Origin of the sequence: Saccharomonospora xinjiangensis XJ-54 (genome assembly GCF_000258175.1) — a bacterium.
In the GTDB taxonomy this organism is placed as follows: Bacteria; Actinomycetota; Actinomycetes; order Mycobacteriales; family Pseudonocardiaceae; genus Saccharomonospora; species Saccharomonospora xinjiangensis.
Genome location: NZ_JH636049.1, coordinates 4,025,491 through 4,081,536, shown reverse-complemented (window position 1 = coordinate 4,081,536; position 56,046 = coordinate 4,025,491). Strand labels below are relative to the sequence as shown.

The window sequence follows — 56,046 nt, the reverse complement described above, 5'->3', positions numbered from 1 at the left end:
CGCCCGGCTGCACCCGGGTCCCGGTGTAGAAGGGCGTCTCGATCCGCACGTGCCTGCGCGCCTCGGTGGCGCGAAGGTGGCGCATGAGATCGACGATGCGATGCAGCTCGTCGGCCTCGAACGCGAGAATCCACTCGTAGTCGCCGAGCGCGAAGGACGCGACCGTGTTCGCGCGCACGTCGGGATAGTCGCGGGCCTCCTTGCCGTGCGCCGCGAGCATCGCGCGCCGTTCCTCGTCGGGAAGCAGGTACCAGTCGTAGGAGCGGACGAACGGGTAGACGCAGATGTACTTCCGCGCCTCCTCCCCCGCGAGGAACGCCGGGATGTGGCTCTTGTTGAACTCGGCGGGACGGTGCAGCGCGAACTGGCTCCACACCGGCGTCGAGACCCGGCCCAGCGGGGTGCGGCGGAAACCGGTGTAGGCCGCCTGGACCTGCTCGGCCTCCTCGGCGTGCCACCAGATCATGTAGTCGGCGTCCGCCCTCAGCCCGGACACGTCGTACACGCCGCGCACGACGACACCCTTGCCTTCGAGCGCGTCGAGGTAGTCGGTGGTCTCCGAGGCCGCCTGCCCACGGTCGTCGCCGAGCTTGCCCGGCTCGACCCGGAACACGGACCACGCCGTGTAGCGGATGGTGTTGTTCAGTTCGTCGTAGTTCAACCGCGCCATGTCCCTATCGTCCCACCACACGCAGCGCCGCGGCTGTTCCGGTGGCCACACATGCGGGGATGCCCACACCGTGCAGCGCGGCGCCCGCGACCGCGAGCCCTTCGACCGGTTCGACGGCGCGTTCGATGCGCGCGACGCGGTCGGCGTGGCCCACGGCGTACTGCGGCAGTCCGCCGCCCCAGCGCATGACGTGGGTGTCCACCGGCTCGGCCACGACACCCGTCAATTCAGCGAGGTCTGACCGTACCCTGGCGACGAGTTCGTCGTCGGAGACCTGGAGGGTGCGGGGCTCGCCGAAACGGCCGACGGAACCCCGGATGAGCAGTGGCCTGCCCTCCCCGCCGTAATGAGCCCACTTCGTCGCGGAGAACGTGAACGCCTTCGCCGTGAACGGCTCGCCGTCCGAACGCCGCTCGCGTTCCCCGATCAGCACACCCGATGTCGGCGGCAGTTCAGTGCCGGGAGGCAGCGCGAGCGCGACCACCGCCATCGACGCGAGCTCCATCTCGCCGTATGCGGCGGCGGCGTCAGGGGCGACGGCCGCGAGCAACCGGCTCGCCGAGGGCGGAGGCACCGCGAGCACCATCGCGTCGGCCTCGACGTCCGCCTCGGCTGGAGCGTGAGCCGTCGCCGCTGCGCCGAGTCTGAGCAGCCAGCCACCGTCCGGACGCCGGTGGAGTTCACGCACGGGCTGCCCGAGCCGCAGGTCCGCGCCACTGCCCTCGACGAGCCGGTCGATGAGCACGCCGAGCCCACCCCGGAGAGTGGCGAACACCGGCTCCGCACTCGGCGTCGCGGGCACCATGCCTGCCACGGCCTCGGTCAGTGACGACGCCCCCGCGTCGAGTGCCGCCGCTACGGCAGGCAGTGTGGCCCGCAGTCCGAGACCGTCGGCTCCGCCCGCGTAGACGCCGCCGAGCAGCGGGTCCACGAGCCGATCGACCACCTCGTCGCCGAACCGCTCCCGCAGCAGCCCGCCCAGCGACACGTCGTGGTGGGGAAGCCTCAGCGGTGTGTTCGGTTCCCCCGCCACCGCACGCAGCCCCTCGGGCGACAGCACATCGGCGACAGCCTCGGCAGAAGACGGAATGCCCATCACCGTGCCTCTGGGCAGCGGCAGCGTGCGGCCGAACGCGCGCACCGAGCCGGACGCAGACGTGGGATGCACCAACGCGGCGTCGAGACCTGCCTCGCGCATCAGTTGAATGCCTTCGGGTCGCCTCGTGAGCACGGCCTCCGCACCGACGTCGAACGGGACCCCGGCGAGGTCCACGGTTCGCAGCTTGCCCCCCGGCACGGAAGCCGCGTCGCACACCGTGATCCGTGCCTCGGGACCGAGTTCAGCGCGTAGCCTCCACGCGGCACTCAACCCCGCGACGCCCGCGCCCACCACGACGACGTGGCGCGGCCGGCCGCCCTCCCCGGTCACAGGCTGTGCACCAGCTCGACGACGCGCGTCAGCACGTCGGGGTCGGTGTCGGGAAGGACGCCATGGCCCAGGTTGAAAATGTGTCCTCCCGCCGCGCGGCCCTCGGCCACGATACGGCGCACCTCGGCCTCGATCACCGGCCACGACGCGAACAGCAGAGCCGGGTCGAGGTTGCCCTGCACCACCGGCGCGGCGCCCCCTGGCACGGTGAGTCTGCGGACGGCCTCGTCGAGCGGAAGCCTCCAGTCCACGCCCACGACGTCGGCCCCCGCGTCCCGCATGTCGCCAAGGAGCTCCGCGGTCCCGACACCGAAGTGGATGCGCGGCACCCCGTAGTCGGCGACGCCGCTCAGCACGGCAGCCGAGTGCGGGAGCACGAACTCCCGGTAGTCCCGGGCGGACAGCGCACCGGCCCAGGAGTCGAAGAGCTGCACCGCGTCCACCCCGGCGTCCAGCTGAGCACGCAGGAAGGTCAGTGTGATGCGGGCGAGCGCGCCCGCGAGCGCGTGCCACAGGTCCGGCTCGCTGTGCATGAGCGCCTTCGTGCGCTCGTGGTTCCTGCTCGGCCCGCCCTCGATCAGATACGACGCGAGGGTGAAGGGAGCACCGGCGAACCCGATGAGCGGGGTCGTGCCGAGCTGCTCCACCAGCAGGCGCACGCCGTCGGTGACGGGCCGGGCCTGCTCCGGGTCGAGTTCCGGAAGAGCGTCCACGTCGGAACGCGACCGCACCGGGTTCGCAACGACGGGTCCCGTGCCGGCGACGATGTCGATGTCCACACCGGCGGCGTGCAACGGCACCACGATGTCGCTGAACAGGATCGCGGCGTCAACGCCGTGCCTGCGGACGGGCTGGATGGTGATCTCGGCCAGCATCTCGGGATCGAAGCAGGCGCTCAGCATGGGAACGCCTTCCCTGAGCTGCCGGTACTCCGGGAGCGAGCGGCCAGCCTGGCGCATGAACCACACGGGGACGTGCGCGGGTGAACCGCCCCGCGCGGCGACGAGAAGCGGCGCGTCGGGAAGGGCGCGACGGGCCGGCGCAGGAGAAGTTGTCATCGTCGGCCATCGTGCCATGCCCTTCCGGATGACCCTTTTCCGGCGCGCCTGTCCCCGACCGGGCGACACCGCGTCCTACAGTCGAGAGGTGACCGCGATGACCGAGGCGCCCGACGAATTCCGTGCCGCCGTGGCCGCGTTGCGTTCCGTGGCCCCCCGGCCGGAGGTGACCCTGGAACCGATCAAGGCTCCCCAGCGCCTTGCACCGTGGGCGTTCGCCCTCGCGGCAGAGACCACCGGTCCCGACGACGTGCCGGCCACGGGACGGCTCGTGCTGCTGCACGATCCGCAAGGCCAGGAGGGGTGGAACGGCGTGTTCCGCCTCGTCGTGTACCTGCGCGCCGAACTCGACGCCGAACTCGCCACCGATCCGTTCCTCCCCGATGTGGGCTGGTCGTGGCTCACCGACGCCCTCGACGCGACGGGAGCGAGCTGGACCGCGCTGGGCGGCACGGTCACCGAGACGTCGTCGGCCCGGTTCGGCGACATCGCGGGGCCGAACCGCACGGACGACATCGAACTGCGGGCCTCCTGGACCCCGACGAGCCCCGATCTGCGACCACACGGCGAGGCCTTCTCGATGGCGCTGTCGCATTACGCGGGACTGCCTCCCGTCGGTGTCTCCGTGTTCGGGCAGCCCCGAGGCGACTGAGCCCAGCAAGCTCGGCACTGCCCGGCGTATCCACCGCAGCTCTTTCGCCGGGTTCCGCTCTCCCGCGCTGTCCGGCTCTGCCGGAAAGACGCGCTGTCCGGCCCTGCCGGAAGGAGCGGGACGGGCCTTGCGGCATACTGCTCCGCGTTCCGGCGTCCTGGCCTGAGATGGGCGATGGAACGCACTCGTGCTTGCTTCCCTGCGCCGCGTCGATGCCTGCGAACCGAAGGGACACGCTCGAAGCGCCGTCGGCGGAAAGGCCCGCACAGGGCGAATGCACGAGCATTCGAGCCCCGGGAACTCTGTTACATCGCCCACGTTGTGCGATCCGTTAACCACTTTCCGTTCAACAACCCGAATGCTCTAGAGCACCCGTGGTGAGTCGTTACCCGATAGGGACTGATCCGCCGTGAATGCCCCCACTGACCCACTTGGGCGGCTAGAGTGCTTCCGACGACACCACTTTCGGTCTAAAGCTGGCGCGGCTGATCGGCCGAAAGTCCCGGTGCCGGTCGGGGGGCACGACCGACTCCAGGGAGGTAGTGACGTGGCTGCCGTCGGCTTTACTCAGGCCGTCCGATCCACGCCAGCCGGCTCATTGCCGGCGAGCATGGTCCCGCACCCGCGGGAGGAACTGTTTTCTGTGTTGGTGGTCGATGACCACCCACTGTTGAGGGAGGCGATCGCCGCACGACTTGCGCAGATGGGCGCGGGCACGGTCCACGAGGCCGCGAGCGTCGCCGAGGCGAGAGCGAGGGCGGCCGCGACAGGGCCGTGCGACCTCGCGATCCTCGACCTCGGGCTGCCGGATGGCAGCGGAATCGAGCTGGTCACGGAGCTGCGCAGTAGTGGCTGGCTTCGTGTGGTGGTCCTCGCCTCGTCCGACGATCCGTACGCCGTGCGCTCGGCCTTCCAGGCAGGCGCCCAGGCGTATCTGCTGAAGTCCGCGTCGCCGGTGGTGGTCACCGACGGCGTGCGGCGGGTGCTGGAGGGCGGCGTCTACGCCGACCCGAGCGTGGCACCCGTTCTGGCAACCGGAACCAGGGTGGCCGGCACCGACAACACGCCGCGTGAGCTGTCCGCTCGCGAGGTCGAGGTGCTGCAACTCGTCGCCGACGGCCAGTCGAACAAGGAGATCGGCGAAGAGCTCAGCCTGTCCGCGCTGACGGTGAAGTCCCACCTTTCGCGGATCGGGCGCAAGCTCGGCACCGGCGACAGGGCGCAGATGGTCGCGCTGGCGATGCGCGCGGGCGTGATCCGCTAGAGCACACAGGGCCCTACGGGGCGGGCGAACCAGGCGCGGTAGACCCGTCCCGTAGGGTTCACAAACGTGGACAACGCAGATCAAGGCTCCGGCACGCCGGGGGAGTCTGCGCCTCTTCCGCTGACGGAACCGGCCGAAGGCACCCCTGATGTGATCGCCGATTCCGGTGAGTTGCGAGCGGCGTGCGCAAGGCTGGCCGAGGGCAGCGGTGCGCTCGCCGTGGACACTGAACGTGCTTCCGGCTACCGATACTGGCCGAAGGCGTATCTCGTCCAGATCAGACGTGAGGGCGCGGGCACCTTCTTGATCGACCCCATCCCGCTGCGTGATCAGCTCGCGCCGTTGGCCGAGGTGATGAACAGCGTCGAATGGGTTCTCCACGCGGCGTCCCAGGACCTGCCGTGCCTTGCCGAGCTCGGTCTTCGCCCGCCGTCGCTGTTCGACACCGAACTGGCGGGACGGCTCGCCGGATACCAGCGGGTCGCGCTGGGAACGCTGGTCGAATCGCTGCTGGGCTACCGGCTGGAGAAGGGGCACAGCGCCGCTGACTGGTCGCGCCGTCCGCTTCCGGTCGAGTGGCTCAACTACGCCGCGCTCGATGTCGAGCTGCTCGTCCCGCTGCGGGCGAAGCTCGAAGCCGAACTCGCCGCATCGGGCAAGCTCGACTGGGCGTATCAGGAATTCGAGGCCGTCAGAACGGCCGAGCCGCCCGGCCCTCGCGCGGAACCGTGGCGCCGCACGTCGGGTATTCACAAGATCCGCACCGCGCGCGGTCTCGCCGCCGTGCGCGCGCTGTGGGAGGAACGCGACGAGCTGGCCCGCAGGCGTGATCGGGCTCCCGGCCGCATCCTTCCGGACAGCGCGATCGTCAACGCTGTGCTCGCCGACCCCAGGACGCCTGCCGAGCTTTCGAAGCTTCCTGTGTTCGGCGGTCGCGTCCAGCGGCGGCACACCGACCGCTGGCTGAGGCAGTTGCAGCACGCCAGGACGCTCCCCGAGGCGGACCTGCCGAACACGGCGGTCTCCAACGACGGGCCACCGCCGCCGAACCGCTGGGCGGACAAGGACCCCGACGCCGCGGCCCGGCTCGCCGCCGCGAAGACGGCGCTGGCTGACCTCGCGGAACGGCACCGGCTGCCCGTGGAGAATCTCCTGCTTCCCGACCTCGTGCGCCGCACCTGCTGGCGCCCGCCGTCGGACACGTCGGCGGAATCCGTGGCGACGGTGCTCGCGGCAGGCGGCGCGAGACCGTGGCAGGTGGCGTTGACGGCCGAAGCACTCAGCGCCGCACTGCGTGCCGGTTCCTGAACATCCCTGAACGTCACCGGGCGGCAGGCAGTACCACCGTGACCGCGAGCCCACCACCGGGCACGGGTTCGGCATGCACCGATCCGCCGTGGGCGTGCACGGCGGCGTGCACGATCGACAGTCCGAGCCCGGCCCCCGTGCGGGCGGTGCGGGCGACCCCCGCCCTGCGGAACGGCTCGAACAATCCGGTCACCGCCTCGGGGTCGATCACTCCGCCTGAGGACCGCACACGCAGCATCACCCGTGCGTCGTCCACGACGCCGGTGCTGACGTCGAGCCATCCGTTCTCGACGTTGTGCGTGACGCCGTTCTCCAGCAGGTTGCCCGCGACCCGTTCCAGGAGCGCGGGGTCACCGACGGTGGGCGCGGCGACGAGATGGAACCGCGCCGTGACACCCTTGCGTTCCGCGTTCGCCCTGACCGACAGCCAGGCGCTGTTCACGACCTCCGCGAGGTCAACCCGCTCGGTCACGGCGAGTCCCGCGCCGTCGGTACGGGCGAGCAGCAGCAACGAGTTCACCAGCCGCTCCGCGCGATCGGTCGCGTCACGCACCACGCCCGCCATGCGACGCAGCTCGGCCTCGTCGGCCTCATCGTCGGACAGGGTCACGTCCAGCTCGGTGCGGATGACCGCCAGCGGAGTGCGCAGTTCGTGGCTCGCGTTGGCCACGAAGTGCCGCTGCGCCTCGAACGCGGCCTGGAGCCGGTTCAGCATGGCGTCGAAGGTGTGGGCGAGTTCGGCGAGTTCGTCGTGGCTGCCGACATCCCCGATGCGCTCGCCCATCGACTCCACCGACAGCCTGCGCGCCGTGTCCGTGATCTCGCGCAGCGGGCGCAGCACCCGCGACGTGAACGTCCACGCCAGAATGCCTGCGGCCAGCACCACGAACACGAACGCGACGAGACCGGCCGCCACCATGCGTTCCCGCGCCTGCTGCCGCAGGTGCTCGGAGAGAACGGACGCCTCGACGTCCACGCCGTCCACCCGCACGAGAGTGCCCGGTGGCAGTTGGGGAACAGCGGCGACCGAATCGCCAACGAGACGCCACGCCAGCCACAACAGCACCACGCTCACGACGGCGACGAGCGAGGTCGCGAGCAGGGTGACACGGGCGCGGAGAGTGCGGGTGGGCAGGCCGATGCGGCGGATCACCGGCTCAGCGAAGCAGACTCCGCCGAGGAGTCCGCACCGGGCACCCGGTATCCCGAACCGACCACGGTCTCGATGATGCCCGGCTCACCGAGCTTCTTGCGCAGGGTCATCACCGTGACCCTGACCGTGGTGGTGAACGGGTCCGCGTTCTCGTCCCACACGCGCTCCAGCAGCTCCTCACTGCTCACCACGGCCCCCTTGGCCGAGAGCAGCACCTCGAGAACACCGAACTCCTTGCGGGTCAGCTCCACGGGACGCCCCGCGCGGTGAACCGTGCGCTTCGCGGGATCGAGCTCCACGTCGTCGGCCACGAGCACCGGCGGGGTCGCAGGCGTGGCCCTCCGGCCCAGCGCCCGCACCCTGGCCACCAGCTCGGGGAAGGCGAACGGCTTGGCGAGGTAGTCGTCGGCGCCGAGGGAAAGCCCCTCGACGCGGTCGGACACCGAGCCGCTCGCCGTGAGCATGAGCACCCTGGTCAGTTCGCCCGACGTCACGATTTCCCCGCACAACTCGTCACCCGGCATTCCGGGGAGATCGCGGTCGAGGATCACGACGTCGTACCGCGTGATCGAGACCTTCTCGTGCCCCTCGTCACCGTCGAACGCGAGATCGACGGCCATCCCCTCGCGCCGCAGGCCACGCGCGATCGCCTCGGCCAGCGGCGCCTCGTCCTCTACAACCAATACGCGCACGTCAACACCGTGTCACAGTCACCTGAGAGAATTCTGATGGCGGTCAGTCACGGGGCGTGTCCACTGCCTCGTCGGAGGGGTCCTCGACGCTCTCGGCATCCTCCGCCGCGGCTCCCAGCCTGCCCGCGGCCCACTCCGTGACCCTTCGCGCCACGTCCTGCGCCGTGAGCCCGATGCTCGCGAGCACCTCGTCGCGGCTGCCGTGCTCCAGGAAACGCTGAGGAACGCCGAGGTCACGCAGCGGCACGTCGCTGTCGGCGTCGCGCAGAGCCGCGGCCAGCGCCGAACCGAAACCGCCGTGCCTGCCGCTGTCCTCCAGTGTGACGACGAGCCGGTGGGACTCCGACAGCGACACGAGTTCCTCCGGCACGGGCAGGACCCACCTCGGATCGACGACCGTGACGCCGATGCCCTGGTCGGCCAGCCGGTCGGCCGCCGCGAGCCCGAGTTCCGCGAACGCGCCGACAGCGACGAGCAACACGTCCCCGCCCTCATCGCGGCGCAGGACGTCCACGGTGCCGACCCGATCGACGGCAGGCACGGACTCCACCACGCTGCCCCTGGAGAACCGCAGGGCGGTCGGCCCTTCCGACACCTGAACGGCCTCGCGCAGCTCCTCGCGCAACGTCTGCGCGTCCCTCGGCGCGGCCACCCGCATACCCGGCACCATGCCCAGCAGGGAGAGATCCCACATGCCGTGGTGGCTCGGCCCGTCCGGCCCTGTGATGCCCGCCCTGTCCAGCACGAGTGTCACGGGAAGCCGATGCAGCGCCACATCCATGAGCACCTGGTCGAACGCCCGGTTGAGGAACGTCGAGTACACGGCGACGACGGGGTGCAACCCACCCATCGCGAGACCGGCGGCTGAGGTGACGGCGTGCTGCTCGGCGATGCCGACGTCGTACCAGCGGTCGGGATAGCTCTCGGCGAACGTGTGCAGGCCCGTGGAACGCAGCATGGCCGCCGTGATGGCCACCACGTCGGGACGTTCCGCACCGATCTTGACGAGTTCGTCTCCGAACACCGAGGTCCAGCTCGGCCCCTTGGCGCGCGGCTTGCCGGTCTGCGGGTCGATCGGGTCGGTCTGGTGCATCTGATCGGCCTGGTGGTTCACCGCGGGCGCGTAGCCGTGGCCCTTCTCGGTGACGGCGTGCACGATGACCGGGCCGCCGAACGCCTTGGCGCTGAGCAACGCCTTTTCGAGCGCCACGAGATCGTGTCCATCGACAGGGCCGATGTACTTCAGTCCGAGGTCGGAGAACATCACCTGGGGGCTGAGCGCATCCTTGATGCCGGCTTTCGCGGCATGCAACGCGGTGTAGAGCGGCCTGCCCACCACCGGGGTGTTCTGCAACAGTTCCTTGCCGCCGTCGAGCAGGCGCTCGTAGCCACGACGCAGGCGCAGTGAGGCGAGGTGCTCGGCGAACCCGCCGATCGTCGGGGAGTACGAGCGGCCGTTGTCGTTGACGACGATGACGACGGGGCGTTCCGGGTCGGCCGCGATGTTGTTCAACGCCTCCCAGCACATGCCGCCGGTCAGCGCGCCGTCACCGACGATCGCCACGGCATGCCGCCCTCCTCCGGCGAGCTGGTAGGCCTTCGCCAGCCCGTCCGCGTACGACAGTGCTGTGGACGCGTGGCTGTTCTCAATGAAGTCGTGCTCACTCTCCGCACGCGCCGGATACCCTGCGATGCCACCCTGTTGGCGCAGTCGGTCGAAGTCGCGGTGCCGTCCTGTGACGATTTTGTGCACGTACGACTGGTGCCCCACGTCGAAGAGCAGTGCGTCCTTCGGCGAGTCGAACACCCGGTGCACCGCCATGGTGACCTCGACGACACCGAGGTTGGGTCCGAGATGGCCGCCCGCCCTGCGCACCTTTTCCACGAGGAAATCCCTGATCTCCCCTGCCAGCACGCCCAACTGATCGTGGTCCATCCGTTTGAGATCGGCCGGCCCGTGTACGGACTCCAGCAACGTCACGCTCCACCTCGCTCGCCGTCGTTCTCGCTGCCTCGTTCTGCTTAGTCTAGGGACGTACCCGAGCGCAGCCCACTTTCGGGCGAAGCACCACCGTGAGCTCCGTCGCGGTCATGAGCCCGATCCACAGCCCGGCTTCCTGGTCCGGACGAGAGAACCGGCCGGTCGAGCGCAACCGTCCACATCGGACACCCTGCGCCGCGAGACGGCCGCCGCTCTCCCGTGCGCCTCGCGGTCACGCAATCCAGCCTGCCGATCCGGCTCCACGGCGAAAGGTCTGGGCCATTGGCGGGCATGACAGCGGCACTGGTCAACGCCGCCACAACGGCAGCATCGCATCCCGCACCTCGGCCAGCAGCTCCGTCATCGCGGCCTCGGCGGCGACGGAGGATCCCCGCGCGACCGACACCGCCACCTGTTCGTGGAGGTCGAGAGCCTCGGGCACCGGCTGGTGCGGCATGAGGCCGACCTGGGCGCGCCCGCGAAGGACCACGGCCACGACATCGGACAGCGCGCCGAACATCTCGTTGCCGCTCGCCTTCAGCAACAGCGTGTGGAAGGCGACATCGCGGTCAAGGAACTCGTCGAGCCTTCCCTCCTCCCCGAGCCCGCGCATCTCGGCTGCGAGGGCCACGGCCTTGGCGCGCTCCTCGGCCGACGCGCTGCGCGCCGCAGCGGCGGCGGCCAGCGGCTCCACCGCGATCCGCAGTTCGGTGAGTGACCGCAACTGCTCGTCCCTGCCGGGGCCGGAAAGCCGCCACCAGATGACCCTCGGGTCGAATACGTTCCACCTCGACCGAGGCTGCACGGTGATGCCGACGCGCCTGCGGGACCGCACGAGGCCCATCGACTCGAGGACTCGCATGCTCTCGCGGGCGACCGTGCGCGACACACCGAAACGCTCCTGGATCCGGTCGAGCGTCAGCACGTCGCCACAGGCCAGTGCGCCACCCGTGATGTCGGAACCGATCGTGTCCAGCACGGTGCTGTGCAGGACATCCACCCCCGCTTCCGGCTCAACGCTCACGTGCCGAGCCTATCCCGGCACCACACCTTCACACGGATGGGCGAATGGTGTTATCTTTCGCCGTCAAAAGTATGACCTTTAAAACGAGGTGTGTCATGAATGCCACCTGCCTGGTGGTGATGGGAGTGTCCGGCGCGGGCAAGAGCACCGTCGCCCGGCTTCTCGCGGACGAACTCGGCTGGCCGATGGCCGAGGCCGACGAGTTCCACCCCGCCTCCAACATCGACAAGATGTCCGCCGGTGTCCCCCTCACCGACGAGGACCGCGCTCCCTGGCTCTCGGCGCTACGGGACTGGATCACAGCGAGGGCGGAGGCCGGCGAGAACGCCGTCGTCACCTGCTCGGCACTGAAACGGTCCTATCGCGACATCCTGCGTCAGGCGGGGGCGCGGGTGCGGTTCGTGCACCTGGCGGGTCCCGCATCCGTCGTCAGCGAGCGGCTGTCCTCCAGGTCCGGCCACTTCATGCCGCCGTCCCTGCTGGCCTCACAGTTCGGCGACCTCGAACCACTGGACGCGACCGAGGACGGGGTCACCGTCGATCTCGGACGGTCACCGGAGCGGATCGCCGCCTCCGCTCTGACCGGCCTCGGTCTCGGCACGGCACCGGAGTAGACCCGGCGTTGCCCCTCCTCCGCCTTCCGGAACTACGGGACTCGTAGACCCGGCGGCGTTTTCTCCCCACCCCCGACAAGCAACGGAGCTTCGGATGAACACCGACGAGTGGACACAGACCCTCGGCACAGGGCCACTCCTGGGCATCGCCGCCTGCGCGATCGCCGTCCTGCTGCTGCTCATCATCACGCTGCGGGTGCACGCCTTCCTCGCACTCGTGGCGGTCAGCCTCGCAACCGCGTTCGCCACCGGAATCCCCGCCGACCAGGTCATCAGCACTCTCACGGACGGCTTCGGCGCGACACTGGCCGGTGTCGCGCTGCTGGTGGGTCTCGGCGCCATGCTGGGCAGGCTGCTGGAGGTGAGTGGCGGCGCCCGATCGCTCACCGACGCACTGATCAGGCGATTCGGCGAGAAACGTGCCCCGCTCGCCCTCGGCGTCGCGTCCCTGCTGTTCGGTTTCCCGATCTTCTTCGACGCCGGTCTCGTGGTCATGTTGCCGATCATCTTCTCGGTCGCCCGCAGGCTTGGCGGCAGCGTGCTGCTCTACGGCCTTCCCGCGGCTGGCGCGTTCTCCGTCATGCACGTCTACGTGCCACCACACCCCGGTCCCGTCGCGGCGAGCACGCTGCTGGGTGCCGACGTCGGCCTCGTCACCGCCTTCGCCGTGCTGCTCGCCGTCCCCACCTGGTACCTCACCAGCTACCTCTACGGCAGGTGGGCAGGCAACCGCATCGACCTGCCCGTTCCCGCGATCCTCGGCACCGAGGACGACGAGGACACCCGCACCGAACCACCCGGTGCGGGGACGGTCGTCGGCCTGCTCCTGCTGCCACTGGTGCTGATCTTCGCCAACACGGGGCTGACCACGGCGGGCAAGGCGGGATGGATCGACAGCGACGCAGGCTGGTTTGACGTACTCGTCGCACTCGGCTCCACTCCGGTGGCGCTGCTGATCACCGTGTTCGTCGCGATGTACGTGCTCGGCACCCGGCGCGGGCGGGGCAAGGACGTCGTGGAGCGGCTGCTCGACTCCGCACTCGGACCCGTGTGCGCGATCATCCTGATCACCGGAGCCGGGGGGATGTTCGGCGGCGTGCTGCGTGCGAGCGGCATCGGCGACGCGCTGTCGGACGCGCTGACCGGCCTGGGACTTCCCGTGATCGTGGCCGCCTACGTCATCGCGACGGTGCTGAGAATCGCGCAGGGCTCGGCCACGGTGGCGCTCACCACGGCGGCCGGTCTCGTGCAGCCGCTCGTGATCGGCGGCGGCTTCGGCTCCGTCGAGGTCGTGGCGATCGTGCTGGCCCTCGCCGCGGGATCGGTGACGGCGGGACACGTCAACGACTCCGGTTTCTGGCTGGTCGGCCGGTTCTTCCAGATGGACGTCAAGACCACGCTCAAGACGTGGACGGTCATGCAGACCACCATCGGCCTCGTGGGCTTCGCCCTCGCGTCCGCGCTGTACCTCGTGGCCTGACGTGCACCCGTAGCGAAAGCCGGACCCGGCGTGCCGCGGGGTCCGGCTTTCGCTACACTCGCTCCTGTACGAAACAGTTTCGTTTCTGTATGGAGCCCAGTATGTCCGCGCAGGAGTCCTCCACACCCGCCCGCCGAACCCGGCTGACGCCGGAACGGGAGCGGGAGCTGTTCATCGCCGTCGTGGACCTCGTCAGGGAACACGGCTACGAAGCCCTCACCATGGACGCCGTCGCGGCTCGCACCAAGGCCAGCAAAGCGACGCTCTACCGGCAGTGGGAGAGCAAGCCGAAGCTCGTCGCCACCGCTCTGCGGCATCTCGCGGGCTCGTCGCCCACCCAGGTGGACACCGGTTCCCTCACGGGCGACCTCCGCCAGATGGTGGGCGGGCTCGTCGCTCACTCCACCGAGTACACGGCCCTGATCAGCGGGCTGGCGCACGCCGTGACGAAGGACCGCGAGCTGTGGCAGGCGCTGCACGGACTCCTCATCCGGCCCGCGCTGGAGGGGCTGGACGCGATGGTCGGACGCGCCGTCGAGCGTGGCGAACTGGACTCCGCCAACCCGGCGAAGGACTACATCGTGCAACTGATCCTGGGTGCCTTCAGCGCCCGCAGGATCATCGAGAACAAGGACGTGGACACCGAGTACATGGAGGGCTACCTCGTCGCGGTGGTCTTCCCCGCACTCGGCATCGGCTGATCCTCGTCCCCCGCCTGGTGCGCCCGACTGGTACCGGGACCTTCGCCACCCACTTCCCCTTACCCCATCAGGAGTTCTCCCACATGGCCACGATGCTGTACCGGCTCGGCCGCCTCGCCTTCCGGCGGCGCGGGCTTGTCGTCGTGCTCTGGATACTGGCGCTCGCCGCGGCAGGTGGCGCCGCCGCGACGTCCTCCTCGACGGCATCCACCACGATCTCCATTCCTGGAACGGAGGCGCAGCAAGCCTTCGAACTGCTGGAGGACCGGTTCCCCGGCACCAGTCCCGACGGCGCCACCGCACGCATGGTGTTCCAGGCACCGGACGGCGAACGCCTCACCGACCCCGGACACCGCGCCACCATCGGCGGCATCGTCGCCGACCTCGCCACCGGGTCGCAGGTCCAGCAGGCCGTTGACCCGTTCCAAGCCAAGACCGTCAACCGCGAAGCCACGATCGCCTACACGCGGATCACCTACGACGGCACCGCGTTCGAACTCACCGACGACACCCGCGACGCGCTGGAGGCCGCCGCCGTCGAGGGACGGAAGGCCGGGCTCACCGTGGAGATCGGCGGGGACGCGCTGATGACACTCCCCGAGACCGGTGCGGCCGAGGTCATCGGGGTGATCATCGCGGCTGTCGTGCTACTGGTGACCTTCGGTTCGATCGTCGCGGCGGGCCTGCCGCTGGGCACCGCGCTCGCCGGAGTCGGGATCAGCGTGTCCGTCATCACGGTGCTGACGCAGATGCTGGAACTCGACAGCACCACGCCGATCCTCGCGACGATGATCGGCCTCGCGGTCGGTATCGACTACTCGCTGTTCATCGTGTCCCGGTACCGCGCCGAACTCGCCGAAGGGCGGGCACCGCTGGACGCGGTCGGGCGCGCGACCGGCACGGCGGGCTCCGCCGTCGTCTTCGCCGGGCTCACCGTGGTGATCGCCCTCGCCGGTCTGGCCGTTGTGGACATTCCGGTGCTCACGAAGATGGGCCTCGCCGCCGCGGGAGCCGTTGTGCTCGCCGTGCTCGTTGCGCTGACCCTCATCCCCGCGCTGATCGGGTTCGCGGGGAAGCGCATCCTGCCGAGACGGCAGCGAAAGGAGGGCGGGAACGCCGACGCGGGCGGCGCGGGCACCCGCTGGGCCAGGTTCGTCCTCCGGCACAAGGTCGCTGTGCTCGTCGTGGGGGTCGCGGGACTCGGTGTGCTCGCCATTCCCGCCGCCGACCTCCAGCTGGGGTTGCCGGACGACAGTGCCAAGCCTGCCGACACGACCCAGCGCAAGGCGTACGACCTCATCGCGGAGGGCTTCGGGCCCGGCGCCAACGGACCGCTCGTGGTCACCGTCGATGCCCGTCACAGCAGCGACCCGCAGGCCGCCGCGACCGCGACCGCGGAAACGCTCAGGGAGCTTCGCAACGTCGCCGCCGTGACCCCCGCCAGGTTCAACCAGGCGGGCGACACCGCGATGATTACGGTCGTTCCCGCGTCAGCGCCGAGCGGCACGGAGACCGAGAATCTCGTGCACGACATCCGCGCCGAGGCCACTGAGGTCGCCGACGCCACCGGCGCCACCGTGCTCGTCACCGGTCAGACTGCGATGGGCATCGACGTGTCGCAGAAGCTGAACGACGCGCTGGTGCCCTACCTGATCCTCGTCGTGGGACTCGCCTTCCTGCTCCTGATGGTCGTCTTCCGGTCCATCCTCGTGCCGCTCAAGGCCGCCCTCGGGTTCCTGCTGTCGGTGATCGCGGCCCTCGGCGCCGTCGTGGCCGTGTTCCAGTGGGGCTGGCTCGCCGAACTCGTCGGCGTCGAACAGACCGGGCCGATCATGAGCCTGATGCCGATCTTTTTGATCGGGCTCGTCTTCGGACTGGCGATGGACTACGAGGTATTCCTCGTCACGCGCATGCGTGAGGCGTACGTCCACGGCGAGAGCCCGCAGGAGTCGATCGTCACGGGATTCCGGCACGGGGCCCGAGTGGTCACCGCCGCCGCGCTGATCATGATCAGCGTCTTCGCCGGATTCGTCGGCTCGTCCGAATCCATGATCAAAGTGATCGGGTTCGGACTGGCGATCGCGGTTCTCTTCGACGCCTTCGTGGTCAGGATGGCCATCGTGCCTGCCGTGCTGGCCGTGCTCGGCAAGGCCGCGTGGTGGATGCCGAGGGCGCTCGACCGGGTACTGCCCAATGTGGACGTCGAAGGTGAACGCCTCCGACACCACCTCGCCGGGCAGTCCGCGAAGTCCGGGGAGCGCGAGGAAGAGCCCGTGGGCAGCCGTTCCTGACGGCCAAGCGGGCAATGGGGTTCGCCTTCGGGGGCGAAGCGGGCCCCAGCCGCATCGCGACGCACGGGGCCGTCTCGCGGTGCGGCACTCAGCACCGGCCCGGCTCCTCAGCGGGAAGCCGGGCCGGTGCTGGGGTCGGAATCGCGAACCGAGGTGTCCTTCGAGGACAGTGCCGGTGACTGTGGAGCGGTCCCAACGAGAGTGAGGAGTTCGTTGGCGAGAGCCGCGATCGACGGCAGCGGGTGCGGGTCACCGTGCACGCTCGGGGGTCAGCCGCCCTCCGTGGCGGGCGTCAGCAGCGCCACACACTCGACGTGGTGGGTCATCGGGAACGCGTCGAACGCCCTCAGCCGGTCGAGCCGGTAGCCCAGCCCCGCGAACGTCGCCACGTCGCGGGCGAGCGCGGCAGGGTCGCAGGCCACGTAGACGACGCGCTCGGGGCCCGCAGCGGCGATGCGTTCCACCACCTCGCGTCCCGCCCCCTTGCGCGGCGGGTCGAGCACGACCACCTGCGGTGAGTCGGTGCGGTCACGCAGCAGCTGTTCCACCTGTCCGCACCGCCACGACACCTGCCGGAGTCCCGCGAGGTTCGCCTTCCCGTCGGACACCGCGCGGCGGCCCGACTCGACGGCGAGCACCCGGCCACGCGGCCCCACCTGCTCCGCGAGCACCGAGGCGAACAATCCCGCTCCCGCGTAGAGGTCCCACGCCCGCGCCCCCGGCGCTGCCTGCGCCCACTCCCCCACGATCCGGGCCAGCGTCTCTGCCGCCTCGGGATGCACCTGCCAGAAACCGTGCGCCGCGATCCGCCACTCCCGGCCGGCGGCGCGCTGCACGGCGATACCGCCACGCTGCTGCTCCGGCCGTCGTCCCCGCCCGGGAAGGCGCCGCACGTGGACCTCGCCGTCGGCGTCCTCGGTGGACTCGATCTCGTCACCGGCCGACCAGGCGTGCGGTAGCACGGCGCCCACGGCGGCGCGCGCGGTGATCGGGCAGTCGGCCAGCGGGACGACACGGTGACTGCGATGGGCCCGCAGACCTGCCCTGCCGTCGTCGTCGGCCACGAACCGCACGCGCGTCCGCCACCGCAGCAACCCGCCTGGCAACTCCTCCACCGTCACAGGAAGGTCCAGACCAGCGAGCCTGCTCAGCTGTTCCGCCACGACCTCGGCCTTCAGCTCGCGTTGTGTCTGCCCACTCGCATGCTGCCAGTCACACCCCCCGCACAGTCCGGGACCGGCCACCGGACACGGCGGCGTGACCCTGCCCTTCGCCGGGGTGAGCACTTCGATCGCATCCGCGCGGCAGAACGACTTCCCCGCGTCCTCGGTCACCTCGGCGAGCACCTGTTCGCCTGGAAGCGCGTGCCGGACGAACACCACCCTGCCGTCCACCCGGGCCACGCAGTGTCCACCGTGGGCGACGGGCCCCACGGTTAGTTCGAGCGTGCGCCCCGTCCAATCCTGCTTCACGAGCGCGACCCCTTCTCCCGTGACCCGGCTGTGGTGTTTCCGGTGTTTCCGGTGTTTCCGGTGTTTCCGCCCGCACCTGAGGCACCGGCATGGAACCCGCGCCGCACGTCGCCTGCCACGGGACGACGACGCCGGCGCGCGGCCCGGGTGGACGCGCGCTGGGACGACTCCAACTGCCACGGCACGCTCGTCACCATCACGCGGGACTGGAACAGCAGCCGGGTCTTCAACCGCAGCGCGCTCTGGTTATGCAGAATCTGCTCCCACCAGCGGCCGACGACGTACTCGGGAATGAACACGGTGACGACGTTACGCGGCTGATCGCCCCTCACCCTGCGGACGTAGTCGAGCACGGGTTTGGTGACCTCCCGGTAGGGCGACTCCACCACCTTCAACGGGATCGAGATCCTGCGCTTCTCCCAGGCTCGCAGCAACGCCCGCGTCTCCTCGTCGTCCACATTGACCGTCACGGCCTCCAGCACGTCCGGCCTCGTCGCCTTGGCATAGGCCAGCGCGCGCAACGCGGGTTTGTGCAGTTGCGAGAGCAACACGATCGCGTGGTTGCGGGCGGGCAGCGTCACCTCCTCGTCGGTCGCCGCGATCTCCGAGGCGACCCTGTCGTAGTGCCTGCGGATGCCCGTCATGAGGAAGTAGAAGAACGCCATGGCCACGAGCGAGATCCACGCGCCCGCGAGGAACTTCGTGACCAGGATGATGAGCAGCACTGACGCCGTCATCGCCAGACCGACGGCGTTGACGAGCTGGGCCCTGCGCATGCGCGCCCTCGCGGCAGGATCGGTCTCGTCGCGCAGCTCGCGCTGCCAGTGCCGGATCATGCCGCTCTGGCTTGCCACGAACGCCATGAAGACACCGACGATGTAGAGGTGGATCAGGGCCGTCACCTGGGCCTCGAACACGATGACGAGCACGATGGCGAACCCGGCCAGCACCAGGATGCCGTTGCTGAAGGCCAGCCGGTCACCCCGCGTGTGCAACTGGCGGGGCAGGAAGCGGTCCTGCGACAGGATCGAGCCCAGCACGGGGAAACCGTTGAACGCCGTGTTGGCCGCGAACACGAGCACGAGCCCTGTGAAGAAGATGACGTACCAGGTGCCCGGAGTGAACTCCGAGAACACGGCTCCGGCGACCTGGGCGACCAGCGTCTTCTGCTCGTAGCCCTCCGGCGCGTTGACCAGTTGCCGCTGCGGGTCCTCGGCCATGACCACACCGCTGGCGTCGGCGAGGAACAGCAGCCCGAGGAACATCGGGATCGCGAGCAGTCCCATCAGCAGCAGTGTCGTTGCCGCGTTGCGACCGCGGGGCTTGCGGAAAGCCGGGACACCGTTGGCGATTGCCTCGACACCGGTGAGGGCAGCGCTGCCCGAGGAGAACGCGCGCAGTAGGAGGAACGCGAACGCCAGCCCGGTGAGCTGGTCCGGATCTTCCGCGAGGCGAAGGCCCGCGCTCTCGGCGCGCAACTCGTCACCGAAGACGAACGTGCGGATCACGCCCCACACGATCATGCCGAGGATACCTGCCACGAAGGCGTAGACGGGAATCGCGAACACGGTGCCCGACTCCCTGACCCCGCGCAGGTTCATGGCCGCAAGCACGATGATGGCGACCACGGCGAACTCGACCTTGTGATCACCCACGAAGGGAACGGCCGACCCGATCGTGGCCGCGGCCGAGGCGATCGACACCGCCACCGTGAGCACATAGTCCACCAGCAACGCCGCGCCGACGGCGAGACCGATCCTCGTTCCGTGGTTGGCCGTGGCGACGGCATAGGCGCCGCCGCCCGAGGTGTAGGCGCGCACGTTCTGCCGGTAGCCCGCGATCACCACCGCCATGACCAGCGCGACGATCACCCCGATCCACGGGCTGTAGACGTAGGCGGACGCTCCTGCCACCGAGAGCATGAGCAGGATCTCCTCCGGCGCGTACGCGACCGAGGACATCGGGTCGGAGGCGAACACGGGCAGCGCGATCCGCTTGGGCAGCAACGTGCGCGGCAGGCGGTCACTGCGGAAGGGTCTGCCCAGCAGAATGCGCTTCGTCGCCGTGGCGAACTTGGACACGGCTGGAGCGTAATGCCCGGCGAGTCCCGCCGTGTGACAGGCTGCGGACGCCTGGGGCGACCCGAAACCCGGGGTTACCGACCGGGCAGCCCGTGACCCCGCGCCGGGGGTAGGTTGAGCGGTGACGCGAGTCGAGACGCCGACCCGCCCCGGGCGGCGAGGAGGAGAGCAGCGTGCACGTGGTGATCATGGGTTGCGGCCGGGTCGGCGCATCCCTCGCAGCGGCCCTTGAGCGGCTGGGACACGACGTCGCGGTGATCGACAAGCAACGGGAGTCGTTCCGCCGTCTCGGCCCCCATTTCCACGGCCAGCAGGTGCTCGGCATGGGCTTCGACAGGGACGTCCTCGTGGAGGCGGGCATCGAGAAAGCCGGTGCCTTCGCCGCCGTGTCCAGCGGCGACAACTCCAACATCATCTCCGCGAGGGTGGCGCGGGAGACCTTCGGCGTCGAACACGTCGTGGCACGGATCTACGACTCCAAGCGGGCCGCCGTCTACGAACGGCTCGGCATCCCCACCGTCGCCACGGTCCCGTGGACCACCGACCGGTTCCTGCGCACGCTCCTGCCCGAGGGGACGGCGACGTCGTGGCGGGAACCCACCGGCACCGTCGCTCTGCTCCAGCTTCCGCTGCATGAGGAGTGGATCGGGCACAGCGTCCGGCAGCTCGAATCCGCGACGGACTGCCGGGTCGCCTTCATCATGAGGTTCGGGACGGGTGTCCTTCCCGACTCGAAAACCGTGCTTCAGGCCGACGACGTCGTCTACGTGGCGGCGCTGTCCGGCACCATCACCGACGTCACCAGTGTGGCCGCCCGGCCGCCGCAGGAGGAGAGCTGATGCGGGTCGCGATCGCGGGTGCGGGTGCGGTGGGCCGCTCCATCGCGTCGGAACTCGTCGAGTCAGGGCACACCGTCATGCTGATCGAGCGGCAGTCCCAGCAGTTCCTCCCCGAGACCGTCGAGCAGGCCGACTGGGTTCTCGGCGACGCGTGCGAGGTCTCCACGCTGGAGGACTCCGGTCTGCAGTTGTGCGACGTCGTCATCGCGGCCACGGGTGACGACAAGGTGAATCTGGTGGTGGCCCTTCTGGCGAAGACGGAATTCGCCGTGCGCCGCGTCGTGGCCAGGGTGAACAACCCCGCCAACGAATGGTTGTTCACCGAGAGCTGGGGTGTGGACGTCGCCGTCTCCACCCCGCGCATGCTGGCCGCGATGGTGGAGGAGGCCGTCAACGTCGGCGATCTCGTGCGGCTCATGACCTTCCGTCAGGGACAGGCGAACCTGGTGGAGATGACACTGCCCCAGGACACCCCGGTGGCAGGCAAGGCGGTGCGGGAGCTGGCCCTGCCCCGCGACGCCGCGCTCGTCGCCATCCTGCGAGGAGAGCGGGTCATCGTTCCCCAGCCGGACGACCCGCTCGAACCGGGCGACGAGCTGCTGTTCGTGTCGTCAACCGACACCGAACCCGACATCCGCCGGGCGCTCGGTGTGCGGGGGAACGGCATCGAAGGCAGCTGAGGCGCCAGGGCCGGTGCTCTGAACGCGGCGCCCTACGTCACCACACCGCATCGATACCCGAGGTGGCAGCGACAGACCGGCCGGTTCGGCGTCGCGGCCTCTGCCGCCGGTACGGCGCGGTGGCGTCGGTACGTCGGTGCGTCGGTGGGGCGCGGTGATGTGCCTCGGTGTGGGCGCAGGGGATGTGCCGTGGCCGCGGCACCGAGGCGAGGGGTGCTACGCCTGACTCGCCGGTGGCCTGCCGTACTTGACCCGCAGCCGTGCCTCGACCTCGGCGTCGGTCTCGACCGGTTTCTCGGCCGCCAGCTCCTTGAGCCTGCGGTCGGACCGCCGGACCGCCCACACCACGACGAGCAGCGCCAGCCCGTACAGCGGGTAACCCATCGCGATCTTGGCGAAGGCCAGCCACCCTGTCAGGTCCTCGTCGTAGAGCCAGCGCTGCACCACGAATCGCGCCGCGAACACCCCGGCCAGCGCGAGCGTGGCGATGTCGTAGCCGAGGCGGGAGTATTTGTCCTTGCGCCAGTCCATGCCGCTGCCGGTGAGCAGGTTCCACACCACACCCGCGAGCGGCCACCTGACCACGACGGACCCGGCGAGCACCACGAAATACACCAGACTCGTCCAGATACCGAACAGGAAGAAGCCCTTCGCGGACCCGGTCCGGTAGGCGAGGAAGGCGGCGACACCGACGGCGAACAACCCGGAGATCGCGGGCTGGATCGGCTCTTTGCGCACCAGGCGGACCACGGCGATCGCCACCGCGCTGCCCACCGCGCTCCAGATGGCCGCCGTCAGTCCGAAGACTGAGTTGGCGAGCACGAACACCACGACCGGCAGCGACGAATACAGCAGGCCCGACACTCCACCCATCTGGTCGAGCATGGTGGGGGCGGCCTCGCGCGAGTTCGAGTCCGGTGAGTCCTCTCTCCCGAGGCCGTTCTCGGCGGGCTCGGTGCCGTCTTCGGTGCCGCCGTCGGATCGAGGTCGCTCGGAATGCTCAGTCACGCGGGGATACTCTCACTTGGTCGGCTGCAACAGTTCGTAGTACGGGTTGTACAGCACCTTGTGGCCGTCGCGCTCGGCGAGCCTGCCCCGCGCCTTGATGGTGCGGCCCGGCTCGATACCGGGGATGCGGCGCCGTCCCAGCCACACGAGCGTCACGTCGTCCGTGCCGTCGAACAACTCCGCCTCCAGCGTGGCGGCCGCGCTTCCTGGACACAAGTCCACACTGCGCAGCCTGCCGAGCACGGTCACTTCCTCGCCCGAACGGCAGTCGCACGCCCTGCGCGCTCCCCCTGCCTCGGAGCGCTGCGTGAGGTCGTCGGCGTCGAGTTCGTCGATGTCACTGGTCAGCTTGCGAACCAACCGGCTGAAATAGCCGCCGTCCTTGGCGGGCATGGCGCCTGCTCCTGTGTCACTCTCGAAAGCCCTGCTGTCCGGGCCCTCACTGCCAGCGTAACCCTGTCCGGGGTAGGGAATCGGACTTCCGCGAGGATCGCAACGTGACCTCGGTTATGCCCACCCGCACGGCCGTGCTCCTGCCCGGCACCGGGTCCGATGAGACCTTTGTCCACGCCGTCTTCGCCCGGCCGCTCGCCTCGTTCGGCGTCATGGTGATCGCACCGCCACCGCCGCCCGGCGACGCCGTCGTGTCCGCCTATCCCGCCCTGCTCGACCGGCTCGCCGACGAGGCGGGACAGCCGCTGCTCGTCGGCGGCGTTTCGCTGGGCGCCCACCTCGCCACCGCGTGGGCCGTGCGCAATCAAGACCGCTGTGCGGGAGTGCTGGCGGCGCTGCCCGCGTGGAACGGCCCCTCGGACGCCGCGCCCGCCGCCGTCGCCGCGAACGCGTCCTCGGATCTGATCGAACGGCACGGCCTCGACACCGCGCTCACACTCGCGACCCGCGACGTCGCACCCTGGCTGGCGGACGAACTCTCCCGTGCGTGGCGGCGTCACGGCGCGGGTCTCGCGGCGAGTCTGCGAGCCGCCGCGAGGCATCCGGCACCCACGCTTGCCGAACTGCGCAGTCTCGGAGTTCCCGTCGGAATCGCGAGCTGCGTGGACGATCCGGTGCACCCGGTCACGGTGGCCACGGCATGGGCCGATGCCCTGCCCCGGTCGGCACTGGTCGAGACCACGCTCGACGCGCTCGGGGCCGACCGCGAAAGTCTCGGCAGGGCCGCGGTGCTGGCGTGGTCGCAAGCCCGATCGCGGGTGCCCGAACCGGACGACGTCACTCGGCCACCGCGACGAAACCCCCGAGACCGATCATGCTGAGCCCTGCGGCGACGCGCTGGCGCACCCGCAGGCGCGGGTTGTTAACGAACCGTACGGAAAGGCTGCCGGCGAACACGGCCACGGCGAGGTCAACGGCAGCGGCCATGGCGACGGCGACGAAACCGAGCAGCGCGAACACCAGCGGAGCCGGGGCCGTTTCGGGATGCACGAAGTGCGGCAGCAGCGCCATGAAGTACAGCGCGGTCTTCGGATTGAGCAGTTCGGCGATCATGCCCTGCGCGAGAGGTGACCTCGCCCAGCGCTTGACCGCGCCATCGGACTCGACGCCGGTGACCGTAGCGTCGATACCGCCCGTTCCGTCGTCGTGGCGTCGCACGATCGCCTGCACACCCAGATACACGAGGTACAGCGCTCCGGCGATCTTGACGACCGTGAACGCGACGGCGGACGTCGCCAGCAACGCCGACAACCCCAGAGCCGCCGCCACGACGTGCACCGAGGCACCCAGTGCGTTGCCGACCACCGACCGCACACCCTCGGAACGGCCGCCCCTCAGACTGCGGGCGAGCACGTAGAGCACACCGGGGCCCGGGCTGAGCGCGAACAACGCGGCTGTGCCGAGGAAGAGCACCCATTCCGCCGACGTGGGCACCGCTTACCTCCCCTGTGAAGGGCCCTGCTGAGCCGGGGCCTGCCTGCTCTTGATGTGGGAGGCGATCGCCTCGGGCAGTGTGATCTGCAACGGCGTCCGCACCGGCATCGGGGCCTGCCCACGATCCACGATCGTGCCGCGCATGATCGCACGCAGCACGTCGGGAGCCCGCGACGCCTCGGACTGCGGGCCCGCGATGACACCGCGCAGCATCCAGCGAGGTCCGTCAACACCGATGAACCTCAACGCCACCTCGCCCACGATGGCCGAGAGCTCCAGACCCCATTCCCCTCGACCGAGCGCCACGCGCGCGCCGTCGGACCTGAGTTGCTCGGCCAGCTCGCCACTGACCTCGCTCCAGAGCCCTCCCGATCTCGGCGCCGCGTACGCGGTGACCGTCACCTGTCCCTGCGCCGTGACGACGTGGACCGCGCGCACCGTGCCGCTCGACTGGTCCATTTCCACCTGCACCTGCGAGCCGTTCGGCACCGGCACCCTGAGGGACCCGAGATCCATCCTCGGCACGCCGTCGTCGGGCGCCTCCGAGATGTCGTAGGGCCCTTCGGCTGGCCTGTCTCCGGCGTCCGCGTCCACTTCGGAAGCCGGATCTCCCTCGGGATCGTGGACCTGGGGCCCCGCGCCGTCGTGGCCGCCGTCAGCCAGGTTCCGTTTCCGTCGTCCGAAAATCCCCACTCAGCTCTCCGTTCCGAGCGCGGCGTGGCCACCCGTCGAGCCGTATCCGCCCGCTCCCCTTGCCGTCTCGTCCAACTGCTCGACCTCGACGAAGTCGGCGCGCTCCACCCGCTGTACCACCAGTTGCGCGATCCGGTCACCTCGCCGCAGCACGATCGGCTCGGCCGGGTCGAGGTTCACGAGACACACCCGGATCTCACCCCGGTACCCGGAGTCGATCGTTCCCGGCGCGTTGACGATCGAGAGTCCCTTCCTCGCCGCGAGCCCCGAACGGGGATGCACGAAACCCGCGTACCCCTCCGGCAACGCGACGGCGACGCCCGTGCCCACCACGACCCGGCTGCCGGGGGCGATACGCACGTCGGACGCCGTCACCAGATCGGCACCCGCGTCCCCGGGATGCGCGTACGACGGCAACGCAATATCAGGATCGATCCGACGGATGAGGACCTGCACGCTGGACACGACTCGCGAGACTACCCTGATGCGGGTGACCGACAGCGCGCACACGCGGACAAAAGCTGATCTTCGGCATGCCGAGCGGCTCACCGTGCCCCTGTGGCACTGGCTCTTGCCGTTGGCAGGCGCCGTCCTCCTGTCGGCTCAGATCCAGTTCGCCTACCCCGCGCTCCCGTCGTGGGCGCCCTACGCGCTGCTGGTGCCGGTGACCGTCACGGCGATTCTCGCCCTCGGCAGGGTGCGGGTCGCGGTGGAAGGCGGCGACGAACCCCAGTTGCGGGTGGGCGAGGCACACCTGCCGTTGCGCTACGTGGCCGCCGTCGATGTGGTGTCGAATCCTGGCAAACGCAAGGCGCTCGGGCCGGAACTGGACCCCGCGGCGTTCTGCGTGCACAAGCCCTGGATCCGCACCATGGTGCGGGTTCACCTCGACGACCCTGACGATCCGGCACCGTGTTGGTTGTTCAGCACCCGCCATCCCGCGAAGCTCGCGGCTCTTCTGACCGGCGACGCGGCGCCGCGAAGCGCGGTGGACTCGGAAAGTTCGCCGGAGTCGCCGGGCACCGACGCACTGAACTGACCCGGCCCCGAGACCCGTCCCCCGGCACGGAACTGTGGAACCCGCACGGCAAGCGGGTGGCCCCTGGACCAAACGCCAGGGGCCACCCGCTTGTCGAACGCATCCCCTCCGGAGAAGTCGATTGCCGACGGCGCACCGCGCGGTTCCCCGGCACCGCGCCGTGGTGACCGGCGCCATCACAGCGCGTCAGTCACCGTCGGTCACCCTCGGCACCCTTGCGGCTCCTGTGCCCTGCGTCCCTGAGACGTCAGGCACAGTCGCGGCAGATGAGCCGCCCGCCGGATTCCTCGGCAAGCCTGCTCCGGTGGTGCACCAGGAAACAGACGGAGCAGGTGAACTCGTCGGCCTGTTTCGGCACGACCTTCACCGTCACGTCCTCACTCGACAACCCGGAGAGGTCGGCGCCGGGGAGTTCGAAGTTCTCCGCCGAAGCGTCCTCATCGACGTCCACGACGCCGGACTGGGTCTCGTTGCGCCTCGCCTTCAGCTCCTCCAACGAGTCCTCCGCCAGCTCGTCGGCTTCGCTGCGGCGCGGAGCGTCGTAGTCGGTCGCCATCTCTCTTTCACCCCTGCGATCAGCTTCGATACGTGTTCGCGGACTTGGCAGGACGCCGCCCGCGAGTTCTTCGTGCCGCTGGTCAACGTTCCAGCGCCCGTGTTTGTGCCCGGAATCCGGCGTGAGTGAGGTCTCTTTCGCGACCTCGCTGTCACCGAGTGGAGCCCGGGAAGGGTAGCCCACCGCCTACCCCGACTCGAAGCTGGTCACCCAAGCCCTAAGATACGTCACCCGACAGGGTTAATACGCTGTGGAGCAGGACTTCCGTCGTTCGGGTTGTGCCGTCGCACCGGTGGCTACACCGGACTCGGCTCGCTTGCCCGGGTCGGCACCGCCGTCGATGCTATCCAGAGGCGGTCGTCGGCGCCGTGTTCACCAGGAGATCATGGTGGTGGGCACTCGGGAAGACCTTTCTCAGGGGACCAACTCAACACGTGAAGGGACGTGCAGGTGGCGGCGGGGACAGGGGGTCGCGCGGGGAACGGCGCGAAGCGGACGGTTCGCCCCTATCGGAAGAGAAAACCGTTGCCCGCGCTCATCTTCATCGGAGTGCTCGGAATCACGGCCATCGTCGTGTGGGTCAACGTGATCACCACCTCCGGCGACATCGCCGAAGCGGTCTCGTGCGATCCGAGACCCACGCCACCCGAGGGCACGACCCTGACACCGCTGCCGTACGACGCGTTGGTGACCACACCACCTGTACCGCCGTCCGAGGTCGAGGTCACGGTGCTCAACGCCAACAACACCAGGGGTGATGCCTCCATCACCACCGAGGCACTGAGGCGGCTGGGGTTCACCCGGATCACCGAGCCCGCCAACGACGAGGTGTACACAGGCAAGATCGTGGCCAGCTGCCACGGGCAGATCCGCTTCGGGCCGGCCGGTGAGCGGGCCGCGCGCACCGTTCACCTCGTCAATCCGTGCCTGGAACTGGTGAAGGACAACCGCGAGGACGCGTCGGTTGACCTGGCGATCGGCACCAACTTCCCCGACGTGAATCCCTCCGAGGCCGCCGTCGAGATCCTCGACACGTTGAAGTCGTGGTCGGATGAGGGCGCCGAGACCGACGAACAATCGGCGGGCTCATCGACCGGCTCCTCGAAGGGCTCCGCGAAGGACAGCGGCCCTGTCATCGACGAGGCGTTGCTCGCCAAGACCTTGCCGGAGCACTGCTGAAACTGCCTTGGGGCCGCGCTGCGGCTGCCGTGCTGGGGTGCCTTGACGGCGCACCCTGGCGCCCGTCAGACCGCGCCGACGCCGCACTCCAGCAGCGCGGCCCTCAGCGGGTCCGCAATGGACGGTGCTGCGGCGAGGATGGTGTCGGCGCCGAGGCCGGGGTCCTGCCCTGGCAGGGCGAGCACGGCTCCTGCCTCCTCGGCGACGAGTGCCCCCGCGGCCCAGTCCCACCGCTTCAGCCCGTGTTCCACATAGGCATCGACCCAGCCCGCGGCAACGGCACACAGGTCGAGTGCTGCGGAACCCTGCCTGCGCAGGTCCCGCACCCTGCCGAGGATGCGCGCCGCGAAGTCCGCCTGCCGTGCCCTGCGCTCGGACCGGTAGGCGAACCCGGTGGCGAGCAGCGACACACCGAGGTCGGTGGGCGCCGAAACCCGTAGCGGTCGCCCGTCGAGCCACGCGCCTTTCCCCCGGGTGGCGGTCCATCGACGTCCCGAAACGGGCTCGACCACGGCGCCCGCGACCGAAACTCCCCCGATCTGCGCGGCGACCGACACAGCGAACCAGGGCAGCCCGTACAGGAAGTTGACGGTGCCGTCGATCGGGTCCACCACCCAGGTCACGCCCTCTTCGCCAAGGTCGAGAGTGGCACCGTGCGTGCCCTCCTCCTCACCCAGCACCGCGTCGTACGGCCTCAACTCGGCGAGCCGCTCGCGCACCAGCCGTTCGGACGCGGTGTCCACCGCCGTCACCACGTCCGTCGCGCTGGTCTTCGTATCGACGGCCACGGTGGCGCCGGTCAACATGGATTCGTAGGCGTCACGAACCAGGTCGGCGGCGTCGGCGGCGACCCGCTCGGCGACGGCGGTCAGATCGAGGTCCGATTCCACTGCTCCCACGCCGACTATGGGATCACATCCGGTTAAAGTCTCGCGCAACGACTTCTGAATCGAGAAGGAAGGGGCCTCCCCCATGACGGCGAACCGTGGGTTCGGCATCGACATCGGCGGCAGTGGCATCAAGGGCGCCCTCGTTGACCTCGACAAGGGCGAGCTGATCGGCGACCGGCTGCGCATCGACACGCCGAAGCCGTCAACGCCGGAGGCTGTGGCCGATGTCGTGGCCGAGATCGTGAGGCACTTCGGCTGGGAGGGACCGGTCGGCATCACGCTGCCCGCTGTCGTCAAGCGGGGCGTCGCCCACACCGCGGCCAACATCGACCCGAGCTGGGTCGGCCTCGACGCCGATGCCCTGTTCGCCGAGCGGCTTGGGCGTGACACAGCGGGTATCGCGATGCTGAACGACGCCGACGCCGCCGGGATGGCCGAGATGCGGTTCGGCGACCCCGTCGCGCGGAAAGGCGTCGTCGCGCTGCTCACATTCGGCACGGGCATCGGAAGCGCTCTGTTCCAGAACGGCTCCCTCATGCCCAACACCGAGTTCGGGCACATCGAGATCGACGGGCACGACGCGGAGAAGAAGGCGGCGGCCTCGGCGAAGGATAACGAGGGCCTCTCCTACCCCGATTGGGCCAAGCGTGTCAATCGTTATCTGACCGTGTTGGAGAACCTCATCTGGCCGGATCTGTTCATCGTGGGTGGCGGCGTGAGCAAGAAGTCGCACAAGTGGGTGCCGCTGCTGGACATCCGGACACCCGTCATCACGGCATCGCTGCTGAACAACGCGGGGATCGTCGGCGCGGCCGCCGCCGCGAAGGAGGGGCTCGCCCACTGAGCCCCTGCCTTCTTCCGCGCCGAGAACGCCGAAGGGTGCCAACGCTCCTCGGCGCGGAAAACCGGCGACGAAAGATGATCGCGGGTGCGACCTGCGCCCCTGGCGTCGTTACAATGGAACACGGCTCTCGGCTGCGGGAGACAAAACCGCAGGCCGGGGCGAGTTCCCCGAACCTGAGGCAGCCGGGACCCCACGTCTCGGTTCGTCGTGACCGACCGCTGCGAAAGGGCGTACGTGGCAGCCGCAAAGACCGCAACCCGAAGCGGGACGAAGACAACGAGCGCCGCCGAACCGACGACTGCCGACGAGACCACGGCGGCCGTGGGCGGAACGGCCACGCCGGAAACGAAGTCGTCGGGTCGCAAGACAGCCGCGAAGAAGGCTCCCGCGAAGTCCGCGAAGACCACCCGGACCCGCAAGACCAAGTCCGACGCCAAGACCACCGGGTCGAAGACCGCGGCAAAGGGCAAGGCCAAGACGTCGTCCGAGGAAGGCGAGGACATCGACGCCGCCGAGCTCGAGGACGTCGATCTCTCCGATCTCGATGTGGATGCCGTCGAGGTGGACGTCGTCGATGCCACCGTGACGGAGGAGCCTGAGTCCGAGGATTCCTCGCGCAACGACCCCGACTTCGTCTGGGACGAGGAGGAGTCCGAGGCGCTGCGTCAGGCTCGCAAGGACGCCGAACTCACCGCGTCCGCCGACTCAGTGCGCGCCTACCTGAAGCAGATCGGCAAGGTCGCGCTGCTCAACGCGGAGGAGGAGGTCGAACTCGCGAAGCGCATCGAGGCCGGTCTCTACGCCGCCGAGCGCCTTCGTGTGGCCGAGGAGGAGGGCGAGAAGCTCTCCACGCAGATGCGCCGCGACCTCAAGTGGATCGTGCGCGACGGCGAGCGGGCCAAGAGCCACCTGCTTGAGGCCAACCTGCGGCTCGTGGTGTCGCTGGCGAAGCGCTACACCGGGCGTGGGATGGCGTTCCTCGACCTCATCCAGGAAGGCAACCTCGGCCTGATCCGCGCGGTCGAGAAGTTCGACTACACCAAGGGCTTCAAGTTCTCCACCTACGCGACGTGGTGGATCAGGCAGGCCATCACCAGGGCCATGGCCGACCAGGCCCGCACCATCCGCATCCCGGTGCACATGGTGGAGGTCATCAACAAGCTCGGCCGCATCCAGCGCGAACTGCTCCAGGACCTCGGCCGCGAGCCCACTCCCGAGGAACTCGCCAAGGAGATGGACATCTCCCCCGAGAAGGTCCTCGAGATCCAGCAGTACGCCCGCGAACCGATCTCGCTCGATCAGACGATCGGCGACGAGGGCGACTCGCAGCTCGGCGACTTCATCGAGGACAGCGAGGCCGTCGTGGCCGTGGACGCCGTGTCGTTCACTCTGCTCCAGGACCAGTTGCAGTCGGTGTTGCAGACGTTGTCGGAGCGTGAGGCCGGCGTGGTGCGGCTGCGTTTCGGGCTCACCGACGGCCAGCCGAGGACGCTGGATGAGATCGGCCAGGTCTACGGCGTGACGCGAGAGCGGATCAGGCAGATCGAGTCCAAGACGATGTCGAAGCTGCGCCACCCGTCGCGGTCGCAGGTGCTGCGCGACTACCTGGACTGAGACGACCGATCGTTTCCGGCCTTACGCCGGTGTACGGGGCCGGGGGATCTTCTCCCGGCCCCGTACTCATGTCCGGAGTCCGCGTGCTCGCCCGCCCCTGATCGTGCCCGATCCCAGTGCCACACCGGCCACGACGGCGAGAATCCCGAGCGTCTCCACGAGCGCGGGTACCTGGCCGAGCACCACGAACCCGACGACGGCCGCTGTCACGGGCAGCAGGGCGAGCAGGAGCGCGAACCGGGCCTGCCCGGCCCTGCGGAGCACGACCTGGTCGAGCGCGTAGGGAACGACCGTGGACAGCAGGCCCATTCCCACGGCCGACGCGAGCAGGCCGGGCTCGCTCCACACTGCCGTCGTGTGCACCGCCAGTGGTGAGAGGGCCACCGTGGCGACGGCGCAACCGACCGCGAGACCGTCCACGCCGTTCCCGGCGAGGGCGACCCTTGTGCCCAGCACGATGTAGGCCGCCCAGGCCGCAGCCGCACCGAGGGCGTAAGCCACCCCAGCGGGACTGCCCTCCCACTGCACGTCCGCGATGAGGAACACGCCGGCGACGACGCCCGCGAGGGCGGCGATGTCCCGCGCTCCCCGCGAGCCGAGTGCGGCGACGACCACGGGCCCGGCGAACTCGATCGCCACCCCTGTGCCCAGCGGCAGCCGCGCGATCGCCTCGTAGAACAACACGTTCATCCCGGCTGTGACGACCCCGAAGGTGCCTGCCAGTAGCAGCGGCCTTCCCCGCCACGCCGCTCGCCCCGGCCTGCGCCACAGCAGCAGGATCAGCGCCGCGCCGACGCATCGCAGCCACGCAACCCCCGCCGGTGAGGCGACCTCGAACAGCCCGACGGCGAGCGCCGCGCCGACGTACATCGAAATTCCGCTGAGAACGAACAAGGCCGGCGCGGGAACCCGGTCCAGCACCCCGTTGTCCGTGGAGATCGTCACCCCTCAAATACTGCCTGACCACCGCAAACAGAGTCTCCAACCGGGTGCCGCACGACGTGGAGCAGCACGTTGCGACATTCGGGTCAATCCGGGGTGAGGTGGCTCCCACGGCGCCGGGGAACACTTGCGGGAGCCGAAACGTCTGCAAGAGTGGAGGCTGCGAGCCACCGCGCTCGGCGGTAGGTAGGTCCGACCAGGGTGGTCGCGGCGCAACGATGGCATCGGCTGGCGATGCCGGGACGGAGGGAGACTCCTATGGCAACCACGACGCTCACCCGCCCCGAACTGACCGCTGCGGACCGTTGTGACCGTTGCGGAGCAGCCGCACAGATGCGCGCCGTTCTCCCGAGCGGTGGAGAGCTGTTGTTCTGTGGTCACCACGGCCGTGAGTACGAGGCCAAGCTGAAGGAGCTGGACGCCGACATCCAGCGCTGAGGCCGTCGCCCAGCCGACACGGAAAGTGAGTTGGGGCGGGGATCCCGAGCCGGGGTCCCCGCCCCGTTGTCATATCGAGGGCCTCGGCAGGCCCGGAATCCACAGGGAGACGACTTCGGCCCGCCTACCGGGCTTTGCGGGTCGGCACCACGGCGTCCGGCCCTCTACGGGGCGCTCAGCGGCGTAGGGAACGCCTACCAGGACCGGAGCGTGGCGATTCGCTCCTCCAGCTGTTCCACCGTGGCCATCGCCGTGGGCGGACCGCCGCAGATGCGGCGCAACTCGTTGTGGATCGCACCGTGCGGCTTGCGTGTCCTGTGGTGATACAGGCCCACCAGCGCGTTCAGTTCCTTACGCAGCGCCTTGATCCGCTCGTTCACCGACGTGGGGCGCGGTGGCGGGGCGGACGGCTGCTCCTCGGCCGCGGGTTTGCGTCTCGAAGCATCGGCGAGCTGCTCCTCCTGACGCTTCCGCAGCAGCGCCCTCACCTGGTCGGCGTCGAGCAAACCCGGCAGGCCAAGGTATTCCTGCTCCTCCTCGCTCCCGGAGAAGACGGCGGTGCCGAACGAGTTGCCGTCGTAGATGACCTGGTCGAGTTCGGCCGACGCGCCGAGAGCGGTGAAGGACTTCTCCTCCTCGCCCGGCTCGTCCTCGGTGCGGTTGGCCGCGATGAGCAGCTCGTCGTCCCAGCCGTCCTTCTCCCTGTGCGGCTTGCCGAGCACGTGGTCGCGCTCGGCCTCCAGTTCGCTGGCCAGCTCCAGCAGCACCGGCACGCTCGGCAGGAAGACACTCGCCGTCTCCCCCTGCTGCCTCGACCGCACGAACCTCCCGATGGCCTGCGCGAAGAACAACGGCGTCGAGGCACTCGTGGCGTACACACCGACGGCCAGCCTCGGCACGTCAACACCCTCCGACACCATGCGCACCGCGACCAGCCAGCGTTCGTGCGATTCGGAGAACTCGCCGATGCGCCGGGTGGCCTTGGGATCGTCGGACAGCACCACGACCGGCTGCTCCCCCGCGATGTTCGTGAGGAGCTTCGCGTAGGCACGGGCGGTCTCCTGATCGGTGGCGATCACCAGGCCGCCCGCGTCGGGCATCCCGCTGGCCCGAAGCTGCGAGAGCCGGGTGTCGGCGGCCTGGAGCACCGCGGGCATCCACTCGCCCGACGGGTCGAGCGCGGTGCGCCACGCGCGTGCCGTCTGCTCCGCCGTGAGCGGCTCGCCGAGCCGGGCCGTGAACTCGTCACCCGCGCTCGTCCGCCACGACGCCTCGCCGGAGTAGGCGAGGAACACCACGGGCCGCACCACGCCGTCGGCGAGCGCGTCGGCGTAGTTGTAAGAGTGGTCGGCCCTGCTCCGCAGCGCCCCGTCGGCGTCGGGCTCGTAGGTGACGAACGGGATCGGTGAGTCGTCGCTGCGGAACGGCGTTCCGGTCAGCGCGAGCCTGCGCACGGCGGGCGTGAACGCCTCGGACACCGCGTCGCCCCAGGACTTCGCGTCTCCGGCGTGGTGGATCTCGTCGAGGATCACGAGCGTCTTACGGTTCTCCGTGCGCACCCTGTGCAGCGTGGGGTGTGCCGCCACCTGAGCGTAGGTGAGCGCGACACCCTGGTAGTCCGACGACGTCACACCCGTGGTGTTGCGGAAGTTCGAGTCGATGGCGATGCCCGCTCGCTCCGCCGACGCCGCCCACTGGTGCTTCAGGTGTTCGGTCGGCGTCACGATGGTGATCGCCTCGACGGTGCGGTCGGAGAGTAGTTCCGCCGCCACTCTCAGCCCGAACACGGTCTTGCCAGCGCCGGGCGTCGCCACGGCGAGGAAGTCCTTCGGTCTGCGGGTGAGGTACTTGGTGAGCGCCCGACGCTGCCACGCACGCAGGGGGCGGGCCGTCGCGTCGTGCGCCGGCTCGGGCGCGGCGTAACCCTGCACGCCGCCTCCGGCCTGTGCGGTCTCCGACACCGACGCTCCAACTCCTCGGACACACGGACATGCGAAAACCCTCACGAGGACGACCAGCTGGCTGCCGGCAGCCGTGCCGGGGTCGGTGAGGGTGCCCGCGAAAGCCTACCTGGCCCTGTGAAGGGAAACTCGGAAAGGACACGCCGCGGGGGTGGTCGAGCCGGGGGAGTCCGGATGGACCATGCTTGAAGCCGCGATGCAGACGCGAGACGGCGGCATTACCGACGGCGAGGGCGAACGCCGGCCCGCACGAGGGGTCAGGCGGAAAGGGCCATGGCGCCTGCTGAGCCGCACGGTGAACAAGGCGTGGGAAGGCAACATCTTCTCCGAATCGGCCGAGGCCGCGTTCTGGCAGACGTTGTCGTTGCCGCCCCTGCTGCTCGGATTGCTCGGCAGCCTCGGGTTCATCGGCGACTGGTTCGGCGAGAGCATCGTGCGCCAGGTACACGACAAGATCATCGCGTTCTCGGAGACGGTTTTCAGCGGCAGCGTCGTGTCACAGATTATCGAGCCGACGGTGGACGACATCCTGACCACGGGCAAGGGCGAGATCGTGTCCGTGGGTTTCCTCATCTCGCTGTGGGCCGGTTCCTCCGCCATGTCGTCCTTCGTGGACGCCATCACCGTGGCCCACGACCAGTACGGCGTCCGCAACGAGGTGTGGCAGCGGATTTTCGCGCTGCTGCTCTACCTCGCCAGTCTGGTGCTGCTGGTCATCGGGTTGCCGATCATCGCGATCGGACCCGATCTGCTGCCGAAGTTCTTCCCCGACGACTGGCAGCCGACCATCGCGTCGTGGCTGAGCGTGCTCTACTACCCGACGGTGGCCGTGCTGCTCGTCCTCGCGCTCGCCACGCTGTACAAGCTGTCCCTGCCGCGCAAGTTGCCGTGGCACCGCGGCCTTCCCGGCGCCGTGCTCGCGATGGTGATCTTCCTGCTCTCCAGTGTCGGGCTGCGCGTCTACATCAGCTGGATCACGACGACGGGCTACACCTACGGCGCGCTGGCGACCCCCATCGCGTTCCTGCTGTTCACGTTCTTCATCGGCCTCGCCATCGTGGCGGGCGCCTACTTCAACAGCGCCATCCAGGAACTCTGGCCCGCGAAGCTGACCCGCAGGCAACGTCGCAAGTGGCGCAGGCTGGAGATGGAACGGGTCAAGGAGCGCCTGCGAGCGGAGGACGAGGGCAGAAGCACGCTCTGGTATCGCACCACTCAGCCGCTGCGAAGGCCACGACGTGGCGAAGGCGAGAGCGGCACGGCGGGCGAGCCGGAGGGCACGGAGGAAGCCGAGGCGCCGGAGGGCACCGGCGCGGCACCGCGCGGCTCGGAACCACCCGCCGCCGCGGACCCTGGAAAGGCCGAAGGCCCGCGGCGGGGTGATTCGCGCTGACCCGCACCGGCGGGGTCGTCAGTCCTCGCCGCCCGGAGGCAGGTTCTCGAAAATCCGCTTGCACTCGGGGCACACGGGCGACCCCGGCTTCGGCGACTTCGTCACCGGGAAGACCTCTCCGCACAGGGCCACCACGTGCGTGCCCATGACCGCGCTTTCGGCGATCTTGTTCTTGCGCACGTAGTGGAACATCTTCGGAGAGTCGTCGTCCGTCGTGTCGGTGCTCTCCGGCCGGGTTTCCACGTCAGGCAGCGTCGTCGTACTCACGCCTTCCATGATGCCCCATGCTCGTCCACGGCCGGGATGCACGAGGATGCCTACCCGTGACCATGAAGCCCGACTCCACCCTGTCGATGTCCCCCGAGGTCGCCGACGCCGTGGCCACCCACGCCCCGGTCGTCGCGCTCGAAAGCACCCTGCTGTCCCACGGACTGCCACCAGGCCGCAACCTCAAGGTGGCGAGGCGGCTGGAACGGACGGTGCGCGACGCAGGCGCCGTTCCCGCCACCATCGCCGTGCTCGACGGAGTCGTCAGGGTGGGGTTGACCGATGCCGGACTGGAACGCGTCTGCGCACCCGATTCCGCGCTCGACAAGCTGTCGCTGCGAGACCTGGGACCGGCTGTGGCGCGGGGGTCCTCCGGAGCCACCACCGTGGCGAGCACGGCAGCGCTCGCGAACGTTTGCGGCATCGCGGTGTTCGCCACAGGAGGACTCGGCGGTGTGCACCACCCGCTTCCCGGTGCGGACGTGACATGGGACGTCTCGGCCGACCTCGGGGCGCTCGCGCGCATTCCGATCACCGTCGTGTGCTCGGGCATGAAGTCGATCCTCGACATCGGAGCGACCCTCGAAGTGCTCGAAACACAGTCTGTGCCCGTGCTCGGGTACCGCACCGACGACTTCCCCGCGTTCTACCTGCGCTCCTCCGGCCATCGCGTTCCGCACCGTGTTGACGATCCCGCTGAGGCCGCGGCCGTCGTCTCCGCGCACCGCGCGTTCGCCGGGTCGGGTGTGCTGCTGGCGAACCCCGTCCCTGCCGAGCACGAACTCGACCGCGCCGTGCACGACCGGTTGCTCGCCGAGGGCCTGGAGCTGATCCGGGACCGCGGCGTGAGCGGCGCCGACGTGACCCCCACGCTGCTGGAGCACTTCCACACGGCCAGCGGCGGCGCGAGCCTCGACGCGAACGAGGCCCTCGTGCTCTCCAATGCCGAACTCGCCGCCCGCATCGCCTCGGAGCTGGCGCGATGAGGGTGGTGGTTGTCGGAGACGTCGGCCTCGACATCGTCGCGCGGCACGACGAGCCCATCGTCTACGGCGGGGACGCTCGCGCGGCGGTGAACGTCACGGGAGGGGGCGCAGGTGCCAACACCGCGTTGTGGCTGCGGGATCGCGGCACCGACACCACGCTCGTGGCACGGGTCGGCGACGACGCGGGCGGGCGCCTCCTGCGTGGCGAGCTGGAAGCCGCCGGGGTGCACTGCGCGTTCGCCATCGACCCCGAGACGCCGACGTGTTGCGTGGTCGTGCTCGTCGATGCCGAGGGGCAGCGCACGATGTTGCCGGACCGGGGCGCGAACAAGAGGTTCCAGCCCTCGGACGTCACCGCCCCGGCATTGGAGGGAGCGACCCACCTGCATCTGTCCGGCTACGTGCTGCTGGACCCCTCTTCGAGGTGGGGCGGCCTGGAAGCACTCGCGCTGGCCAGGCGGCTGGGGCTCACGACGTCGGTGGACCCGCAGGCTGCGGCGCTGCTCACCGACCCGCAGGCGTTCCTCGACGACGTGCGGGGTGTTGACCTGCTGCTGCCGAACGCCGACGAGCTGCGCGCGCTGACCGGGTCCGAGGAACCCGAGGCCGCGCGGAGCCTGCTCGGCACGGTGGGCGCGGTCGCGGTCACGTTCGGCCTGCGCGGCGCGGCGTGGGTTGACGGCGACGGCATCGTGGTTGCCCCTGCGGAAGACGTGCCGTGCGTGGACAGCACCGGCGCAGGCGACGCCTTCGACGCCGGTGTCATCACCGGGTGGCTGCGAGGCGGCGCACCGGAGGCGATCCTCGCGCAGGGCGCCACACTCGGCGCGAGGGCCGTCAGCAAAGTGGGCGCGCAGCCGTAGTGCCTCGTGCGGCCGGGTTCCCGCATCGCCCGGGTTCCCGGCCGAGGTGCCCGGCCTACTTCCCGGAAGATCCGTCGCCCTGCTGCTCAGGCACGTCGATGACGTGGTGCGCTCGGCCTTCGATCGCCCGCGCCGAACGCTGGTACCTGCTGACCTGCTCGGCCTTGCGGGGTGGGCGGTCGTTGGCGATCAGGACCGCCACCCACGGCAGCGGAACCGACAGCAGGATGAGCGCCAGTGCCAGCCACCAGGTGTGGTAGAAGACTCCCGCGAGGACCAGGCACGGCAGCCGCAAGCTCATCATGATGACGTACTTGCGCCTGCGTGCGGCCTGCTCGTCGTCGTAGGAGGGCGCAGCCTCGGTGATCAGCACCGGAGCGGCGTGCTTGTCGTGCTCGTTCACCGCCTCACCTCCGCCGCCCATGCTCCCACCAGTCCTCTCGCGACGGCACCCCGGCCGGGTCACCCGGCGCGAGAACGGTGTCCGACGACGGGCGAGGTACCCGGCACGAGCCGCCCTCCCCCGCCCTTCCCGGTCGCGTGCGACGATGACACACCGTGAACGATGCTCTTCCCGAGTTCTCCACCGACACCTGTGCCCGGCTCAGGGATGCCTTCCGTGACGCGGGATACGACGCCGACGGCGTGGTTGACCTCCTCGGGCCCTCGGCCCACGCCGCGCTGGGACGAGGTGAACCGGAACCGGCGCGAAGGGCGAGCCGGGACGCGGGCGTCCTCGGCACGCTCGTGCGGTTGTTCCTGCTCGGCGACACCGAACCCGCCGACGCGGTGCGGTCGGCGCTGGCTCCGCTTCCGCTCGACGACGCGCTGGCCACCGGCATCGTCGTCGGCGGCGAGGCCGACAGCCTGCGCGCCGGGTTCGACATCCGCCCACACGGGGACGAACAGGGCGGCTGGTGGGTGGTGGCGGACCTCGATCCAGAGCAGGCAGGCAGGCAGGCCGCGCCCGACCACGTACTCGGCGTGGGGCACGCGTCCCTGAGCCTGGTGAGGGCCACCAGCAGGCGGCCCGCGGACAGTGTGCTCGATCTCGGCACCGGCAACGGCGTTCAGGCCCTGCACGCGACCCGCTACGCACGGCACGTCACCGCCACCGACACCTCCGCGAGGGCACTACGCCTCGCCGCCGCCACGTTCGCGCTCAACGAACTGGACGTCGAACTGCTGCGGGGTGAGTGGTTCGCGCCCGTGGCCCGCCGCCGGTTCGACCGGATCGTCTGCAACCCGCCGTTCGTGGTCGGACCGCCGGGGGTGGACTACGTCTACCGGGATTCGGGCCTCGCGGGCGACGACGCCAGCGCGCTGCTCGTGCGGCAACTGCCCGCCTTCCTCACCGAGGGCGGCTCCGGTCACCTGCTGGCGTCCTGGTTGCACGTGCGCGGCGAGGACTGGGCCGACCGCGTGCACCGGTGGCTGCCGGAGGGCACGGACGCGTGGTTCGTGCAACGCGATGTCGCCGACCCCGCGCTCTACGTGGGCACGTGGCTGCGCGACGCGGGTATCGATCCCCGCTCCGCCGAGGGGCAGGTCAAGGCGGGCGCGTGGCTGGACTGGTTCGCCGACAACGACGTGGAAGGCGTCGGATTCGGGTTCGTGACGCTGCGCCGCACGGAGTCGGCGACTCCGGCCGTCGTGTGTGAGGACCTGCGCCATGCCTTCGACGACCCGCTCGGTGAGGAGGCCGCGGCCTGGCTCGACCGCGTCGAGTGGCTTCGCTCCCACGACGACGTGCTCGACGTCGTCTACCGGGTGCCAGACTCGGTCGTGCTCGAACATGTCGAGCAGCCGAGCGAGGACGGCTGGAGCACCGTCGTGCGCAGATTGCACCGGGTGGACGGCCCTGGCTGGCAGCACGAACTGGACGAGCTGACCGCCGCGCTGCTCGCCGGTTGCCGGGGGGCGCTGCCGATGAACGACCTGCTGGAGTTGCTGGCCGCGGCAGGCGGCGAGGACGCCGAACTGCTGCGCACGGCGGCCCGCCCGCTCGTCGCCGAACTGGTGCGCCACGGGATGCTGGAGGAGAGCCGGTGAGGGCGGTGGTCGCACGAGTCGCCGAGGCGTCGGTGACGGTGGACGGCGACGTCGTCGGTGCGATCGACGAGCCGGGATTGCTCGTGCTCCTCGGCGTGCACACGGACGACACCGAAGAGCAGGCGGACACCATGGCCCGCAAGCTCCACGAGCTCCGGATTCTGCGCGATGAACAGTCGTGTGCGACGACGGGAGCGCCCTTGCTCGTGGTCAGTCAGTTCACGCTCTACGGCGACACGCGCCGGGGCAGGCGTCCTTCCTGGACGGCGGCGGCGAGGCCGGGGCACGCCGAGCCGATCGTGGACGCCGTCGTGCGGCAGCTCAGGGAAAGGGGCGCTCACGTTGCCACCGGACGGTTCGGCGCGATGATGTCGGTACACAGCGTGAACGACGGCCCGTTCACCGTCCTCGTCGAGGTCTGACGCGCCTGCCGTCGCTCTCCCTCGCCTGCCCTGTCCGTCCGAAAAGGTCTGAACCGGGCGTTTCCGAAGACACGCGAAAGGCATCCTCCACACGCGGGCGGTCGCATCGCCCGGTTGCCGTCGCGTGAGGGACTCAACACGTGCCGGTGCTCGGGAACGATTCGGTCCGGCACGACGTTGAGGGAGGTGTCCAGCCGGGGAGCTGGGCACGCGGGGCGAGTTCCACAGGCTCGTCACGCGACGCGCAGAAGCAGACGTGAGCGAAGCACGACACGTCAGCCCGTTGACCGGGGAGGCAAGATGTCCGTCCAGACACTCGACCGTGAGGCTCGCGGAATCCGCGAACGCGGCATTCCAGCGCCGACCCCCGACGACGTCGTTTCCGTGCCCATGGAGGAACACGCGGACCTCGACGCGCAGGGGCCTGCCGCCGATCTGGTGCGCGTGTACCTCAACGGCATCGGCAAGACCGCGCTGCTGACAGCGGACGAAGAGGTCGATCTCGCCAAGCGCATCGAGGCAGGCGTCTTCGCCCAGCACATGCTGGACACGTCCGACGACCTTCCTCGGGAGCGCAGGGCCGAACTGGCGGCCGTCGTCCGCGACGGCGAGCGCGCCAAGACCCACCTGCTTCAGGCGAACCTGCGCCTCGTGGTGTCGCTCGCGAAGCGGTACACGGGCAGGGGTATGCCGCTGCTCGACCTCATCCAGGAGGGCAACCTCGGGCTGATCCGCGCGGTCGAGAAGTTCGACTACGCCAAGGGGTTCAAGTTCTCCACATACGCGACGTGGTGGATCCGGCAGGCCATCACCCGTGGCATGGCGGATCAGGGCCGCACCATCCGCCTGCCTGTCCACCTCGTGGAGCAGGTGAACAAGCTGGCGCGCATCAAGCGCGATCTGCACCAGCGGCTCGGCAGGGAAGCCACCAACGAGGAACTGGCCGCCGAGTCCGGTATCCCCGAGACGAAGGTGGCGAGCTTGCTCGACCACGCCCGAGACCCGGTAAGCCTCGACATGCCCGTGGGCACCGAGGAGGACGCGCCGCTTGGCGACTTCATCGAGGACTCCGAGGCGACCGACGCGGAAAGCACAGTCATCTCCACGCTGTTGCAGGACGACCTTCGTCGGGTGCTCGCGACGCTCGACGACCGCGAGCAGCAGGTCATCCGCCTGCGCTACGGGCTCGACGACGGCCAGCCGCGCACGCTCGACCAGATCGGCAAGCACTTCAGCCTCTCCCGTGAACGCGTGCGGCAGATCGAGCGGGAGGTCATGTCGAAGCTGCGCCACGGCGAGCGGGCCGACCGGCTGCGCGCGTACGCGAGCTGACAACGACACATCACCCGGATGCCGTGTTGACTCACGCCCGGGTTCACGAGACGGTCGAGGGCGCTTCCGACAGGGACGCGGCCCCGACCGTCGTTCTTTCACGGCAGTCACGACGGTCGGGGCAAGCCGTGCCGATGGGTTGTGTGGCCCGGAGTGGATGTGGTCCTCGCGACCGGCTCGCCGGTCGCTCGCCCCGGAAGGTCGGGTCCGTCGGGGTGGGCCCGGCCTTCCGACCCACCGGCGGACACCACCTCGGAGCGCCGGTGATCTGCGTCGCGAGAGGGCGTGGGGGCGGCACGGCTTCGACGGCGCGCGCGATACGGTCTAGACCCCTGACCACGTGCAACGGAGCCCGAGCTGTGACTGTCACCACTCCTGGGCCGGGGCCGTCCCCCGCCCGCACCACTCGCGAGTTCAACCACACCGACGTTCTCCCCCTCGGCAAGGACACCAGCACCGAGTACCGGCTCGTGACGGCCGAAGGTGTGCGTGTCGTGGAGGCGGCGGGCAGGCGGTTCCTCCAGATCGAGCCGGAGACACTGACCCTGCTGGCGCGCACGGCGATCACCGACATCCAGCACCTCCTCCGGTCGTCCCACCTCGCGCAACTGCGCGCGATCGTGGACGACCCCGAGGCCAGTGGCAACGACCGGTTCGTGGCCATGGATCTGCTGCGCAACGCCGCCATCTCGGCGGGAGGCGTGCTGCCGATGTGCCAGGACACGGGCACGGCGATCGTGATCGGCAAGCGCGGTGAGGGCGTGCTCACCGGTGGCGACGACGAGCGGGCGCTGTCCAAGGGCGTCTTCGAGGCGTACCAGGAGCTGAACCTGCGCTACTCGCAGATGGCACCGCTGAACTTCTGGGAGGAACGCAACACGGGCACGAACCTGCCCGCGCAGGTGGAGCTTTACCACAAGGACGGCGGTACCGACCCTGCCTACGAGTTCCTGTTCATGGCCAAGGGCGGCGGCAGCGCCAACAAGACCTTCCTGTACCAGGAGACCAAGGCCGTCCTGAACCCGAAGCGGCTCGCCCGGTTCCTCGACGAGAAGCTGCGCAGCCTCGGCACGGCCGCGTGCCCGCCCTATCATCTCGCGATCGTCGTCGGCGGCATGTCCGCCGAGTACAACCTCAAGGTCGCCAAGCTGGCTTCGGCGCGCTACCTCGACGAGCTGCCTCGTGAGGGTTCCGAGCTGGGGCACGGGTTCCGCGACGTCGAACTCGAACAGCAGGTGCTGGAGATGACGCGCCAGTTCGGCATCGGCGCGCAGTTCGGAGGCAAATACTTCTGCCACGACGTGCGCGTGATCCGGCTGCCTCGCCACGGCGCCTCGTGCCCCGTCGGCATCGCCGTATCGTGCTCCGCCGACCGGCAGGCCAAGGCGAAGATCACCGCCGAGGGCGTGTTCATCGAGCAGCTCGAACGCGACCCGGCGCGGTTCTTGCCCGACGTGACCGCGGCCGAGCTGTCGGACGAGGTCGTCGAGGTGGACCTGAACCGCCCGATGGACCAGATCAGGGAGCAGTTGTCCAGCCTCCCCGTGAAGACGCGCCTGAGCCTGACCGGACCGCTGGTGGTGGCCCGCGACATCGCGCACGCCAAGATCGCGGAGCGGCTGGAGGCCGGCGAGGAGATGCCCCAGTACCTGCGTGATCACCCGGTGTACTACGCCGGTCCCGCGAAGACGCCGGAGGGCTACGCCTCCGGTTCGTTCGGCCCGACCACGGCAGGCCGCATGGACTCCTACGTCGCGCAGTTCCAGGCGGCGGGGGGCTCGCTGGTGATGCTGGCCAAGGGCAACAGGTCGAAGCAGGTCACCGAGTCCTGCCGTGCGCACGGCGGGTTCTACCTCGGCTCGATCGGTGGGCCCGCGGCGAGGCTGGCTCAGGACTGCATCAAGAAGGTCGAGGTTCTGGAGTATCCGGAACTCGGCATGGAAGCGGTGTGGCGCATCGAGGTCGAGGACTTCCCCGCCTTCATCGTCATCGACGACAAGGGCAACGACTTCTTCGCCGACACGTCGGAGCCGGTGCTCCAGATCTCGTTCCGCTCGTAACGCACCGCGCGGGGCTGACGCCAGGGCCCGAGGCCCGTGGTGTCAGCCCCGCGCGGTGTCAGTGCGTGTCTCGTTGGTGTTCGAGCACGACGACGCGCTTGCCAAGGGGCTCGTCGAGGTCCACGGTCAGCGGCGGGTACCGCATGTCCATGGTGCACATCGTGTTCTTGTCAGCCGGTTGCGACTCCACCAGCGTCACCTCGACCCGCTGGGCGGTCTGTTCGGCCACTGTCGCGCTGGCCCTCGTGCACCCGCCTTCCTGTGCCACGATCGTCAGTGTGCGTCCGCCCTCGTCCACGGCGACGTCCACGGGATGTCCATCGGGAAGCGCGCTCGCGTCGATCTGTCCTTTCGGGACCGGTCCACCGCCCGGCACCTCCTCGGGAGACCGGGAAAGCTCCTTCGACGCGGGTGGCGGACCACCTGCCTCGGCCGATCCACTGCCCGTCGCCGCTGTCTGTTCTCCGCACGCCGTCACGGTCAGCAACGCTGCCGCGGCGACGATTCCTCGAATCCACCTCATGTCCCCCTTGACGTAACGCGCCCGGGGTTAGGTTGCATGCCATGAACTCCCGTCCCCGGCTCGACCGCACCCTCGGCACCCGTGACGCCGTGGTCGTCGGGCTCGGCGCGATGCTCGGCGCAGGCGTGTTCACCGCTCTCGCCCCCGCAGCTGGTGCCGCGGGCTCTGGTGTCGTGCTCGCGCTCGCCCTCGCCGCTCTCGTGGCGTACTGCAACGCCACGGCGTCGGCGCGGCTCGCCGCCCGCTACCCGGATTCGGGCGGCACGTACGTGTACGGGACACTGCGGCTGGGCCCGTTCTGGGGTTACCTGGCAGGCTGGGGCTTCGTCGTCGGCAAGATCGCGAGTTGTGCGGCCATGGCGCTGACCGTGGTCACGTATGCGGTTCCGGGTCTCGCCCAGCCGTGGCGGGGGCTGGTCGCGGCCGGGGTCGTGGTCACGTTCACCGCTCTCAACTACGCGGGCGTGCGGAAATCGGCGCTCACCACCCGGGTGCTGGTGGTCTTCACCCTGGCGGTGCTGGGGCTCGTCGTGCTGGCGGTGGCCGTGGGCGGCCACGCCGACCTGGCGCGCGCCACACCGGCGGCGGGGCTCGACCCGCTCGGCGTGGTGGAAGCGGCAGGGTTGCTGTTCTTCGCTTTCGCCGGTTACGCGCGCATCGCGACTCTCGGCGAGGAGGTGCGTGACCCGCAGCGAACCATCCCGAGGGCCGTCCGCACGGCCCTGGCCGTGGTGCTGGCGGTCTACCTGCTCGTCACGGTCGCGGCGCTGGCTCAGCTCGGCCCCTCTGCGCTGGCCGCCAACCCCGATCCGCTCGCGCACGTGGTGGAGACGACGTCGTGGTCGGCGCTCGCCCCTGCGCTGCGGGTGGGCGCGGTGGTCGCGGCCGCCGGGTCGCTGCTCGCACTGCTGCTGGGGATTTCCCGCACCGTGCTCGCGATGAGCCGGGACGGCCACTTCCCGGCCACTCTCACCGCCGTCCACCCCAGGTTCGGTGTTCCCCACCACGCCGAACTGGCGGTGGGCGCGGTGGTGGCCGTACTCGCCGCCACGGCGGATCTGCGCGGTGTCATCGGCTTCTCGTCGTTCGCGGTGCTGATCTACTACGCCGTCGCGAACGCGAGCGCGTGGACGCTGCGCACCCGACGGCTCGTGCCCGCCGTCGGACTCGCCGGGTGCACCGTGCTGGCGGCAGGCCTGCCGTCGTCGTCCATCGTGGTGGGTACCGCGGTGCTGACGCTCGGCGTGCTGTTCTACGGCGTGCGGGCAGCGCTGGTCAAGAAGCGGCGCTGACCTGCTGTGATCACCGTGACCGCGGTGACCGCTGTGAGAACCGCGACGAACTAGTCGTACTCACGTTGCGGCCAGCGGGGCTCCGCAGCAGTTCCGGGAGTGTCGGCCATGCCGGGTGCGCCGGAGATGTCGAGATTCGGCGGGCTCAGGCGATGGGCGTGCAGGGGCGGTGCGGGCGCGAGCCGGATGGTGCCGTCCGTCGTGACACTCGTCGGGGACAAGCCGGGGACGGCGGTCTCGCACCGCTGCGCGGGGCGCTCCGTCCAGAGCTGTTCGTGGGAGCCCCGGCTCTGTTCCGGGATGGCCGACGCCGCGTGCGCGGCCGGACTCGCGGCGCCGTTCTCACGGCTCTCGTCCTGCCCAGGCTGGTGCTGCGAGGACGGCAGCGGGTGAGAGGGAGCGAATACGGCAGCACTGCCGTGAGGTGGCGTGCCCTGACCAGGCTGCGCCGCGGGGCCGGGTGCCCGCATGACCGGATACGCGGCGAACGGGTCGGCCACCACGGGCCTGCGGCGCTTCCTGGCCAGTCCCACGAGACCGAGCAACCCGGCAAGGCCGAGCAGGCCCCACGACGATCCGTCATCGGCTTTACCGCTCGGCTGTGCGGACGGTTGCTGAGCCGACACTTGTGCCTGTGCGATGGGTTCCGTTGGTGCCGCGTACGCCGCGGGTGCTCCGACCAGCGGCACGATCACACACGCCACCGCCAGCGTCCGGCAGGCGGTCACTTTGCGCATAACTGTCCTCCACGTCCGGTCACGACTCGTGCTACCCACTCCACCCCGGCTCCAGCTCGCCGCCACCCGACCGTGCGCGAGTCGTGACCACATCCGGTGAAACCGCGCGCACGACCTGGTCAGTACGGTGCCGCTGCCTCCCCGAATTCGGGGTCGAGGGTGGCGAGGCTGCCACCGTCACGGGGGTAGGAGATGCGGGTGGGGTCCCCGTCGGAGGTGTAGACCAGCCCGGGATCGGCTGCCAGCTTGTCCAGCCACGCCGCCGAACCGAACTCCGCCTCCACGCCGTCGGGCCCCTGCGACCGGATGCGTGGCACCGCCGCCGCGTCGAACCCCTCCGCGAACGGTGAGGGAGCGGGATTGGCACCCACCAACAGGACGGCGCGGTAGTCGTAGCCGTCGCCGCGCAACGCCAATTCCCCAGGATCCGGTCGCGCACCGAACGGCAGTGCCAGCGTGGCTGGCTCGTAGCCCGGCACCGCCTCGCGAATCGCCGCGTCCCCGTCCGCGATGGCCCGCCACGCCGCCTCCTGCGACGCCGAGCCGAGGTTGACGTGGCCGAGGGTGTGGTTGCCGACCTCGAAGCCGTTGTCCACGAGCCAGCGCAGTGCACGCCGCCCGGCCTCTCCACCGCCGAACGGCTCCTCGTTCACATAGACACTCGCGGTGGGGCGGAATCCCGGGTTCTCCCTCGCGACCTCCAGCAGCATCCCGATCGCCGTGTCGGGTGCGACGCGGGAGCCGTCCATCCGGATGGTGCTCGGATCACCGTCGTCGAAGGTCAGCACGACCGGGTGCGTGCCCGCGGGCAGGTCGAGCCGCCCCGTGGCGAGTTCGGCCGTGGTGACGGGAACGTAGTTCTCGTCGGCGAGCCTGCGCAGCTCCGCGACGAAATCCTCGGGCGTCCTGTCGTACACCGACGTCGGCTCCGCCACGATCCGGTGGTACATGAGCACGGGCACGACGCCGAGTTCGTTGGCACCGACCTCGGCGGCAGACGGGGCTCGAGTGGAGGGCGCCGGGGGCTCGCCCGTCCTTGTCGTCCCATGTGGACTCGCTTCGGGCGCGACCGTGTGCGTGCACCCCGCCATGACCAAGGCGGCTGCGGCGAGGGTCAGAAGACGTCGAAGAGCCATGCCCGGCAACGTAAGCCAGCCGGTCCCCCACCGCGGGCCGCGCTCACCCGACCGGTGATTCCTCTTCCCGCGACCGTCCGAGGCGAAGACACCGTGGGTAGCCCTGCGGCTGACCTGGCCACGACAACGGGAGGAAATCCGCGATGCCCAGGCTCCCATGGCGTCCACGATGGACAATCGCCGCGGTGTCGGCAGCCGCCGTCGCCGCCGCCGTGATCATTCCCCTCGGCGTCCTGGACGAGCCCGACGCGACCATCTCGGGTGTTCCCGGGCACCCCGTGATGCCGACGATTCTGGACCATGTGCGGATCACCTCCCCGCACGGGCTCGACGGACTGACGGCCACACTGGACGGTGAACCACTGCCCTTGCGCCCCGACGGTGACGCGCTGAAGCCCGAGGCCGGTCCCCTCCGCGAAGGTGTTCACCTGCTCGTCGTGTCCCCGCCGCCGGGACCGTTCGGCAACGCCGATCCGGTCCGCGCCGCCTTCAGTGTGGACGGCACTCCCCCCGAGCTGCGGATCTCGCCCGTCGAACCCGTCAAGCACGGCGCGGAGGGCACGATCCGGGGTATCGCGCCGGGAGCGGTGGAGGTGTCGGCCGAGGGACAGCGGACGCGGCCCGGCCCGGACGGCTCCTTCACGCTTCCCGTGAGGGCCGGAGCGGGCACCGTCACGGTCGTCGCGCGCGACGAGGCAGGCAATGTAGCCACCGACGAGGTCGCTGTCGCCCTCCGCCATCCCGGCATGAAGGCCGTGCATCTCTCGGCGAGCGCATGGGCGAGCGCGGAACTGCGCGAACCCGTGCTGGACCTCGTCCGCGAAGGCCGGATCGACACGGTGCAGCTCGACATCAAGGACGAGAGCGGACAGATCGGCTACGCCTCCCAGGTTCCGCTGGCACAGGAGATCGGCGCGAACACCGGCCTCTACGACGCGAGTGCCGCCCTCGATCTACTTCACGAGGAGGGCGTGCACGTCGTGGGCAGGCTCGTGGCGTTCCGCGATCCCGTGCTCGGCAGAGCGTCGTGGGAATCAGGGCACTACGACCGGGTCATCCAGACCACCGGCGGCAGCGCGTGGTCCGGGGGCTACGGCGACTACTCGTTCACCAACTTCGCCCACCCCGAGGTTCGTGCCTACAACATCGCTCTGGCTGAGGAAGCGGCCGAACTCGGCTTCGACGACATCCTCTACGACTACATCCGCAGGCCGGACGGCGACGTGAACGCCATGGTCTTCCCCGGGCTGACCACCTCACCGGAGGAATCGATCGCCGGTTTCCTCGCCGAGTCGCGCGACGCCGTGCACCAGCACGGAGCGTTCCAGGGCGCGTCGGTGTTCGGCATCGCCGCCACCCGGCCCGAACAGATCGCGCAGGACATCCCGGCCATGTCACAGCACGTGGACTACGTGGCCCCGATGGTGTACCCGTCGCACTGGGGCCCCGGCGAGTACGGTGTCGCGAGCCCGGAGAGCCAGCCTTACGACATCACGGCGCGCTCGCTCGCGGACTTCCAGAAGCTGGCCGAGGAGAACGGGCGCACGACGGTGATCCCGTGGCTCCAGGCGTTCAGCCTCGGCGTCGAGTACGGGCCCGACGAGATCCGCGCGCAGATCCAGGCGGCACAGGACGTGGGAATCGATTCTTTCCTGCTGTGGAACGCCGCCTGCCGGTACGACCCCAGCGCTCTGCCGCCCACCTGATTCCCGGGAAGGCGATCGGGTCACCCGCGAGCTGACCCCCGCCTGCCCATCCGCCACCACGGCCCTGCGAGTCGGTCGCGATGCCGGGGTCATCCCGCCAGCCCGGCGGCGAACATCAGGGCCATCCCGGCGCTCATGACGGCCCGGCAACCGAACCGGGACAGCACCCCCGCAGGCGGTCTCGTATCGCCACGCCTGACACGCACCACACGCCGCACGGTCGCCGCCACGTCGCCCGCGAAGTACAGCCCCAACACCGCCGCCACGGCTGGCAGCACGAACGTCCCGGTCACCGGTTCGCCCACCATCGTCGGCCACACGCTGTGTCCCGCGTCGCCGTGCGGCATCGCGGCCAGCATGTACACCATCGCCGCCGCGCTCACCCCGTGGTGGAGGTCGCAACCCCGGCACACGCCGCGCCCGGCCCGCTCGCGCAGCGCGGCGGCGAGAAACCAGCAGGCTGTGACGGCGAGCAGCGCCTGCCAGCCCGCCACCGGCACGGGGAAACCCACCGGTGACACCATCGCGAGCATCGCCACCGCCATCAGCAGCCCCGCGACATCGGCCTGCCGTGTCCCCGCACCGAGCGTGGCGTAGTCCAGCCGGACCAGCCTCGACAAGCACGGTCTGAGAAGCACGCCGAACACGGCGGTCGCACCCCACGCCACGGCCGTCGGAATGCCCATCGATGCCTCCTGCCCGGAAGCCACCCGGGCACCCACGCCTGCCCGCACCCGGAGGTCTCCACCGTGGCATCAACGCGCTTCATCCCACCAGCGGTCAGCCAGGTGAAAGATCACGCACGCTGGTGCACGCGGGGCGGCGCGACGAGGGCCACACTCGTAGTCTCGGCCGCATGCGCCTGTCGTTCCGGGCTCGCCGCGCTGCCCAGCTCGCGTTGACGGCCAACGCGCTGCACCCACTGCACGGGACCCACTGGGGGTTCCCGTCGTTCGTCACCGGGTGGCTCACCTCCGAGCTGGCACCTCACCTGCTCGCCCTGACCCTCACGGACACAGCCGCACACCTCGCACTCCGGGGAACCCGGCAGGCCGACCGCGCGGGGCTTGCCGCCGCCGCGCTGTCGGTCGCGGGACTCGGCTCACTGATCACTTCGGCGCAACGGGCACGAGGGGTCGTGGAGCAGGCACTCGCCGACGCGCTCGGCCCCGGCTACACCGGCATGCTCCGGCCACCGCCCTCCCCTTCCGACCTCGCCACGCCATGGGGACAGCTGGTGCTTCCGTTCCGCGTGCGCCATCCGGACGTCCGCACGGACCGGGACATCGCCTACTTCCAGGGCGGCAAGCGATTCCTGCTCGACATCCACCGGCCGAGGCGGCCGGGTTCTGGCCGGCCGGTACTGCTCCAGGTCCACGGCGGGGCATGGGTGTCGGGGAACAAGGGGCAGCAGGGCGTGCCGCTCATGCTGCACATGGCCGCACGCGGGTGGGTCTGCGTCGCGATCAACTACCCGCTCTCCCCCACCGCGCGCTGGCCACAGCACATCGTGGCGGCCAAGAGGGCGCTCGCCTGGGTGCGGAAGTCGATCGGCGACTACGGCGGTGACCCGTCGTTCGTGGCCGCCACCGGAGGATCGGCGGGAGGCCACCTCGCCGCGCTGCTCGCGCTGACGCCGAACGACCCGGCGTTCCAGCCGGGTTTCGAGGACGCCGACACGCACGTGCAGGCCTGCGTGCCCCACTACGGCGTGTACGACTTCGCGGCCACCAGCGGGGCACGGGCGAGCGAGGACCGCTTGCGGTACCTGCTCGCCCGCTACGTCGTGGGAACGGACCCGAGGCTGTCGCTGGACGACTACGTCGCCGCCTCACCGCTGGACCGCATCACCCGGTCCGCGCCGCCGTTCTTCGTGATCCACGGCGAGCACGACACACTGGTTCCCGTCCGGGAAGCCCGAGAGTTCGTGCGACGGCTGCGCGACGTGTCCGCGCAGCCGGTCGCCTACGCGGAGATCCCCGGCGCGCAGCACGCCTTCGACCTCTTCCCCTCCATCCGCAGCGCCCACGTCGTGCGGGGTGTGCAGCGGTTCCTCGACTGGGTCCACGCGCACCGCTGACAGCGGCCGGTGACGAGCACCGGACGCCGTCAGGCCCTCAGCTTGGGCAGCACCTCGCGGCCGAAAACCTCGAGCCACTCCTTCTGATTGCGCCCGACATTGTGGACGTAGATGCGCGTGAACCCGGCATCGACGTACCGCTGAAGCGCCGCACGATGCACGTCGGGATCGGACGAGACCACCATGCGCCCCTCGAAGTCTTCCCTGCGCACCAGCTTGGCCATCTGCTCGAAGTCGAACGGCGACCGGATGTCGGCCTTGGGGAACTTCATCCCGCCGTTGGGCCACTGCTCCAGCGCGTTGCGCCACGCCTGTTCGTCCGTGGCCGCCCAGGAAAGGTGAACCTGCAACAACTTCGGCATGCTGTCGGGGTCCTTGCCCGCTTTCCGCGCGCCGGTGGCGAAGTTGTCGAGGATGCCGGCGAGCTTGTCCAGCGACGCGCCAGGCGTGATCAGTCCGTCGGCGAGTTCCCCTGTCTTGCGCGACGTGTACGGGCCCGCTGAGGCGATGTAGACGGGCGGCGGGGTGTCCGGCAGTGTCCACAAGCGAGTGGTGTGCAGCTTGAAGAACTCACCACTGTGCTTGACGTCCTTGCCGCTGAACAGTTTGCGGATGATGTCGAGGGCCTCGAACATGCGGCGCACCCGCTCGGGAGCCTCCGGCCAGTACCCGCCGATGACGTGCTCGTTGAGCGCCTCACCCGAGCCGATGCCGAGCCAGGTGCGCCCGGGATAGGTCGCCTCCAACGTGGCCGCCGCCTGCGCCACCAGCGCCGGGTGCTGTCGGAACGAAGGGCACGTCACGCCGGGGCCGAGGTCTCCTGTGGTGTTCTCGGCGAGCGAGGCGAGCACACTCCACACGAAGGATGCCTGTCCCTGCGCCGGTACCCACGGCTGGAAATGGTCGGCGGCCATCTGCCCCGAGAAGCCGTGTCGCTCAGCCAGCGCGGCCAGCTCGACGGACTCCCGGGGAGAGAACTGCTCCAGCGCCGCCGCGATGCCGATCTGCACATCACCCACGTGTCGTCCCCATCTCGTCTCGATCCTTTCGGTGTCAGGCGAAACTACCCGCGCGCCGCAACCCGTGCCGATGTGTGAACACGGCGCGGGTCGGCGAGCACGGACGGCTGGCGGGTCGGTCGCTTCGCACACCACGGCCGAGCGGAACTGGGCCTGCCGGCCGCGACCGCCGCGATGCCGAACCGTTGTCACCGGCCAACCACAGAGGGTCCGAGTTTGTTCCCCTTCGTCACACGTTGCGGCGGTATTGCCCTCCGACCTCGAAGAAGGCATGGGTGATCTGCCCCAGCGAGCACACCCGCGCGGCGTCCATGAGGACCGCGAAGACGTTCTCGCCACCGGCCGCCGCCTCCCGCAGCCGCTCCAGCGCCCGCTGGGCCTCGTCGTGGTGCCGATCGTGGAAGTCGGCGAGCCGCCGCAACTGCGACTGCTTCTCCTCCTCGGTCGCCCGAGCCAGCTCCACCTCCACTTCGTCGGACTCCGGGTGGGGATTGCGGAACATGTTGACGCCGACGATCGGCAGCGAACCGTCGTGCTTGAGCCGCTCGTAGAGCATCGACTCGTCCTGGATCTTGCCGCGCTGGTAGCCGGTCTCCATCGCACCGAGCACGCCACCGCGCTCGGTGATGCGCTCGAACTCGGTGAGCACGGCCTCCTCGACCAGATCGGTGAGTTCGTCGATGATGAACGAGCCCTGGAGCGGGTTCTCGTTCTTCGAAAGCCCCCACTCCTTGTTGATGATCATCTGGATCGCCAGCGCCCTGCGCACCGAACTCTCCGTCGGCGTGGTGATCGCCTCGTCGTAGGCGTTGGTGTGCAGCGAGTTCGCGTTGTCGTACAGGGCGCACAGCGCCTGCAACGTCGTGCGGATGTCGTTGAAGCTCATCTCCTGGGCGTGCAGCGACCTTCCGGACGTCTGCACGTGGTACTTGAGCTTCTGCGACCGTTCGTTCGCGCCGTAGCGGTCGCGCATGGCGACCGCCCAGATCCGGCGGGCGACACGACCGAGCACCGAGTACTCCGCGTCCATGCCGTTGGAGAAGAAGAACGACAGGTTCGGCGCGAAGTCGTCGATGTGCATGCCCCGCGCCAGGTACGACTCGACGTAGGTGAAGCCGTTGGCCAGGGTGAACGCGAGCTGCGTGATGGGGTTCGCCCCCGCCTCGGCGATGTGGTAGCCCGAGATCGACACCGAGTAGAAGTTGCGGACACCGTTGGCGATGAACCACTCCTGGATGTCCGACATCATCCGCAGCGAGAACTCGGTGGAGAAAATGCAGGTGTTCTGCCCCTGATCCTCCTTGAGGATGTCGGCCTGCACGGTGCCGCGCACCTGGCGCAACGTCCACGCGCGGATCTCGGCGGCCTCGTCCTCCGTGGGTTCCCTGCCGTGTTCGGAGCGGAAGGCGTCCATCCGCTGGTCGATGGCCGTGTTGAGGAAGAACGCCAGGATCGTCGGCGCGGGGCCGTTGATGGTCATCGACACCGACGTGGTCGGCGCCGTGAGGTCGAACCCGTCGTAGAGGGCCTTCATGTCCGCGAGCGTGGCGATGGACACACCGGAGGTTCCCACCTTGCCGTAGATGTCGGGCCGCGTGTCCGGGTCCCAGCCGTAAAGCGTCACCGAGTCGAACGCCGTGGACAGCCGCTTGGCCTCGGAATCGGAGGACAGGTACTTGAACCGCCGGTTGGTCCGGAAGGCGTCGCCCTCGCCCGCGAACATCCGCGCCGGGTCCTCGCCGTCCCGCTTGAACGGGAAGACCCCCGCGGTGAACGGGAAGTAGCCGGGCAGGTGCTCGCGGCGGAGGAACGACAGCAGCTCACCCGGCTCGGTGTAGCGCGGCAGCGCCACCCTGGGAATCCGGCTGCCCGACAGCGTGTCCCGCCACAGCGAAGTGCGGATCTCCCTGTCCCGCACGGTGAACACGAGTTCGGAGCCCCGGTACTGCTCGGCCAGCTCGTCGTAGCTCTCCAGCAGCGCGGTCGTGTCCGCGTCGATCGCCGCGTTCGCCTTCTCCAGCAGCCGGTCGAGGTCGCCGGTGGAGGCGTTCTCCTCCGCGAGCGCGTCCCGCGCCGCTTCCAGCTGTGCCCGCCTGCGCACGGCCTCCACCTGCCTGCGGGTGCGCTCGTGATAGCGCCGCACGGTGTCGGCGATCTCGGCGAGGTAGCGGGTGCGGTTGCCCGGGATGACGACACTGGTATCGGTGGACACCTTGCCTTCCACCTGCGGCAGCACGCCGGCCGACACGGAAAGCCCGTTCTCGGCGAGCAGCTCGCGCAGGTGCTGGTAGAGCGCGGTGACTCCGTCGTCGTTGAACTTCGCGGCGCTCGTCCCGAAGACCGGCATGTCCTCAGGAGAGGCTCCGAACGCCTCGCGGTTGCGGATCATCTGACGTGCCACGTCACGGCGGGCGTCCTCCGCTCCACGACGCTCGAACTTGTTGATGGCCACGACGTCGGCGAAGTCGAGCATGTCGATCTTTTCGAGCTGCGACGCGGCACCGAACTCGGGCGTCATCACGTACAGCGTGTGATCGACGTGATCGACGATGCCCGCGTCGCCCTGCCCGATGCCGGGCGTCTCGACGACCACCAGGTCGTACCCTGCGGCCTTGCACGCCAGCACCGCGTCGTCGAGCCCGGTGGGGATCTCCGAACCCGCACCCCGGGTGGCGAGCGAACGGAAGTAGACCCGGTCGCCGGTCAGGCTGTTCATGCGGATCCGGTCACCGAGCAGCGCACCGCCACCACGACGGCGGGTGGGATCGACGGCGAGTACCGCGATCCTCAGCTTGTCCTCCTGGTCGAGCCGAAAGCGGCGGATCAGCTCGTCGGTCAACGACGACTTGCCGGAGCCACCGGTGCCGGTGATCCCCAGCACTGGCACCGAGCGGGCCGCCGCGGCCTCGGCGATGGCCGCCCGCCAGTCCTCGGGCAGCACCCCCTGCTGAAGACGGGTGATGGTGCGCGCGAGCGTCGGCATGTCACCGGCGACGAGCGCGTCCACAGAGCCGGTCTGCTCGGTGGACAGGTCCACGTCGCACTCCCGGATCATCAGGTTGATCATGCCGGGGAGGCCGAGTTCGAGGCCGTCGTCCGGGGAGAAGATCCGGGCGACGCCGCGCGAGTGCAGCAGCTCGATCTCCTCGCGCACGATGACCCCGCCGCCACCGCCGTAGACGCGGATGTGCCCGGCCCCGCGTTCCCTCAGCAGGTCAACGAGGTAGGTGAAGTACTCGACGTGCCCGCCCTGATAGGCGCTGATGGCGACACCCTGGACGTCCTCCGAGATGGCGGCTGTCACCACCTCGTCAACCGAGCGGTTGTGCCCGAGATGCACCACCTCGGCACCCTGCGACTGGAGGATGCGCCGCATGATGTTGATCGACGCGTCGTGACCGTCGAACAGGCTCGCAGCGGTCACGAACCGGACTGGGTGCGCGGGTCGATGGAGTTCGGAGGTCATACCTCCAAAATACTTGGACTTCCTACTTTTTGAGAACCGACGCACACCGTGATGCGGACCTCACACTCACTGGCGTCAGCGTCCGTTCACGACGCGGAGTTCGCCGCCCTCAGCGCGATCCACTGCCGCATCGCGTACTCCACCAGCGTGATGAGCGTCTGCTTGGTGGACTCCCTGTCGCGGGCATCGCACCGCACGATCGGGATACCCGGGTCGATGGACAGCGCCTCGCGAACATCGTTCAGGTCGTGCTGGAGCACCCCGTCGAACGT

General features: G+C 69.6%; 52 protein-coding genes (2 of these 52 cut by a window edge). 25 read left to right on the top strand and 27 right to left on the bottom strand.

Annotated features, from left to right (window positions below):
• The 3 genes in view from hemQ to hemE are tightly spaced (at most 4 nt apart) and all read right to left on the bottom strand, a layout consistent with a single transcriptional unit that may run on beyond the window.
• Positions 1-670 carry the 5' portion of a hydrogen peroxide-dependent heme synthase gene (gene hemQ / locus SACXIDRAFT_RS18520; protein WP_006240184.1) on the bottom strand. 23 nt of this gene lie to the left of the window's left edge, so only the first 670 of its 693 coding nucleotides appear in the window; the start codon lies at positions 668-670; the stop codon falls past the left edge of the window.
• Between the two features lie 4 nt (positions 671-674).
• Positions 675-2,099: a protoporphyrinogen oxidase gene (hemG, locus tag SACXIDRAFT_RS18515; protein WP_006240183.1), complete on the bottom strand. Its 1,425-nt coding sequence runs from the start codon at positions 2,097-2,099 to the stop codon at positions 675-677.
• Positions 2,096-3,175 carry a uroporphyrinogen decarboxylase gene (hemE, locus tag SACXIDRAFT_RS18510; RefSeq protein ID WP_006240182.1) on the bottom strand — a complete coding sequence of 360 codons (1,080 nt, stop codon included), beginning with the start codon at positions 3,173-3,175 and terminating at the stop codon, positions 2,096-2,098. Before hemE ends, hemG begins: the two co-directional genes overlap by 4 nt.
• A gap of 79 nt (positions 3,176-3,254) precedes the next feature.
• Here hemE and SACXIDRAFT_RS18505 point away from each other — a divergent pair, with 79 nt between their 5' ends.
• The 3 genes from SACXIDRAFT_RS18505 to SACXIDRAFT_RS18495 all read left to right on the top strand — a co-directional run bounded on the left by SACXIDRAFT_RS18505 (position 3,255) and on the right by SACXIDRAFT_RS18495 (position 6,381).
• The gene (locus tag SACXIDRAFT_RS18505) at positions 3,255-3,809 is read left to right on the top strand and encodes a DUF3000 domain-containing protein (RefSeq protein ID WP_006240181.1); all 555 of its coding nucleotides are present in this window, start codon (positions 3,255-3,257) and stop codon (positions 3,807-3,809) included.
• A gap of 547 nt (positions 3,810-4,356) precedes the next feature.
• Positions 4,357-5,073, top strand: a complete 717-nt coding sequence (locus SACXIDRAFT_RS18500; protein WP_006240180.1) for a response regulator transcription factor — start codon at positions 4,357-4,359, stop codon at positions 5,071-5,073.
• Between the two features lie 66 nt (positions 5,074-5,139).
• Positions 5,140-6,381, top strand: a complete 1,242-nt coding sequence (locus tag SACXIDRAFT_RS18495; protein ID WP_006240179.1) for a ribonuclease D — start codon at positions 5,140-5,142, stop codon at positions 6,379-6,381.
• Between the two features lie 13 nt (positions 6,382-6,394).
• On the opposite strand, the gene SACXIDRAFT_RS18490 is transcribed toward SACXIDRAFT_RS18495, so the two are convergent.
• The 4 genes from SACXIDRAFT_RS18490 to SACXIDRAFT_RS18475 form a co-directional block, all read right to left on the bottom strand.
• Positions 6,395-7,534: a sensor histidine kinase gene (locus tag SACXIDRAFT_RS18490; protein WP_006240177.1), complete on the bottom strand. Its 1,140-nt coding sequence runs from the start codon at positions 7,532-7,534 to the stop codon at positions 6,395-6,397.
• Positions 7,531-8,226: a response regulator transcription factor gene (locus tag SACXIDRAFT_RS18485; protein WP_006240176.1), complete on the bottom strand. Its 696-nt coding sequence runs from the start codon at positions 8,224-8,226 to the stop codon at positions 7,531-7,533. Before SACXIDRAFT_RS18485 ends, SACXIDRAFT_RS18490 begins: the two co-directional genes overlap by 4 nt.
• Positions 8,227-8,269: 43 nt before the next feature.
• On the bottom strand, positions 8,270-10,207 hold the full coding sequence (dxs, locus tag SACXIDRAFT_RS18480) for a 1-deoxy-D-xylulose-5-phosphate synthase (protein WP_006240175.1): 1,938 nt from the start codon (positions 10,205-10,207) through the stop codon (positions 8,270-8,272).
• A 307-nt stretch (positions 10,208-10,514) separates the two neighbouring features.
• Complete coding sequence (locus SACXIDRAFT_RS18475) at positions 10,515-11,231, bottom strand: FadR/GntR family transcriptional regulator (RefSeq protein WP_006240174.1); 717 nt, start codon at positions 11,229-11,231, stop codon at positions 10,515-10,517.
• 95 nt (positions 11,232-11,326) lie between these two features.
• On the opposite strand from SACXIDRAFT_RS18475, the gene SACXIDRAFT_RS18470 reads away from it, so the two are divergent.
• From SACXIDRAFT_RS18470 to SACXIDRAFT_RS18455, 4 genes are all read left to right on the top strand, one after another.
• On the top strand, positions 11,327-11,845 hold the full coding sequence (locus SACXIDRAFT_RS18470) for a gluconokinase (RefSeq protein ID WP_006240171.1): 519 nt from the start codon (positions 11,327-11,329) through the stop codon (positions 11,843-11,845).
• A gap of 94 nt (positions 11,846-11,939) precedes the next feature.
• Entirely contained in the window at positions 11,940-13,325 is a 1,386-nt protein-coding gene (locus SACXIDRAFT_RS18465; protein WP_006240170.1) for a GntP family permease, read from the top strand.
• A gap of 101 nt (positions 13,326-13,426) precedes the next feature.
• Positions 13,427-14,026, top strand: coding sequence for a TetR/AcrR family transcriptional regulator (locus SACXIDRAFT_RS18460; protein ID WP_006240168.1), 600 nt, complete (start codon positions 13,427-13,429; stop codon positions 14,024-14,026).
• Between the two features lie 83 nt (positions 14,027-14,109).
• Positions 14,110-16,317: an MMPL family transporter gene (locus tag SACXIDRAFT_RS18455; RefSeq protein ID WP_006240167.1), complete on the top strand. Its 2,208-nt coding sequence runs from the start codon at positions 14,110-14,112 to the stop codon at positions 16,315-16,317.
• 269 nt (positions 16,318-16,586) lie between these two features.
• On the opposite strand, the gene SACXIDRAFT_RS18450 is transcribed toward SACXIDRAFT_RS18455, so the two are convergent.
• Positions 16,587-17,789 carry a class I SAM-dependent RNA methyltransferase gene (locus SACXIDRAFT_RS18450; RefSeq protein ID WP_006240166.1) on the bottom strand — a complete coding sequence of 401 codons (1,203 nt, stop codon included), beginning with the start codon at positions 17,787-17,789 and terminating at the stop codon, positions 16,587-16,589.
• Positions 17,786-19,870: an APC family permease gene (locus SACXIDRAFT_RS18445; protein WP_006240165.1), complete on the bottom strand. Its 2,085-nt coding sequence runs from the start codon at positions 19,868-19,870 to the stop codon at positions 17,786-17,788. Before SACXIDRAFT_RS18445 ends, SACXIDRAFT_RS18450 begins: the two co-directional genes overlap by 4 nt.
• A 173-nt stretch (positions 19,871-20,043) precedes the next feature.
• On the opposite strand from SACXIDRAFT_RS18445, the gene SACXIDRAFT_RS18440 reads away from it, so the two are divergent.
• Together SACXIDRAFT_RS18440 and SACXIDRAFT_RS18435 are read left to right on the top strand one after the other, a co-directional pair.
• Positions 20,044-20,709, top strand: a complete 666-nt coding sequence (locus tag SACXIDRAFT_RS18440) for a potassium channel family protein (RefSeq protein ID WP_006240164.1) — start codon at positions 20,044-20,046, stop codon at positions 20,707-20,709.
• Positions 20,709-21,389 carry a potassium channel family protein gene (locus tag SACXIDRAFT_RS18435; protein WP_006240163.1) on the top strand — a complete coding sequence of 227 codons (681 nt, stop codon included), beginning with the start codon at positions 20,709-20,711 and terminating at the stop codon, positions 21,387-21,389. The genes SACXIDRAFT_RS18440 and SACXIDRAFT_RS18435 overlap by 1 nt, the downstream gene beginning before the upstream one ends.
• A gap of 216 nt (positions 21,390-21,605) precedes the next feature.
• On the opposite strand, the gene SACXIDRAFT_RS18430 is transcribed toward SACXIDRAFT_RS18435, so the two are convergent.
• Entirely contained in the window at positions 21,606-22,397 is a 792-nt protein-coding gene (locus SACXIDRAFT_RS18430) for a DUF3159 domain-containing protein (protein ID WP_006240161.1), read from the bottom strand.
• Positions 22,398-22,409: 12 nt separating this feature from the next.
• Positions 22,410-22,790: an OB-fold nucleic acid binding domain-containing protein gene (locus tag SACXIDRAFT_RS18425; RefSeq protein WP_006240160.1), complete on the bottom strand. Its 381-nt coding sequence runs from the start codon at positions 22,788-22,790 to the stop codon at positions 22,410-22,412.
• A 104-nt stretch (positions 22,791-22,894) separates the two neighbouring features.
• Here SACXIDRAFT_RS18425 and SACXIDRAFT_RS18420 point away from each other — a divergent pair, with 104 nt between their 5' ends.
• A complete protein-coding gene (locus SACXIDRAFT_RS18420; protein WP_006240158.1) occupies positions 22,895-23,671 on the top strand; it encodes an alpha/beta hydrolase in 777 nt (258 codons plus the stop codon).
• Here SACXIDRAFT_RS18420 and SACXIDRAFT_RS18415 read toward each other — a convergent pair.
• The 3 genes from SACXIDRAFT_RS18415 to dut are packed head-to-tail and all read right to left on the bottom strand — an operon-like array spanning position 23,628 to position 25,433.
• Complete coding sequence (locus SACXIDRAFT_RS18415) at positions 23,628-24,284, bottom strand: LysE family translocator (RefSeq protein ID WP_006240157.1); 657 nt, start codon at positions 24,282-24,284, stop codon at positions 23,628-23,630. The genes SACXIDRAFT_RS18420 and SACXIDRAFT_RS18415 overlap by 44 nt on opposite strands.
• A 3-nt stretch (positions 24,285-24,287) precedes the next feature.
• Entirely contained in the window at positions 24,288-24,977 is a 690-nt protein-coding gene (locus SACXIDRAFT_RS18410) for a DUF3710 domain-containing protein (protein WP_006240155.1), read from the bottom strand.
• Positions 24,978-25,433: a dUTP diphosphatase gene (gene dut, locus SACXIDRAFT_RS18405; protein WP_006240154.1), complete on the bottom strand. Its 456-nt coding sequence runs from the start codon at positions 25,431-25,433 to the stop codon at positions 24,978-24,980.
• Positions 25,434-25,461: 28 nt separating this feature from the next.
• Between dut and SACXIDRAFT_RS18400 the strand changes: the two genes are divergently transcribed.
• On the top strand, positions 25,462-26,016 hold the full coding sequence (locus tag SACXIDRAFT_RS18400) for a DUF3093 domain-containing protein (protein WP_006240153.1): 555 nt from the start codon (positions 25,462-25,464) through the stop codon (positions 26,014-26,016).
• 247 nt (positions 26,017-26,263) lie between these two features.
• Here the strand turns inward: SACXIDRAFT_RS18400 and SACXIDRAFT_RS18395 are convergent, their stop codons facing one another.
• On the bottom strand, positions 26,264-26,572 hold the full coding sequence (locus SACXIDRAFT_RS18395; protein ID WP_005457612.1) for a DUF4193 domain-containing protein: 309 nt from the start codon (positions 26,570-26,572) through the stop codon (positions 26,264-26,266).
• A gap of 450 nt (positions 26,573-27,022) precedes the next feature.
• On the opposite strand from SACXIDRAFT_RS18395, the gene cei reads away from it, so the two are divergent.
• The gene (gene cei / locus SACXIDRAFT_RS18390) at positions 27,023-27,751 is read left to right on the top strand and encodes an envelope integrity protein Cei (protein ID WP_006240152.1); all 729 of its coding nucleotides are present in this window, start codon (positions 27,023-27,025) and stop codon (positions 27,749-27,751) included.
• A 65-nt stretch (positions 27,752-27,816) separates the two neighbouring features.
• Here cei and SACXIDRAFT_RS18385 read toward each other — a convergent pair whose 3' ends face one another.
• On the bottom strand, positions 27,817-28,641 hold the full coding sequence (locus tag SACXIDRAFT_RS18385) for an inositol monophosphatase family protein (RefSeq protein WP_006240151.1): 825 nt from the start codon (positions 28,639-28,641) through the stop codon (positions 27,817-27,819).
• An 82-nt stretch (positions 28,642-28,723) separates the two neighbouring features.
• Here SACXIDRAFT_RS18385 and ppgK point away from each other — a divergent pair, with 82 nt between their 5' ends.
• Together ppgK and SACXIDRAFT_RS18375 are read left to right on the top strand one after the other, a co-directional pair.
• Positions 28,724-29,485 carry a polyphosphate--glucose phosphotransferase gene (ppgK, locus tag SACXIDRAFT_RS18380; RefSeq protein WP_006240150.1) on the top strand — a complete coding sequence of 254 codons (762 nt, stop codon included), beginning with the start codon at positions 28,724-28,726 and terminating at the stop codon, positions 29,483-29,485.
• Between the two features lie 234 nt (positions 29,486-29,719).
• Positions 29,720-31,099 (top strand): RNA polymerase sigma factor, encoded by a 1,380-nt coding sequence (locus SACXIDRAFT_RS18375; RefSeq protein WP_198284327.1) that lies wholly within the window; start codon positions 29,720-29,722, stop codon positions 31,097-31,099.
• A 66-nt stretch (positions 31,100-31,165) separates the two neighbouring features.
• Here the strand turns inward: SACXIDRAFT_RS18375 and SACXIDRAFT_RS18370 are convergent, their stop codons facing one another.
• A complete protein-coding gene (locus SACXIDRAFT_RS18370) occupies positions 31,166-31,969 on the bottom strand; it encodes an EamA family transporter (RefSeq protein WP_085978692.1) in 804 nt (267 codons plus the stop codon).
• A gap of 330 nt (positions 31,970-32,299) precedes the next feature.
• On the opposite strand from SACXIDRAFT_RS18370, the gene SACXIDRAFT_RS18365 reads away from it, so the two are divergent.
• The gene (locus SACXIDRAFT_RS18365) at positions 32,300-32,479 is read left to right on the top strand and encodes a DUF7455 domain-containing protein (RefSeq protein WP_006240147.1); all 180 of its coding nucleotides are present in this window, start codon (positions 32,300-32,302) and stop codon (positions 32,477-32,479) included.
• A gap of 194 nt (positions 32,480-32,673) precedes the next feature.
• Here SACXIDRAFT_RS18365 and SACXIDRAFT_RS18360 read toward each other — a convergent pair whose 3' ends face one another.
• A complete protein-coding gene (locus SACXIDRAFT_RS18360) occupies positions 32,674-34,440 on the bottom strand; it encodes a DEAD/DEAH box helicase (RefSeq protein WP_040922269.1) in 1,767 nt (588 codons plus the stop codon).
• 196 nt (positions 34,441-34,636) lie between these two features.
• On the opposite strand from SACXIDRAFT_RS18360, the gene SACXIDRAFT_RS18355 reads away from it, so the two are divergent.
• Positions 34,637-35,833, top strand: a complete 1,197-nt coding sequence (locus SACXIDRAFT_RS18355; protein ID WP_040922774.1) for a YihY/virulence factor BrkB family protein — start codon at positions 34,637-34,639, stop codon at positions 35,831-35,833.
• A gap of 18 nt (positions 35,834-35,851) precedes the next feature.
• Here the strand turns inward: SACXIDRAFT_RS18355 and SACXIDRAFT_RS18350 are convergent, their stop codons facing one another.
• A complete protein-coding gene (locus SACXIDRAFT_RS18350) occupies positions 35,852-36,109 on the bottom strand; it encodes a DUF3039 domain-containing protein (RefSeq protein WP_006240144.1) in 258 nt (85 codons plus the stop codon).
• 53 nt (positions 36,110-36,162) lie between these two features.
• Here SACXIDRAFT_RS18350 and SACXIDRAFT_RS18345 point away from each other — a divergent pair, with 53 nt between their 5' ends.
• Both SACXIDRAFT_RS18345 and SACXIDRAFT_RS18340 read left to right on the top strand, forming a co-directional pair.
• Entirely contained in the window at positions 36,163-37,086 is a 924-nt protein-coding gene (locus SACXIDRAFT_RS18345) for a pseudouridine-5'-phosphate glycosidase (protein ID WP_040922772.1), read from the top strand.
• Positions 37,083-37,949 carry a carbohydrate kinase family protein gene (locus SACXIDRAFT_RS18340; protein WP_006240141.1) on the top strand — a complete coding sequence of 289 codons (867 nt, stop codon included), beginning with the start codon at positions 37,083-37,085 and terminating at the stop codon, positions 37,947-37,949. The genes SACXIDRAFT_RS18345 and SACXIDRAFT_RS18340 overlap by 4 nt, the downstream gene beginning before the upstream one ends.
• Positions 37,950-38,004: 55 nt before the next feature.
• Here the strand turns inward: SACXIDRAFT_RS18340 and SACXIDRAFT_RS18335 are convergent, their stop codons facing one another.
• Positions 38,005-38,373, bottom strand: coding sequence for a DUF3099 domain-containing protein (locus tag SACXIDRAFT_RS18335; protein WP_006240138.1), 369 nt, complete (start codon positions 38,371-38,373; stop codon positions 38,005-38,007).
• A 134-nt stretch (positions 38,374-38,507) separates the two neighbouring features.
• Between SACXIDRAFT_RS18335 and SACXIDRAFT_RS18330 the strand changes: the two genes are divergently transcribed.
• The 4 genes from SACXIDRAFT_RS18330 to SACXIDRAFT_RS18315 all read left to right on the top strand — a co-directional run bounded on the left by SACXIDRAFT_RS18330 (position 38,508) and on the right by SACXIDRAFT_RS18315 (position 43,815).
• Positions 38,508-40,001, top strand: coding sequence for a DUF7782 domain-containing protein (locus SACXIDRAFT_RS18330; RefSeq protein ID WP_006240137.1), 1,494 nt, complete (start codon positions 38,508-38,510; stop codon positions 39,999-40,001).
• Positions 39,998-40,423 carry a D-aminoacyl-tRNA deacylase gene (gene dtd / locus SACXIDRAFT_RS18325; RefSeq protein ID WP_006240136.1) on the top strand — a complete coding sequence of 142 codons (426 nt, stop codon included), beginning with the start codon at positions 39,998-40,000 and terminating at the stop codon, positions 40,421-40,423. The genes SACXIDRAFT_RS18330 and dtd overlap by 4 nt, the downstream gene beginning before the upstream one ends.
• 300 nt (positions 40,424-40,723) lie before the next feature.
• A complete protein-coding gene (locus tag SACXIDRAFT_RS18320) occupies positions 40,724-41,755 on the top strand; it encodes a sigma-70 family RNA polymerase sigma factor (protein ID WP_006240135.1) in 1,032 nt (343 codons plus the stop codon).
• 359 nt (positions 41,756-42,114) lie between these two features.
• Positions 42,115-43,815, top strand: coding sequence for a fumarate hydratase (locus SACXIDRAFT_RS18315; RefSeq protein ID WP_006240134.1), 1,701 nt, complete (start codon positions 42,115-42,117; stop codon positions 43,813-43,815).
• Positions 43,816-43,873: 58 nt separating this feature from the next.
• On the opposite strand, the gene SACXIDRAFT_RS18310 is transcribed toward SACXIDRAFT_RS18315, so the two are convergent.
• Positions 43,874-44,338, bottom strand: coding sequence for a hypothetical protein (locus SACXIDRAFT_RS18310; RefSeq protein ID WP_006240133.1), 465 nt, complete (start codon positions 44,336-44,338; stop codon positions 43,874-43,876).
• Between the two features lie 41 nt (positions 44,339-44,379).
• On the opposite strand from SACXIDRAFT_RS18310, the gene SACXIDRAFT_RS18305 reads away from it, so the two are divergent.
• A complete protein-coding gene (locus tag SACXIDRAFT_RS18305; RefSeq protein ID WP_006240132.1) occupies positions 44,380-45,630 on the top strand; it encodes an APC family permease in 1,251 nt (416 codons plus the stop codon).
• A 50-nt stretch (positions 45,631-45,680) separates the two neighbouring features.
• Here SACXIDRAFT_RS18305 and SACXIDRAFT_RS21845 read toward each other — a convergent pair whose 3' ends face one another.
• Both SACXIDRAFT_RS21845 and SACXIDRAFT_RS18295 read right to left on the bottom strand, forming a co-directional pair.
• Positions 45,681-46,367: a WGxxGxxG family protein gene (locus SACXIDRAFT_RS21845; RefSeq protein ID WP_006240131.1), complete on the bottom strand. Its 687-nt coding sequence runs from the start codon at positions 46,365-46,367 to the stop codon at positions 45,681-45,683.
• Positions 46,368-46,486: 119 nt separating this feature from the next.
• On the bottom strand, positions 46,487-47,503 hold the full coding sequence (locus SACXIDRAFT_RS18295) for a polysaccharide deacetylase family protein (RefSeq protein ID WP_040922268.1): 1,017 nt from the start codon (positions 47,501-47,503) through the stop codon (positions 46,487-46,489).
• Positions 47,504-47,646: 143 nt separating this feature from the next.
• On the opposite strand from SACXIDRAFT_RS18295, the gene SACXIDRAFT_RS18290 reads away from it, so the two are divergent.
• Entirely contained in the window at positions 47,647-49,209 is a 1,563-nt protein-coding gene (locus SACXIDRAFT_RS18290; RefSeq protein WP_006240129.1) for a putative glycoside hydrolase, read from the top strand.
• 89 nt (positions 49,210-49,298) lie between these two features.
• Here SACXIDRAFT_RS18290 and SACXIDRAFT_RS18285 read toward each other — a convergent pair whose 3' ends face one another.
• Positions 49,299-49,895 (bottom strand): DUF5134 domain-containing protein, encoded by a 597-nt coding sequence (locus SACXIDRAFT_RS18285; protein ID WP_006240128.1) that lies wholly within the window; start codon positions 49,893-49,895, stop codon positions 49,299-49,301.
• Between the two features lie 170 nt (positions 49,896-50,065).
• Between SACXIDRAFT_RS18285 and SACXIDRAFT_RS18280 the strand changes: the two genes are divergently transcribed.
• Entirely contained in the window at positions 50,066-51,289 is a 1,224-nt protein-coding gene (locus tag SACXIDRAFT_RS18280; RefSeq protein WP_006240127.1) for an alpha/beta hydrolase, read from the top strand.
• A 29-nt stretch (positions 51,290-51,318) separates the two neighbouring features.
• Here the strand turns inward: SACXIDRAFT_RS18280 and SACXIDRAFT_RS18275 are convergent, their stop codons facing one another.
• The 3 genes from SACXIDRAFT_RS18275 to SACXIDRAFT_RS18265 all read right to left on the bottom strand — a co-directional run.
• Complete coding sequence (locus tag SACXIDRAFT_RS18275; RefSeq protein ID WP_006240126.1) at positions 51,319-52,308, bottom strand: TIGR03557 family F420-dependent LLM class oxidoreductase; 990 nt, start codon at positions 52,306-52,308, stop codon at positions 51,319-51,321.
• 229 nt (positions 52,309-52,537) lie between these two features.
• The gene (icmF, locus tag SACXIDRAFT_RS18270; protein WP_006240125.1) at positions 52,538-55,774 is read right to left on the bottom strand and encodes a fused isobutyryl-CoA mutase/GTPase IcmF; all 3,237 of its coding nucleotides are present in this window, start codon (positions 55,772-55,774) and stop codon (positions 52,538-52,540) included.
• An 86-nt stretch (positions 55,775-55,860) separates the two neighbouring features.
• On the bottom strand, positions 55,861-56,046 hold the 3' portion of the coding sequence (locus tag SACXIDRAFT_RS18265; RefSeq protein ID WP_006240124.1) for a GTP-binding protein. It continues 429 nt past the right edge of the window; 186 of the gene's 615 nt are visible here — the last part of the coding sequence; its start codon lies off the right edge, out of view; it ends in the stop codon at positions 55,861-55,863.

Excerpts from the sequence above, each read along its gene's own strand:
- icmF (WP_006240125.1), bottom strand. The coding sequence starts at position 55,774 with ATGACCTCCGAACTCCATCGACCCGCGCACCCAGTCCGGTTCGTGACC.
- SACXIDRAFT_RS18280 (WP_006240127.1), top strand. The coding sequence starts at position 50,066 with ATGCGCCTGTCGTTCCGGGCTCGCCGCGCTGCCCAGCTCGCGTTGACG.
- SACXIDRAFT_RS18340 (WP_006240141.1), top strand. The coding sequence starts at position 37,083 with ATGAGGGTGGTGGTTGTCGGAGACGTCGGCCTCGACATCGTCGCGCGG.
- SACXIDRAFT_RS18290 (WP_006240129.1), top strand. The coding sequence starts at position 47,647 with ATGCCCAGGCTCCCATGGCGTCCACGATGGACAATCGCCGCGGTGTCG.
- SACXIDRAFT_RS18345 (WP_040922772.1), top strand. The coding sequence starts at position 36,163 with ATGAAGCCCGACTCCACCCTGTCGATGTCCCCCGAGGTCGCCGACGCC.
- SACXIDRAFT_RS18395 (WP_005457612.1), bottom strand. The coding sequence starts at position 26,572 with ATGGCGACCGACTACGACGCTCCGCGCCGCAGCGAAGCCGACGAGCTG.
- SACXIDRAFT_RS18305 (WP_006240132.1), top strand. The coding sequence starts at position 44,380 with ATGAACTCCCGTCCCCGGCTCGACCGCACCCTCGGCACCCGTGACGCC.
- SACXIDRAFT_RS18505 (WP_006240181.1), top strand. The coding sequence starts at position 3,255 with ATGACCGAGGCGCCCGACGAATTCCGTGCCGCCGTGGCCGCGTTGCGT.
- SACXIDRAFT_RS18365 (WP_006240147.1), top strand. The coding sequence starts at position 32,300 with ATGGCAACCACGACGCTCACCCGCCCCGAACTGACCGCTGCGGACCGT.
- ppgK (WP_006240150.1), top strand. The coding sequence starts at position 28,724 with ATGACGGCGAACCGTGGGTTCGGCATCGACATCGGCGGCAGTGGCATC.
- hemE (WP_006240182.1), bottom strand. The coding sequence starts at position 3,175 with ATGGCACGATGGCCGACGATGACAACTTCTCCTGCGCCGGCCCGTCGC.
- SACXIDRAFT_RS18470 (WP_006240171.1), top strand. The coding sequence starts at position 11,327 with ATGAATGCCACCTGCCTGGTGGTGATGGGAGTGTCCGGCGCGGGCAAG.
- SACXIDRAFT_RS18320 (WP_006240135.1), top strand. The coding sequence starts at position 40,724 with ATGTCCGTCCAGACACTCGACCGTGAGGCTCGCGGAATCCGCGAACGC.
- SACXIDRAFT_RS18400 (WP_006240153.1), top strand. The coding sequence starts at position 25,462 with ATGCGGGTGACCGACAGCGCGCACACGCGGACAAAAGCTGATCTTCGG.
- SACXIDRAFT_RS18425 (WP_006240160.1), bottom strand. The coding sequence starts at position 22,790 with ATGCCCGCCAAGGACGGCGGCTATTTCAGCCGGTTGGTTCGCAAGCTG.
- SACXIDRAFT_RS18435 (WP_006240163.1), top strand. The coding sequence starts at position 20,709 with ATGCGGGTCGCGATCGCGGGTGCGGGTGCGGTGGGCCGCTCCATCGCG.
- SACXIDRAFT_RS18455 (WP_006240167.1), top strand. The coding sequence starts at position 14,110 with ATGGCCACGATGCTGTACCGGCTCGGCCGCCTCGCCTTCCGGCGGCGC.
- SACXIDRAFT_RS18335 (WP_006240138.1), bottom strand. The coding sequence starts at position 38,373 with ATGGGCGGCGGAGGTGAGGCGGTGAACGAGCACGACAAGCACGCCGCT.
- SACXIDRAFT_RS18355 (WP_040922774.1), top strand. The coding sequence starts at position 34,637 with ATGCAGACGCGAGACGGCGGCATTACCGACGGCGAGGGCGAACGCCGG.
- SACXIDRAFT_RS18350 (WP_006240144.1), bottom strand. The coding sequence starts at position 36,109 with ATGGAAGGCGTGAGTACGACGACGCTGCCTGACGTGGAAACCCGGCCG.
- SACXIDRAFT_RS18295 (WP_040922268.1), bottom strand. The coding sequence starts at position 47,503 with ATGGCTCTTCGACGTCTTCTGACCCTCGCCGCAGCCGCCTTGGTCATG.
- SACXIDRAFT_RS18370 (WP_085978692.1), bottom strand. The coding sequence starts at position 31,969 with ATGTACGTCGGCGCGGCGCTCGCCGTCGGGCTGTTCGAGGTCGCCTCA.
- SACXIDRAFT_RS18460 (WP_006240168.1), top strand. The coding sequence starts at position 13,427 with ATGTCCGCGCAGGAGTCCTCCACACCCGCCCGCCGAACCCGGCTGACG.
- SACXIDRAFT_RS18285 (WP_006240128.1), bottom strand. The coding sequence starts at position 49,895 with ATGGGCATTCCGACGGCCGTGGCGTGGGGTGCGACCGCCGTGTTCGGC.
- SACXIDRAFT_RS21845 (WP_006240131.1), bottom strand. The coding sequence starts at position 46,367 with ATGCGCAAAGTGACCGCCTGCCGGACGCTGGCGGTGGCGTGTGTGATC.
- SACXIDRAFT_RS18310 (WP_006240133.1), bottom strand. The coding sequence starts at position 44,338 with ATGAGGTGGATTCGAGGAATCGTCGCCGCGGCAGCGTTGCTGACCGTG.
- SACXIDRAFT_RS18465 (WP_006240170.1), top strand. The coding sequence starts at position 11,940 with ATGAACACCGACGAGTGGACACAGACCCTCGGCACAGGGCCACTCCTG.